This window comes from Providencia sp. PROV048 (assembly GCF_033688165.1).
Lineage (GTDB): Bacteria > Pseudomonadota > Gammaproteobacteria > Enterobacterales > Enterobacteriaceae > Providencia > Providencia hangzhouensis.
Genome location: NZ_CP096360.1, coordinates 1211103 through 1268773, shown reverse-complemented (window position 1 = coordinate 1268773; position 57671 = coordinate 1211103). Strand labels below are relative to the sequence as shown.

Here is a 57671-nt window from a genome sequence, read left to right as displayed (position 1 = left end):
GCACTGAAAAATAAAAACATTTTTAATATTGAAATGCAAAAAACAATTCAAAGACTCCATTTTTATTAATTATTTTAATTTATTGATTTTAACCATGCCTTTTCGGCATGGTTAAGAGACTTTCGGAATATTGTCAGGAAAATAGTTTCATGGATAGTATGAATACGAAAATGATGCATTTTTATTATAAATATATACGAATAACTCTTAAAACATTTCCAATGAAAGGTAACACTATGGGTATATTAAAAGATAGTAAGTTGCTTTTGGTTAGCTTACTTATCATTCTTCTTTCGGAAGCTATAGGGCAAATTAAAATCAGTTTAGTCATGGTTTTTCCAATGCTTTATTCCATGTTGATGGGTGGTATTATCAGTTTTCCAAAATTCAAAATTCTCAGCGAAAAAAACATGGCACACGCTAGCTCTATAATGAGTGTCGCGTTAGTTATCTTAATTGCAAAATTAAGCACCTCCGTTGGTGCATCTTGGGAAAAAATTATTCAAGCCGGTGGCGCATTAATCTTGCAAGAAATCGGTCACTTTATCGGTACCATTTTACTCGGTTTACCACTTGCTATCATGTTAGGCATGGGCCGTGAAGCTGTTGGTGCGACCTACTCTATCGGTCGTGAACCTAATATTGCCATTATTGAAGCCAAATATGGTTTAAGTTCACCAGAAGGCCGCGGTGTTATGGCAATGTATATTTGCGGAACATTGTACGGAGCCGTTTGGATGGGCATCATCGCCAGTGTTATCGCTGGACTCGATATTATGAGCCCTCTCGCTTTAGCAATGGGAGCCGGGGTCGGAAGTGGCTCGATGCTAGCTGCGTCAGTCGCACCATTATTGGAGCTTTATCCTGAACACGCTGCGGATATTCAAGCATTTTCATCCTCCGCAAACTTGATGTCTTCAGTATTAGGTCTGTACATCTATATTTTCTTCTCCTTACCGTTTGCCTCTTTCTTATACAACAAGTTGAAAAGAAAACGTGCAACAGCATCAGCAGATACAGAATAAGGATATAAGATCATGAAAAAGATGGCAGAAATTGCAATAATCATCGTGTTAGTCATCATCTTCACTTCACTGGGTGATGCACTCGGCGGTTCAATTTATGGCCGCGGCAGCTTTGGCGCAGTCTTTAGTGACTCACTTATCGCCATGGCATTATTAGGGGGGATGTCATTTGTGGCATACTTGATTGCACAAATCCCACCATTAGGTAAGTTACCTGTGATTTTCTGGGTATCTTTAATTGCTGCCGGTTTGTGTTCACCGTTATTCCCTTACGATAAAGAAATGATCGCAATGACAGGTAAAATATCACTTGCTGTTATTAGTACGACGGTACTTGCATTTGCCGGTCTTTCACTCGGTAAAGATATTGATAAATTTAAAGCTATTTCATGGCGTATCATCCCAGTTTCACTGGCGGTCTTTACGGGAACATTCTTATTCGCTGCACTTATTGGTCAAGTGACACTTTCATGGAGCGGCGTTATCTAACAAGAGGAAATATTTACCATGACAATGACCAAAGACCAATTGAAAGCCATCGTCTGCGAGACAATTGCATCCCATAAAGGGGATATCAAGAAATTAGCAGATGATATTTGGGCAGAGCCTGAGCTAGGCTACAAAGAAATCAAAACAGCAAAAAAAGTGGAAGCTGCATTTTCTGCGCTAGGCGTTAATTACCGAAACCAACTCGCATTAACAGGTGTTAAGGCGCGCCTTAAAGGTGGAAAAGGGAGTAAACATAGTATTGCTGTGATTGGTGAGCTCGATGCGATTATTTGTGCAGAACACCCAGAAGCCGATGATTTAACGGGTGCTGCCCATTGCTGCGGGCACAATGCTCAAATCGCTAATATGATGGCTGTGACTATTGGTCTGGTTAAGTCAGGTGCTATGCAATACCTCGCGGGAGACGTCGTTCCTTTCGCCGTTCCCGCTGAGGAGTATGTTGAACTGGCTTATCGTAATAAACTGATTGAACAAGGAAAAATTAGTTATATCGGCGGTAAGCCAGAGCTGATATCCCTTGGTGAATTTGATGATATCGATATGGCGATGCAAATTCATTTAACCAGTGTCAAACCAGAACGTGATACCGGTTTTATTGAAATGTCGACCACCACCAATGGGTTTATTGGCAAGTTGATTAACTACAAAGGGAAAGCATCTCATGCTGCGGCTGCCCCTCACTTAGGTGTCAATGCCCTCAATGCCGCAATGATGGGGATTATGGGAGTGAATGCGATCCGCGAGACCTTCCAAGAAAAAGATTATATTCGTTTTCATCCGATCATCACGCAAGGCGGCGATTTGGTCAATGTCACCCCAAGTGATGTCCGTATGGAAAGTTATGTCCGAGCGTCAAATGTCCCTGCAATGATTGATGCGAATGAGCGTATTACTCGCGCATTGGTTGCTGGTGCAATGTCTGTCGGTGCAGAGGTAGAAGTCAAAGATTTACCGGGTTACCTCCCACTGTATAACAACGATACGTTGAACCATTTGTTGCAGCAAAATGCCCATGACTTGATTGGTGAAGAAAATGTTTGGGTTGCTGGGCACATGACGGGAAGCACGGATACAGGTGACTTATCACATATCATGCCAGTGAGTCACCCATGGATTGGCGCAATTCGTGGTGGTTTGCATGGTAAAGATTACGTTGTTTTTGATGATGATATGGCCTATATCCGCCCAGCTCAAATGATGGCAATGGCAATTATTGACCTGTTATTTGATGATGCATCCCAAGCTGATGAGATGTTAGCTGATTACACCCCATTAATGAGCAAAGATGAATACCTCTCATTTATCGGCTCTTTTAAGAACTAATTATTAAAATATTCCCCTTATTGCTATGTTAATTATAATAAGGGGAATATGATTTTTTTAGCTTTTATCCCACCTTTAAAATTTTTTCTTCGCATTAATTAATTTCTTTTTACATTCGCCATCTCATTTAAAAAAATTTCTAAAATCATACCAATCACCGCCCTACTTTAAATAAAAAATTTAACTTAAACCCTATTCAGGCTCGCTTTAAAATATAAATATCCTTAATATTAAAATTGAAAAATAAAATCATAACAAATTGATATAAAAGGATTTTAATTGAATTGATGATTTTTTATTATTATTTTAATAAATTACCATCCTTATTATTCATGAGCCATGCAATACTGATATGATATAAACACGATCTCCGTCACGCTCACTTTTTTAATATCCACGCTAAAATTGACCTATAAATTGATAGATAAAAAATAACGAGTAGAAGTAGACATCATCCTATTTCTGAATCTAATTTTTAAAATACACATAAATTAAATGAGCGCGCTGTTCATTATTCCATGCTCACACCAGGGGCCCTTTAACAGCATTAAAAACGCTTTCTGTATACGGGATAAAACGTAATGACCAACAAATACAATATCAGTGAAAAACTCTTTGCTTTAGAAACATTTAGCAAAAAAACACGTCAGGATTTACATAAAATCCCCGAATTGTCTGGGCTAGAATTCAAAACCTCACAATATTGCCGTGAATTGATGGAAAGCTTTGGCTATAACATTCGTTTATTCGAAGGCTACACAGGTTTTACCGCTGAATTGATTGTCGACCCAACCAAGCGCTTAATTGCCTATCGTACTGATATCGATGGCCTTGAAATGCCTGATTTAACGTGCAATGAGCACAGTTCTGTCCATGAAGGTTGCGCCCATAACTGTGGCCATGATACCCACATGACCATCGCCTTAACCGCAGCGAAATACCTCAGTGAAAACCGTTCTGAACTCACCCATAACGTCCGTTTTATCTTCCAAATGGCGGAAGAGGACATGCGAGTACCGGGCGCTAACAAAATGGTCGAAATGGGGTGTATGGAAGGCGTCGACGAAGTTTACGGGTTACACAATGATGCGGCCTTTGAAACGGGTTATATTAAATTCAATTCAGGAGTTATGTCCTCATACGGTTCAGCATGGACACTAGATGTCCATGGTGTGTCTGCTCACGGCTCAACCCCTCATAAAGGGTTAGATGCTATCCGCGAAGCAACACGTATCATTGATTATATGGACTACATTGTTGCCAAAAAGACCGATCCTTTCAGTCCCGCTGTATTTGGTTGCGGCATGATTAATGGCGGAACGATCCCAAATGCGCTAGCTGACCATGTTCAAGCACGCGGAACGATCCGTTCAATGGATGAAGAAACAGACAAAATATTAAAGGCAAGTTTCAATGAAATTGTAGCTCGCAGTGAAGCTGGTGGGTTTAAAACCACATTGGAAGCCAGCGGTTATCCCGCTGTCGTCAATCACCCGCAAGCGGCCAAAGTCATTTATGATGCTGCAGCCGCCTTTTTACCACTTGAGCATATTGATTCAAACGGTAAGCCGATGACAGGAAGTGAAGATTTCAGTTATATGATCAATGCCACTAAAGATAAACTCGGTGCCATGTACTTTTTAGGAAGTGGTAATCAAGCAAAAGGGATTAATAATTACTTACATGCAAACCCGTATTTTGTTGATGACGATTGCTTGCTGATTGGCGCTCAAATCTTTATTAATATCGCCACTCGTTAGAATAAATATAATACACACAGTAATATTAAAGCCGAGTAAATTCCATTACTCGGCTTTTTTCTTAATCATCCGCAGATAAGTCATAGCTCAGGCAATTCTCTATATAACCTATCTTTCTCACTTTGTTCTGTAGGTACCCATTGATTTGGCTGATGTATATAATTCAAATCAAGATGGGGAGCGTAATGAGAGATAAAATCATACATATAATCTTTTAAATGCATGTGCCGATTAATACAAACATGTGTATAACTTGGCTTGACTAAGTGGCTAATATCAATACAACATAATGCTTCACTATCTTCCTCTGGGTCAAAAGCGACCGTTGAAATAATACCGACCCCAGCTCCACGTTTCACATAGTATTTAATGATTTCAGTATCTACCGCAGTTAAAACAACATTTGGCGTTAATTTATGTTGATAAAAGACTTGATCGAGCTTTGAATGCCCTGTAAAACCAAATACATAGGTAATTAGCGGGTAGTCTGCAAGGTCTTCAATCCTAAGCTGTTCACATTGAGCCAATGGGTGGTCATGAGGAACAATAATACTGCGAGACCATTGATAACAAGGCATTACCAATAAATCATCATAAAGGTGCATAGACTCAGTCGCAATGGCAAAATCCACATCGCCATTATTCACCATCTCTGCTATCTGAGCAGGCGCGCCTTGGTGAAAATGCAAAGAAATATTGGGGTAACGTGCGTTAAAACGCTCAATCACTTGCGGTAATTTATAGCGGATCTGGGTGTGGGTTGTTGCAATATGCAGGTTTTGTTTTATCGTCGTATCTTCATGAGACACGATACTTTTAATTTTATCGAACTGCGCAAGAATATCACACGCAACATGATGAACTTTCTCGCCAATCGGACTCAGCGATAATAAGTTATTATTTTTCCGATTGAATAATGAAACGTTCAGCTCATCTTCCAATATTTTAAGTTGCTTACTTACCGTTGGCTGAGAGGTATACAGTTTTTCAGCCGCATTCGTGATATTAAAATCACTTTTTACCACTTCAACAAAGCTTTTAAGCTGACTAATGTTCATTGCTGGATTATCCAATGTATAATGGACTAAAAATAGAGATACAAGCACAGTCCAAGATTTAACATCTTGGTTATTCTGTGCAGGAATTATACCATAACGAACTGATTAGCAATAAGTACACTGTGGTTTATTCCCTAGTAAAAACAGTCCAAAACATAAATCATAAAATAAATATTCTACAAGAACCTATAATATTCAGCGCGATAAAACCACTGCTCTCAACACCCCATTGCGGATCATGGCAAGGGGGCTGTGTGAAGTTTCACTGTCAGAATTGCGATAAATAGTGATTTCATTCATTTGGCTTACCCTAAATGAAATAATGATAGTCGAAGCACTAAAGCAACGAGTGTGACAATGAGTACAGGGAGTGTCATGATAATCCCTGTTTTGAAATAATATCCCCATGTAATGGTCATGTTCTTTTGCGATAAAACATGTAGCCACAGCAATGTTGCCAAACTGCCAATTGGCGTAATTTTTGGCCCCAAATCAGCCCCAATCACATTCGCATAAACCATCGCTTGCTGAATTAATCCTGATGCTTCACTTCCTTCAATGGACAAGGCACCAATTAATACCGTTGGCATGTTATTCATTATTGAGGATAAAAATGCAGTGATAAATCCCGTACCAATTGTTGCTACCCATAACCCTTTGTCTGCAAGGTAATTCAGCGTTTCAGAAAGATAATCGGTTAACCCTGCATTTCTTAAACCATAAACAACCAAATACATTCCTAAAGAGAAAATGACGATTTGCCACGGTGCTCCACGTAATACTTTGTTGGTATTAATTGTATGGCCTCTGGCTGCAATCACCCAAAGAATTAAAGCGCCAATAGCCGCAATTGCACTCACTGGAATACCTAATGGTTCTAAGACAAAAAAACCGATAAGCAACAGCACTAATACCAGCCAACCTGCTTTAAACGTTGTCATGTCCTTAATGGCTAAGGCGGGCTCACTCAGTTTGGTAACATCATATTGTTTAGGAATATCTTTACGGAAAAACCAATGCAGCATCGCTAATGTTGCAATAATTGCAGCAATATCCACTGGCACCATAATCGATGCATATTCAGTAAATCCAATATTAAAGAAGTCCGCAGAAACGATATTCACGAGGTTCGAAACGATCAGCGGCAAGCTCGCCGTATCTGCAATAAACCCGGCAGCCATGACAAATGCTAATGTCGTGCCTTTGTTGAAACCAAGTGCCAATAACATCGCAATCACAATGGGCGTTAATATCAATGCTGCGCCATCATTGGCAAATAAGGCCGCAACCGTTGCTCCAAGTAACACAATATAACTGAATAACAGTTTTCCTTTCCCCCCGCCCCACTTGGCAACATGTAATGCCGCCCATTCAAAGAAACCACTTTCATCTAAAAGTAGGCTAATGATAATGACGGCAACAAATGTCGCCGTGGCATTCCAAACAATATTCCAAACAATCGGGATGTCTTGAAAACTGATCACACCAAAGATCAGGGCTAATATTGCCCCTATTGTTGCACTCCAACCAATACCCAACCCTTTAGGCTGCCAAATAACAAACGTAATCGTTAAAATAAAAATTAATGCAGCAATCAACATAACGACCTCATGAACAAGGGTATAGATATACCTTCCTGAAATAAATTGGCTAATTAACCGACCCAATTAACTTTGCTCATTCCCATGCCAATATATATGAATATTCATATATATTGACTTAAAAAATTTTATACTGCACAACGGCCAGCAGGTTCTTTTGTCTCTAGGCTGTTAAGCAAATCTGCAACTCTATTTTTCTCTGTGGCATAAGTTACATCAATGATACTTTTCACCCACGGTAGTAATACTGGAGATAAACGATAATGAACCCATTTACCCTGTTTTGAATCGAGCAAAAGACCTGATTCTCTAAGCATTGCTAGATGTCGAGATGTCTTTGGTTGCGATAGATTTAAAGCCGTATAAATATCACACACACACAGTTCACCAGCTGCTTTCAAAAGCAGCACGATATCGAGCCTTGTTTGATCACCTAAAATTTTAAACAGTTGTAATGGTTCCATGTGTACCTCTTTAGTCTTTTCTTTAAGTTACACCCAAAAGACACATACGTCAAAACGTATATATTATATTTAGCGCGATAGTGCCGTATACCTCAAATATGACTTAATATCAGTAGACGCCAGTTGAACGAAGAAGAGTTAAAGCTTCAGCTTTCGCAAAGCCACCAGTATTGCAAGAATATCACCATCTGATAATTCTATTGCCGGTGATGAAAGGCTGACAAAAAATAATCCTACCCGTAGCATACCTGTATTTCTCACTGCCTCCGTTTCAAACGGAACCATAAAATTAACACTAATGCGATTTCAAATTGAACCTGCTATTAATCAATCTTATTTAAACTTTATCTTTCAGGTTTTAACTTGAACATAATCGTCGTTGATTCAAGAGCGCCATTAACTGATTGAGCGAACTCAGGAATTTCACCGCTAGCATGCTTTCCCTTCGGTGTTTACCATTTGGTTTTATACATAATTCAAGTCCAACAACTGAATAGCACCAGCTATTGAAAAACTTAACCCTAATATAGAGTATGAAGTAACAAGAAGACTGGCCGAAATTAATGGCGTTATTTACGCTAATCTCATGAGTCCGCAAGGAACTAAATCAGGCAAGCTATTGGTCTAACTACCCAGCCAAAGGACGAGCTAGATCCCAACCGAGTGTTAGCTTAGCGGGAGTGCATCAGGATTTGTATTATGTAAATATCCACAGTCCTTCATCTAAAACATAACTAAGAACTTTATAAGCTAAATTAGTAAAAATTATATAAATAAAAACCCACAATAAAAAAGGCATCCATTCTCTAGCTGCTTTCTTTTTTGCTCTAATGTTTTTTCTCACCTTGTCTACTAACAGGGTAAGGCCAGCAATAACGAAACCCAATAAACAGACCACAATCAATACATAGACAGCTAACATCAAAAAAGCATACATAAGTGTTCGCACTGTATTATATCCTTATAAAGGTACACCTAAACTTAACTTAAATTCCATATCTAACATATATTATTTCAGGCAATAAAAAACCCACCGGAGTGGGTTAGTTTTCATCTCTAAATTTTTGGGCTATTTGAGCCAACTCATCCATGACCTTATAGTCTTGTGCTTTTAAGTGAGCATCAGGATGTAGTATGGCTATAATTGAGTATCGGTGATCTTCAATAAGCCCCTGCACATACACCAAGCAGATATCTTTTTCAGGATTTCCATTTTTGTGAGTTCTGTAATATTGAACCCTATCATCTGGAAATCTATCTGGTGGTATTTTTAAATGAATGTGCATCAAACAAGCTTTTTCAGCTGAATATGGCTTAACGTATGAAACATCTCTTCCGAAATAACTAGGAACAACTCCGTCGGACTTATATTTTTTAAAGTCTTTGAGTAGCTTGGCTTCGAGATCTAAATGTTTTTGGAATAAGTCGCCAAAAAATTGATTTCTTGTTTGCTCGTTTATAGTTACTTCTATTTCGTCCATGAATTAGCCAGTAAAGGAATAATCACCTGAAATTATTTTCTTAGTTGTATAATCAGCTAATTCCCCTAAAGCATTAAAGTCGATATCACTTTCGAATGTTTTAGGGATAGTGAATAACTGACGAGAAAAATCATTTAAACGAGCTATTGCATATCTAGCCTTAGCAACTGTTCGCAAGTATGATTTCATTTCCGTTTTTTCTTCATCGGACAAGTCGCCTTGCTTAACCATTACTTTAAGAACATTTTCAAATCCTCTTAAAGCAGCTTCGCAAGCTTTGTTTTCATCAACCCCATTTTGAAGCATAACGCCATGAGCTTGATAATCATCCATCTCTAACAGATTAAAGTAGTACGCGTTTATTTCATCAGCTAGCTTATTAACTATCTGATTTCTTTCTGCATACTCAGACTTAAGCTCTGTAACATTATCAATCACATTTCTCTTCATGACATGCGACTCCTTATCATTACATGCGTCAGCGAGCGAATACGAAGGAACGCTGAGCACTCCACCCGCTAAAATCGCTGCAAAACAATGTTTTAGTAAAGGATTCATTTTCATGCCTTATCAAATTGCTAAATATACCTTGGAGTATATTAGAATTAAGTTAACTTAACCGCAAGCTCTACTTGTATCTTGAATATCGAGGTGTATAATACCGCGCCTCGATAATACCCACCATAACAACTATCAAGACTGGTAATAAAAAATTACCAATAAAAATACCCATCAGCAGGTTAACCTCAGATTACCGATTGATTTAAAAGATAAAGTTCAAGAGTTAGCTGAATTTAATAATCGCTCAACCAATCAGGAAATGGTCACAGCTATCGAATATTGGATACTGCGTAATTCTCATGTTGAAGTTTTAACCATAAAGGTCGTCTTTCCTTTTGGTTAGATCACTTCGACGGTGTGAAGCTGAAAGATATTACAGAAGCAAAAATTTATGTAGCTGTAAGCAAGATGAGAAATAGGAAGGTTAGAGAGCGATGGGAAAAACAAGCTGAAGCAGCCAAGCGTAAGGGAAAGGAAATCCCTGCTTATTCAGAGGCCCAAGTAACAACAGCCACCAAAGAAAAGCATTTGGCAATAATAATGAAGTCATTGCTGAGAACTGCTGAGAGAGAATGGAAATGGTCAGAAGGTATGCACATCTTGCGCCTAATCATTTAAGCGAACACGCGAGACATATTGATACCATTTTTAATGATAACGATACAATTACGACACAATAAGGAAATCAAGCAGGATTAAAACCAGCATAACTTCCCTACAGGATTCGAACACGAGTAAATTAACATTGTTTTATAATGAAAATATCGTGTTCGATAAATTTTATACCAACAAATATACCAACAATTATTTTTCTATCATAATGCCTAAGCTTTTCTACTTCCCTGAAATCGACATCTTCGCCAACTCTGGATTATTAGCCTCAAAGATGGATAGTGGTAATTCAACCTTACGACCGTTTTGATCTTCCACCGCTTTAACCACTTCAAATTCAGCAACATCCTCACACGGAATTTCCAATCCTGCAAAGGTGGCACGCATTGCACTAGAATCGCCAAAAGGTTCCACTTCCAGTACCGTATCCCCTAATACTTTTCCTTTTCCATCCTTCATTCTCAAGGTTATCTCAAGCGCACCAAATTCAGCATGGTCTAAAACCATATGGTTACCGCCGTTATCGAGAGTAAACGAGTAACCACAATAACCTCTGTTAATAAAATTTGAGCTTGTATGTGTAATACTTGCGTAGCGTTGTTCATTTGCATATGCAAATGAACCCAACACCAACATACTCAGAACGAATAGGATATTTATCTTTTTCATCATATATTCCTCATGAACAAATTCATTTAGTTGAATTAAAAGACCACTCCCTTCGGAAGTGGTTTAAGCTTGACGATGAAAGAATGAAGACAATGAACATGTATCCACATTTATCGATTTTGTTTCTCTCGCTCCATTTCTTCTAATGTCTCTTTTTGAATACGTCCATATTTTTGAATATCCTCATAAGCTTTCATGTTAGTTTGTAACCCGCCTTGCATTCTATTTTTCTCTTTCCAACGAGGGCGATTTTTACCTGAAAATTCTTTCTTTTGGCTCCAATAACCGATGGGGTACTGAGCCACAATCGTTCCTCCGACACCAATGTCCACCGTAGAGTATTGACCATTGTTGATGTAGCCCTTTTTAATATAAGCATTTGGACTACACGTGCCGGTATCTCGTTGTTGCCAAAAACCTTCAGTTCTCGCTACGATATAAAAATCACCAAATGCACACCCAGAGGCAGATTTTCGGTTCAGTACGGCAACATAATGTTTGGTTGAACCCACTATTTTACAGGTACTGTTTTGGCTGCCACAGACTTGCCATAAAGTTTTACCACCATCACCTTTATATTCCCAAATTGTATCTTTAGGCGGCTTGCTGGCGGCAAAAGCTTGCGAAGCGATAAGACATAATGATGCGGATGTAATAAGAGCTAAATATTTTTTCATTTAAAATTCCTTTCAATATTATTAGATACGTCAATATTGACGCAAGATAAGCACAACTTAATAGGTGCTCAGTTTTCTAAGGTGTAGCGTATTAAGTGTTCAATTCATGAATGGCTGAATGTTTCTTTACAGTGAAATTGCAGTCTCTCCTTAATCTCACTGGAGATAGTGTTTTGATTTTTAATCGGCGTTATCCATTCAAAATTGCAATCGCGGCACATCCAACCCGTACCCCATGCAATGATGTCTTGCTCAGAAGAACAGTGAGGGCAATGTGTGGGATACGATGTTAGTGGGGTTAATAACGTCATGGTCGGCTCCTTTCTTTGTGTGATGGAAGAGAGGTAACTACTTGTGATATCAATCGAAAATGCGGTAAGGCCGCGATAAAATTGTTTTGTTGTGACAGTTGCATCACTACGTGTTTCGGTGTGAAAGGGGTATTAAGTGGTTGAACTTGCTGGATATCCTCTAACAGTAAAACATGCACTTGCTGGTGGTATTCCGCCAATAAATACCACTGACCTTCACGGTAAATCAGTTGATAGGGTTGTAGTGGATTAAAACGACGCTCAAGCGTGAGTATGCTAATAGATTGCTTACTGGTAATGGCATACACCAATTGATAGAAATGGTCGGTATGTAAAGCAGAAATCTTATGGGCGTGATGCCAAATCAAACAAGGTGCATGAGGCTGCTGAGTTAACAGCAATCCCAGTAAGCGACTGTCTAGCCCCGGGAACAACCGAGTCATTCCAATCTGTTTCACAAAGGTAAGAACATCTTTGTCTCGATAAGCTTTTAGCGTATTGATGGGCAAGCGATAACAACCTTGCCGACCTTCTACACCTAGATAAGCCAAGCGTTCACGTAAGTCCCGTTGTAAGGTGCGTTCAGAAACATTGAACTCTTGGGCTAAACATGAGAGCACAAGGCTTTCTCCTGCCATTAAGCGGGCAATCAGCGCAGAGAGTCGCACAGCCATGCGGTCATATTTTCGGTTAATCTGAAACATAACGTATTGCTCTCAATAACAGACGTTAGGAAATTAAGAAGTGAGGGAGTTTAACTTAGGGGATTGACAGGTTATGTCTGTTGGGAAAAATTCTCATTAGGCATTTTAATGAAAAATCACTATAAGTAATTCATTGATAAATAACGTTATGCTTTTTATTTGAACGATAAGAAAGTAAGGCGTAACGACACAACCTGTCAGGGCGGAAAAATTAGTTGGGTTGGCGAAGGACGAGTTGGTTAAATAAGGTATCCGCCATCACCCAGAGGGCTTTATTGAGTTTGATATCGCCATCAATCTCATTCACCGAACGAGTGCGAGCGCGTTTACCTTTTGCAGTTCTGCCTGATAATCCCCCTTTAATCAGGTTTTCTTGTAGACGTTGGTACACTGTCCAGAGGTCTTCTTTTTTATCTTCAAAGCGTCGAGGCTGTAGAATTTGCTCTCGTGTGACGGGCTGGAACTCTTTACCAAAGCGGTAGGTCAACGCCGCCTCCGCAAAGGCTTGCTGGGCGGGGGGAGGTAACAATAACGACTGCATACTTTCGCGTTTCTCTGCCACTTGCTCAAACGTATCGAGTACTTCATACGCCCCTTCAATCACTTTCCTCACCACATCCCCTTTATGGGGCTATGAGCATCTATTCATAGCCTCACCTATGTTGATCTCTCAACTATGTGTAGTTTGTTGCTAATCCGTCTCCATTTAACCTATTATAGGTAGCTGGCTTAAAATTTCTCCTATACATAGTTTTCATTTTCGAACCAACCTGTTGTCTCCCATTTCAAGGAGATAATCATGAATACCGATCAACCTACTTTATGCAATCACGGTGATCCTACCGGTTATGTTCCATTATTGATTGAATACAGAGAGACACTTCGAGAGTACTTAGCATGTCGTGGATATTCGAACAGTTATATTCAGCGTTGCGGGGAGGTCATGGCACAGTTTTCACGTTGGATGTCGGAAATGCGCCTGTCCTTGTGTGATGTAAATGAGACTCTGGTTGAAGAATTTTTGCACCAGCGCGTTCCCGATTATATTGAGCCTGTTTCGGGATATCGGCGCAACCATAGTCGCTCGCCCCTAGGGCACTTGTTAAACATGTTGCGGGCCATAGAGTTAATCCCACCTAAACCTATTGATATGCTCCCAGTGGCTGTAGAGTTACGCCGTTTTGACGACTATTTACTACAAGCCCGTGGATTCGCGCGAAGTACTCGGGAGACTTCCATACGAATTGTTGGCAGATTTCTTCGCGATAAATTCAACGATGGTGCCATCAATTTATCCACGCTCACCCCCGCACATGTTCGTGATTTTCTTGTCTCACAGGCTAATGTCTATAGAACACCGGTAAGCTTTAGCCTCGTTGTGTCCAGTCTGCGTGGCTATTTTCGGTGGCGCATAATGCAAAAGGATGATTTGTATGTTTTGATTGGCGCCCTTGCAAATCCGGCTAACTGGCAGCAGGCATCTTTACCTAAGTCACTCAGCACCGACGAAATTGAACAACTGCTAAACTCACTTGGGCAAACAGACCCAATTGGATTGCGTGCTGATGCCATGGTGCGCTGTGCTCTGGATCTCGGCCTTCGTATTGGTGAAATCGCCCGCCTGAGCCTGGATGATATTGATTGGGTGAGCGGAACAATCACCCTGCGTCGGACAAAAGGCCGCCGGGACGATGTAATGCCCCTGCCCGTAACTACAGGCAATGCCATCGCTGCCTACCTACAGAACGGCAGACCGAAGACCCTGCATCGGGAGGTCTTTGCCAGCCATAAAACACCTCGTGAACGTCCCATTAGTAGATCGGTAGTCAGTATCGCTATACGCCAGGTATATGCACGTGCCGGGCTTCAGTACACCAGTGCCCATCTACTGCGTCACACGATGGCCAACAGGTTGCTTGCGACTGGTGCGTCGATTAAAGACATTGCTGATATTTTGCGTCACCGCTCGTTAAATTCCACATGCATTTATGCCAAACTCGACAGTCGTAATCTGGCACGCGTAGCTCTGCCGTGGCCGGGCTTTTTTGACATGGATACTGCAGGGGGCCAGATATAATGGGCGATCTGACCACACAAGTTGAATGTTATCTTTCTGAAAAACGGTATCTCGGCTTCGAAATGAGTCATGCCAGTTATTGTTTACGTAGCTTTGCACGATACGTACAGCGAGCCAATCATCAAGGGCCATTAACTCTTGAATTGATGACCGAATGGGCATCAAAAGGCCGGTTTACCGAAGCTGTGCCTATTAGCATGGCCCACGGTCGCCTGAAATATTTGCGTACCTTCATGCGCTGGTTGCAATTCTCAGAACCGGAACACGAGGTGCCAGATGGCTCGGTCTGCGGACGAAAACCAGAGCGCGGAACGCCGCATATCTACAGTGAGCAAGAGATCGAGGATCTGTTGGCTGCGGCGAAGAGGTTGGGCCCGCACAACAGCATCCGAGGTCTGCTCTACGAGACACTCTTTGGCCTTCTCGCAAGCACTGGATTGCGTATTTCTGAGGCTCTGTCACTTCGCATTAGCGATGTAGACTTACGTAGGAGCATATTGATAATCCGGAGAACCAAGTTTGGAAAATCACGTTCAATCGTGTTGCACCCGAGTACGAGCAAGGCATTACATCAATACCTGAACCAACGTAAATTAACGGGGGCAGCATCAGATGAAGATGCTTATTTTTTCATCGGATTACGCGCTGATGTATTAGGAAAACCATTAGGCGGACAACAAGTTTGTCAGGTATTCCGGGCATTACGCCGGGAATTGGGCTGGGTTAATCGTGGCACTCATCATGCACCACGTATCCACGATCTACGGCATTCATTTGTAGTCAGGCGGATTATTCTGTGGCAACAACAAGGGATCGATGTTGCTCATGAGATGCTGTCACTATCGACTTATTTAGGGCATGCCAGCATAGCGGAGACTTACTGGTATCTACAGGCGGTTCCGGAGCTGATGGCGGCTTCGGCAAAGCAATTCGAAATGTGTATGCCGGAGGTGAATGATGCGTAAATCGATGTCTAAGCAATCAAGTTTCCCGGAAATTGTGCAGCAGTTTTTTACTGAATACCTGGTGGCGCAAAGGGCTCTCAGTCCGCAAACAATCGCCTGTTATCGGGATGCGCTCAAGCTATTTCTTGAGTTTGCAACTTCGCAGTTGCACAGACAACCAGTAGCCATGAAGTTGGAAGACATCACGCCAGATCTCATCTTGAAGTTTTTGGATAATCTGGAGTCAGAACGTCAGAATACTGTACGAAGCCGCAACCTTCGCCTAACTGCCCTACGAACGTTTCTCAGGTTTGCTGGCCGACGAGACATTACCGCATTACACACGGTAGAACGAGCACTCAATGTACCAATGAAACGCTTTGATCAGCCACTAATCGGCCACTTAACTCGCCCAGAAATCATCGCCATACTCGGTGACCCTGGTGATGACTGGATCTCACAGCGCGATCACTTGCTGTTTACGATTATCTATAACACGGGGGCTCGAGTGTCTGAGGTAATCAATATACGTGTTGTTGATGTCGTGCTTGATGGAAGCGCATGCGTTCATCTGAATGGAAAAGGGCGACGTAAGAGATCGATACCATTATGGAAATCCACGGTTGGAATTATACGGGCATGGTTGCGAACCAATCAGAACATGCACGGTGATGCGGCATTGCTTCCTGCCAGATCGGGGCAACCAATGACGCGAGCTAATGTGGCACAACGTTTAGCACTTGCAGTCAATCGTGCAGCAGCCACTCAACCCAGTCTGAAGACCAAGCGAGTGTCACCACATGTCCTCAGGCATACGACCGCCATGCACCTTCTGCAAAGTGGTGTCTCCTTCAATCTCATTGCTCTATGGCTTGGTCACGAAAGCGTGAATACGACGCATCGCTATGTCGAAGCCAACTTGCAGATGAAGGAAGAGGTGCTTTCTCGCCTTGATGCACCAGACACAACATTCAAGCGATTCCGGGCATCAGATGATCTACTCAACTTTCTGAAAACGCTGTAACTATGCAAATCAATTGTCGGCTCCAGGTCAATAAACTATAGGAGCCGACAATAGCTCCGCGAGCTAACTATACATAGTTGAGAAATTAACATAGGTGCGGCACGCGCACTTCACCAAAGGTATCGCCACAAACGAGTCCATTTTGACAAACATAACGAAAAAAGCCCGGTAACATCTGATAGCTACTGGAGCCATCATGGCTATTTAAGAGAATAATTTCAGGTACTTGTATTCCTGTAATTTGATCATGTCTTCTTAGCCGTAGCATATGCTTTGTGTGCTCTCGACGACTGGCATCACGTACACGAGTCTGACACGCAAAGAACGGGTAAAAACCTTCTTTTTGAAGACTATCCAATAAGGTAATGGTTGGTATGTAAGTGTAACGCTCACTTCTGGATTCGTGTTTTTCTTCAGAGAAAACACTCGGTACAGTACGGAACAATTCTTCGATGGTCAGTGGACGGTCACGGCGAATACTGTTAGCAGAGCCAAAACGCGAAGCTAATAAACTCATGATAGACTCCTGATTAATCAATTAAGTGGAAAATGGCAGCGGATTCGGAATGTTGTGAAGCGTAGTCACGTAGCTGATAAAAGCGGTTACACATCACTTCACTTTCTGTTTGGAATGACCAGATGCTGTACAGGATTAGACACACTGCAATGCCTGCCGCCTCTTGGCTCACGGTGGCTTCATTGCCATTATGCATGTTGAATAGGGTTAAGATGTCTGCGTTGATATCAGGGTAGATAAAGGCTCCCCCATTACTGAGCACGCCATACTCCCAGTAACCGCCATGATACTCATCACAGAATTGGCCCATCGTGGTGAAGATCACTACTTCAAAGGTGGTCCAGCCTTTCACACCACCAAAATGGTTGAGCCAAAAATCAAGGCGTTGTTCATCAGGGACTAATTCCATTGTGATAGCGGATTCGGTTGTGTTACTCATAAGTTGATACTCCAGTAAAAAGAAATAAAAAAGCGCCAATCCCGTTAAGGACTAGCGCTTGATGTCATCAATGTTGTGTTAATTTAAGAAGTTAAAAGAAAAAACTCCACAGGGATTTAGCGACGGAGACGATGCTGTTTTTGACTGTGCCAATCGTGCTTTTTATCAAGACAGGCAGGGGAAGGATGTCTATCAGCGTATCGACGATATCACTGACGCATTGTCCAAAATCGTTACGTGCGGAGTTCTCTACGGATTGCGTTCGGTAAGTGTTGTTCAGTTGCCTAGCGACACCGCTACTAGCCTCTGCCGGTAATACCTGTATTAATTGCTCCGCTAATTCAGTCAGTTGGTAACCTTCTGCCGCAGAAACCGTCATCACAGGATGATGCGGCTTAAATGCGGTTATCACGGCTTGTTGCTTCAATTCTAAGCTAGCCGCTTGCTCTGGGGATGGCTGGTGGCTCAGTTCATTCCACTGGCGACAGGGCTCTATTTTGTCGGCCTGATTCAATACAAACAGAAATCGTTCAGATTGGTAGCCACATTGCTCAGTGAGAAAGCGATAACATTGTTCATCAGAAGACCATGCCCTATCATCGGCTTTGAGTACCCAGATGATTAAATCTAGTTCTGGCAATAAGTTACGATAGAGCTGGTGGTACTCTTTATCTCGCTCAAGGCTTTCACCTACGCCGGGTAAATCCACAAAGGTAAGCGTGTGATTGTTCATCGTCATACTGAAGCGTTGGGCTTGGCGGGTACAACCTGAAACATCACTCACGGGCGATAGTGAGGATTGGAACAGCGCATTGATCAGACTGGATTTTCCGGCTCCAGTTTTACCCATCAGGCCGATGGTGGGGGAGTAGTTTATTAGGTAGTTGAGTTGGTTGAAAAACAGATTTTTAAATGAAGCAGGAAAGGCAGAAATAACCCTTCCTAATTCAGGATATTCGTTCATATTGCTTCCTTGAAAATAAATTCATCATCATTCAAGGTAATAATATATATTTGAAATTGTTTTAATTTTTCTTTTCAACTAACGATATGAGTTCTTTAAGTGGATCTCGTGGCAAAACAATTTCTTCAATCATCGCCTCGATAATTTCGTTAATATTTTTATTATGATTTTTAGCTATTTCTTTTAATTTCAACATAGATGATTTTGAAATATACGTATTGAGTACAGCCTTATCTTTAACTCCATCACGATACTTTTTTTGGCTCCATGCCTTCCTTGTTTGAAATAAAAAAAGCTTTACACGTTCTACGGTTGAAATAACAGCCCAATAATCAAAACAGGAAACAATTATTTTCCATTTCTGATTTTTAATAAGAACATTAACATCATCAGCAGCAATATTTTCGCGCATCATCCTCTCTCCTATCCATTTTAACGCTTCAGTTTTTTTTGACAAAAATGAAAAAGGATCTGGATATTCTTTGGTAATAGATGAAGCTTTATCTCTCATTTGAAAAACTATCGCATTAAAATCTTTAGGGGTCATAAATAAAACCACAAAATCCAAAAAACAAACAATATAATGAAAAGGTATATTTTTACCCATCATTGGCATCAAATTTAAAGGTGAATAATTATACACTCCAGCCATAATTGATTTATGACCCATTTCTATAAGGTATTTATTATACGACTTCATGAGAAAATTTAAGATAACAAATGATATTCTTTCATTCCTTAAAAAAGATAGTTGTTCTATTGGAATAGTTTTTCTCTCCACCTTTCTTAAATAGTGATCAACATTATTTAAGACATTCCCGACATGCTGATTCAACTCACGAATTAACGTATTAACATTCTTACCTCTTGCCTCGATAATCATTTTATAAAAATCTTCAGGTAATAGTGTTTTTTCTGAAAGCATACAGAATAGGACAGCATAATATTGTCTACACTCCAAATAATTATCATTTACATCTACACTTATCATACACTCTCTCCACCTAGTATTTTTTGCAGACCTTTACGCTGTATTTTACGTAGTATTTAAGATGTTATTATGCTACATAACAATCAGTATTTATGTGTTGAAAATCACTATAACCACACAAATTATTATTAGAATGAAGACTAATCTTTAGATAAGCTAATATCAGAGTTGAACTACTTGAAAAAGTATCAGTTCACCTTTGTTCAAAAGCGCTCTGTCACGGTCATCGGTGATGAGATAGAGAAGAGCCTTGCCGTGTTGGTATAGTATTATCTTAATAAAGAAAACCTATCCCATAACTACACCTAGAATATTAATCATTACCCTGTCACTGACTCACTAATTCATATGCTCATCATTTTTCTAAAGTGATGAATTCTTATTTTTAACAACATCCATTCTAGATATGAAAATAAAACCAACCAAAGGTATCAATCATGTCTAGAAACACCTACAACGAGCATTACATTCAAAAGATAAACCACACCATCCGTAAATCACTCTTAACCTATAATCGAGTTACTGCTATTCGAGTGGACTTGCGATTTCCTTCATCGGATATAATTCACTTAAGTGATTCCAATGCCATCACCCGATTTTTTGAATCGTTAAAAGCAAAAATAAATGCTGACCTAAAACGTAAAAATAAAATATGGAAGCGTAACCATTCATGCCCTTTGTTTTATGTATGGGTCAGAGAGTTTGGTGAGATAAAAAACAAAAAACACTACCATGTACTTTTGCTATTAAATAAAGATGTTTATTGGAACCTAGGTGATTTTATTAAAACCAAAGGGACGCTCTATGCATTAGTACAACAAGCATGGTGTAGTGCTATTGGTGTAAACCATCCTGATAAGCGTTATTTAGTTCATATCCCGGACAACGCCGTTACTTGGCTAGATAATAATGAAACCCACAATGAAAGTGCGATATTCAAATTAAACCAGCGTTGTCGTTACTTAGCCAAAGAGCATACAAAATATTATGGTGATGGCGAGCGTTCTTTTGGGTGCAGCCGTTAATCTACCAATAAAAAACATGAGGGGGATATCTTTTGGAAGAGAGATATCCCTAAATATTCATCGATATCCCTTCTGCCTTTTAACTTTAAAGACAGGAGTTCAATAATGAGCACTCAAGCGATTCCCTTATTAGATGACCAATTCGTTGATATGAAATTTATAACCCGCTTAACCGGACTAACAGATAAATGGTTTTATAAATTGATCCAAGATGGGGAGTTTCCAAAGCCGATAAAACTGGGGCGTAGTTCTCGTTGGTTAAAGAGCGAAGTTGAAAATTGGTTACAAGCACGTATTGCCGAATCCAGAGTCTAACCATCACATCACTCTCCTATTCTGCGTTAGTAACACCAACATTTAAGTCACACTGAAAACTCAACAATGAGAAAGTATCATGCTCTTTATGAGACATTGCTACGCCTTTACCAACTCTGACTGAATGGACTTACCAAACTTACTGTCGCTCACGGAATGCTTCATCCCTATATCAAGAATAGTTACCAGCTGGTGGAGAGGATCATTGGCAAGCAGATGGAGAACCAGGGGCTGGAGATAATAATGAATGATTATGTATTATTCACAACAACATATTTTATTTAGTTAACAGCATAAACACATACAGAGTGTTGAAGTTGCCAACAACACTCAATCCCATTCACTTTCTTAGGGTTTGTACTTAACTGGCCTCTTCATTTGCATTTTTACATCGTGTACTACCAATCACTATTTGACCATCTTCCTTGATAAATTCACTTTGTTGCTGATTAGGCAATATATCTAATACGACCTCTGATGGCCGACACAACTTTACGCCCAGCGGCGTGACAACAATCGGCCTATTGATCAGTATTGGGTACTGCAACATAAAATCGATCAATTGCTCATCGGAATAAAGGTTATTTTCTAAATTTAATTGCTCATAGGGCTCAACATTTTTGCGGAGTAATTCGCTGACTGTGATTTTCATATCGGCGATAAGTTGCACTAGCACATCCTTAGTCGGAGGTGTTTCTAGGTAATAAATAATCGTTGGCTCAACACCACTATTGCGGATCATGGCAAGGGTATTACGCGAAGTGCCACAATTGGGGTTATGGTAGATAGTGATCTCATTCATGGGGTTACCTTTAATTTAATAGTGAAAGTCGAAGTACTAAAGCAACGAGTGTGACAATGAGCACAGGGATAGTCATGATAATCCCGGTTTTGAAATAATATCCCCATGTAATGGTCATGTTTTTTTGCGATAAAACATGCAACCACAACAATGTCGCCAAGCTACCTATTGGTGTGATTTTTGGACCTAAATCGGCGCCAATCACATTGGCATACACCATCGCTTGCTGAATTAACCCTGATGCTTCACTTCCTTCTATGGATAGCGCACCAATTAACACCGTTGGCATGTTATTCATTATTGAGGATAAAAATGCAGTTATAAATCCCGTACCAATTGTTGCTACCCATAACCCTTTATCTGCAAGGTAATTGAGCGTTTCAGAAAGATAATCGGTTAACCCTGCATTTCTTAAACCATAAACAACCAAGTACATACCTAAAGAGAAAATGACGATTTGCCACGGTGCTCCACGTAATACTTTTTTGGTATTAATCGTATGGCCTCTGGCTGCAATCACCCAAAGAATTAAAGCGCCAATAGCCGCAATTGCACTGACTGGAATACCTAATGGTTCTAAGACAAAGAAACCAATAAGTAGCAGTACCAATACCAGCCAACCTGTTTTAAACGTTGTCATGTCCTTAATGGCTAAAGTCGGTTCACTCAGTTTGGTAACATCATATTGTTTAGGAATATCTTTGCGGAAAAACCAATGCAGCATCGCTAATGTTGCAATAATTGCAGCAATATCCACTGGCACCATAATCGATGCATATTCAGTAAATCCAATATTAAAGAAGTCCGCAGAAACGATATTCACGAGGTTCGAAACGATCAGCGGCAAGCTCGCCGTATCTGCAATAAACCCGGCAGCCATGACAAATGCTAATGTCGTGCCTTTGTTGAAACCAAGTGCCAATAACATCGCAATCACAATGGGCGTTAATATCAATGCTGCGCCATCATTGGCAAACAAGGCCGCAACCGTTGCACCAAGTAACACGATATAACTGAATAACAGTTTTCCTTTACCCCCACCCCATTTGGCAACATGTAATGCAGCCCATTCAAAGAAACCACTTTCATCTAAAAGTAGGCTAATGATAATTACGGCAACAAATGTCGCCGTGGCATTCCAAACAATGTTCCAAACAATAGGAATATCTTGAAAACTGATCACACCAAAGATCAGTGCCAATACAGCCCCTACTGTGGCACTCCAGCCAATACCCAGTCCTTTGGGTTGCCAAATAACAAAGGTGATCGTTAAAATAAAAATCAATGCGGCAATAAACATAACAACCTCATTTAAAAGGTGCTTTTCCGCACCTTTTATTTTTAGAAAATAAAACTTACTCTGCAAGCTGACTTAATGCAGATATCCCCACAGGCTCTGTTTCAAGCAAAGGAACAATAGCAACACGTTTTGCCAATGTTGATGTCACTTTTTTAATCTGAGCGACTTCCTGTTCAGCTCTTGAAAGTAACAATGGTGATGTTGTTTCTGTGATAGATAGACTGTTATTGATTACCCACGCCCACGGATGTATATCTGCCCGTATTAAATCATTTTGCAAGTTCTCCGCCTCAAGCACAGGCGTAGTTTCAGCGAGTGTCGTAATAATAACTTTGGTGCGTTCAGGATCTTGTAATTGCATCATCGGCGTTAAATAATGACCTTTCTCGCCCATTTTTTTAGCAATTTCTTTATGGTATGCCCCTGTTGCATCCAGAAGTAATAATGTATGCCCAGTCGGCGCAGTATCCATGACGACAAAACGTTTACCCGCATCTCTAATGATGCGAGAAAAAGCCTGAAATACCGCAATTTCTTCTGTGCATGGAGAGCGTAAATCTTCCTCAAGTAATGCACGCCCCTCTTCATCTAAACCTTTCCCTTTTGTTTCTAAGACATAATTACGATAACGCTCAGTTTCAGCGATAGGATCAATTCGGCTAACTTGAAGGTTGGGTAAAACACCATCGAGGGTTGATTCAATATGCGCGGCTGGATCAGATGTGGTCAGATGTACATCAAGCCCTTTTTCTGCCAATTTAACTGCGATTGATGCCGCAATCGTTGTTTTCCCTACACCACCTTTGCCCATTAACATAATTAGCCCATGCTGTTGCTGAGATATTTCGCCAACCAGTTCTGACAAGGTAGGTAAAGAAATAGGTTGTTTTGTCGGGGTAATAGTTGGAATTTGTGGCATGTCATTAGATAACAACTGCTTCAGTGCATCGACACCCACCATATTGATCTTTTGTAAATAAAGAATATCGACAGGTAACGAGCGTAGTGCTTCAGGCATAGACTCTAATGCCGCTTGTTCACGAGAGTAGAGCGCATGGGATAACTTATCATTGTCAGTTATCGCAGTTTCAGGGAAAACACCATTGACAATCAATTGCTGATTTTTGATACCCAGAGATGACAACTCGCTATAGGTTCTTGCGACTTCCCTCAATGCGGCAAACTGAGGTCGTGCAACCAAGACTAGCCTTGTTAGTGATTTATCACTCAACGCTTTCACCGCCATGCTGTACTGCTCACGTTGTTTATCAAGGCCAGACATTGGCCCTAGACATGACGCACCATCAGGATTGTCACTAATAAAATCACTCCACGCACTCGGGAGTTGTAATAAACGGATGGTATGCCCCGTTGGTGCGGTATCAAAAATGATATGGTCAAATTGCTCTGTAATTTCGGTATTGGTTAACAACCCAGTAAATTCATCGAAAGCTGCAATCTCTGTTGTACAGGCACCTGATAGTTGTTCCGTAATACTTTGAATTACCGCTTCAGGTAAACTTTCTTTGATTGGATTAATAATTTTGTTTCGATATTCTTCGGCTGCGGCTTGAGGGTCTATTTCAATAGCAAATAGATTTGGAACCAATGTTATTGGCTTAATCTGATTTCCTATTGATTGAGAAAATACCTGTCCGACGTTAGATGCAGGATCTGTACTCACTAGCAGGACTTTTTTTCCATCCTCTGCCAGCTTGATTGCTGTCGCACAGGAAATTGAGGTTTTACCCACACCACCTTTTCCAGTAAAAAATAAATAATTAGGTGTGTTATCTAAAAATTTCATTTTATTGCTCCTGTTAACAACACGTTTTGTCATTACCGCAACACGATTTAACTATTTCGGCTTTTTCAATATTCAGGCGAATACCAAACCATCTGGCTAACTCATGTCGTTTTGGGTATCGACCAGTCAGCACAATCTCACCATCCAGAATCAATAGTGGAAGTGACTCGGCACCTGCGGTTTCCAAAAATGTTTTTGCTTTTGTGTTGTTAACGAACGCCATTGGCTCTTGTGCTAAATTAAAACGCCTTATATTTGCCCCTTGTTTTTTAACCAATCCACATCTGTTGCGAAGTCTACCAATGCTTGATCGACTTCTGTTCCACAAACACCAGTGCTACAACATAACGCTGGGTCAAAGACTTCTAGTTTTTTCATACCTCAACCTTATATATGTTTTTTCATATATGTTAATTTAAAAAATTTTATGTGGAACAACTACTCGCAGACTCTTTTGTCTCTAGACTCTTAAGCAAATCTGCAACTCTATTTTTCTCTGTGACATAGGTGACATCAATGATACTTTTCACCCACGGTAGTAATGCCGGAGATAATCGATAATGAACCCATTTACCATGCTTTGAATCGAGCAAAAGACCTGATTCTCTTAGCATTGCTAGGTGTCGAGAAGTCTTTGGTTGCGATAAATTCAAGGCCGTATAGATATCACAGACACATAGCTCACCAGATGCTTTCAAAAGCAATACGATATCCAATCTGGTTTGGTCACCTAAAATTTTAAACAGTTGTAATGGTTCCATATATGCTCCTTAATTATTGATTAGGATTCTAATCTCAAAAAACACATATGTAAAATCAAATATGAAAATTAATGCTAGAAAGGATTTTAAGCTGAAGAAGTCTTGCTAGTTGGACAACACTGAATAATATGAAGCGGTCATAAAAATTGGTCATAATTTTATAACAGTCTAAATCTGTAGTGAAATTTCATTAATCTCTTCATTAGAAAGGTTACCGAAGAAAAGTTACTGAGCTCTTCGGCTAAATTAAGTAAACCAGATTTATGTTTAACTGTATGATTGTTAATATATAAAATTGGAGTTACATCATATTTTTTACTATTTTCACATCCATATTAAAATATACTAACTCACAATAAACTACCATACCAGTCATGACTGGTATACACTAAATCAATGTGACACAAAATTCTGAATACCCCCTTATATTTTGCCTTTAATATCATGGTATACATGAGAATCATACATAGCTATATGATATTTTACATTGGGGCCGTATTTTCATCCTCTATATCTTCCAACCATTTAAGTGTAGCTTCATGAAGAGCTTCAATCAGGTTTTCAATATACATAATTAATGAATTAAACTTTCTAGGTTGTAAATTCACTCTAAACTCACCATGTCCCAATGAATTTCTCATACCAACCACTTCACCTAATTGCGACAAATCAAGTGATGAATAATCTAGTCCGATAGCTTCAAGATTTGTTTTTACTACAGACTCATTAACATTAGAAAAAGTCATAACTAATTCAGATACATCACAATCAGATAATACTGACTGATTAAACCTATCTATATCTTGAATAACACTACTTGTCAGTTTGAATGCACCTTTTGTTACTTTCTTTTTAAATTGACCATTATCATGTACTACACCTCGATGATAATCAATATCATAAATATTTCTTATCATATCAGTATATCGACTAAAGAAGGGCTCTTTTTGAAGCCATAGCGCCCTGATTTCAGGCGAATACTTTAATGCTTCTTTGTCTAATTGCTTTAATGTATTTAAGCATACAGATATTGTTTCAGTAAAAAAACCTTCCCAAGAAGAATAAATCATTGGTACAGCTATAGTTCTGAACATACTTGACTTATCTTGTTCTTGAGATCCAGTTAAAAACTGCTCAATTGATTTTATGCTATTAAGAAAATCAAAGCTTTCACTCTTTGTTTTTCTTAATTGTACTCGAAAATCTTCAAAATCAGTTATTCGCATTTTAACTAAACACCGCTTCACCAAGGTTAATTCTTTTCTCTAATTTTAATTTAGTATTAGAGCCAGCACCAGTACAAGATCTTAATTCATCCATTTTAACTGTCATCAAATACTCAAAACGTTTAGCTACCTCTGATGGTGTTAAATTATCAACATTCTTAAAGATCCCCACTGCAACTACATCTAACAAATTAGTACTAAAAGCCCCTACGGGTTGTCCATCCTTTCTAAATTTAAATGCTTTCCCTGATAGTTCAGCAAGATTAATTAAATCAAATGTTCTTTTTATTTTTAATTCAAAATTAATATCTATTACATTATTTTCTGCAGCATAAAACATAAATTCATCTAAAAAATCAGATACTCCATGAACAAATTTATCTGAGTATGTCAAGGAAGCCATTATTCTTAATAATGCCTCCTCTACACCTTGAGATTTTTGACCTTCTTCATTAATTCCTAAAGCTTTCACTATATCTTGAATTTCAGCTAATGTTCTTAATCTATTAGCAAAATTTGATCCAACTAGTCTTGCCATGCAATTTCTAATTTCTTGGTCACTTAATCGTACTCCAGATCTATTCAACCTCTTAAAAACATTATATTTTGTTTCTGCTTTAGTTTCCTGCTCTAATATTACAATGTTAACCCTTGCATTTTTTATCGTTCTTGTAACTTTTTCAGGTAAGCTTTTAGCTTCCCAGCCTTCTAATTCAGTTACAATTGGAGTATCTTCTAAAACAGTTGGGTTTTTTATATCATTAATTGAATTAATTTTCTTAGCATTATCAATTAATTCCTTACTAAAAATTTCCTCAGAAAAAAACCTGATAATAGTACTGATGCGCTGTAATCCATCAATAACTTCTTGCTTCCCCTCTTTATCAATATAAAAAAATAAAGTTGGAGTAGGTATATTTAATAATAATGATTCAATAAATTGGCTTTGCCTTGAATTATCCCATCTAAAAAGTCTTTGATAGTCTGGTGAAATTGTTATTTCATTATCTCTATATAAATTTATTAGCTCTCTCCAAGTTGCCGTATATGAATCAGTTACTACCTCATCTCTTTTATCATCAATCTGATTAAGTAGATTACTTACATTGTTGTTCATTTTGTCACCTTTATTACTTTTTCAAAATATTTTTTATCTTTAATATAAATGGATGATCTGCTGTTAATCTGTCCCAATATTACTTTAACATTCTCTTCATATACTATTTCTTGTTTAGAGAACCCTATTCCTTTTGCCATTTCACAGTAAATGCTGTATAAAGGAATTTCTATTTCTTTATAATATGAATTCTGTATTACTAAATAGGCTGATTTCCCATTACTTAGTACTCTATATATTTCCAAAAGAGATTCATAGGCATCATGAAAATATCTTATTTTATTTTTAAGATAATAACTATTTGATGCTATTGAATAATGTTTAGAAACTCTAGATAAAACATCCAGACAAATATCACCCCATAATGGACTTATGTCATCTTGAATGGAAGGGACTGTTGTTGTCCCCATAGTCTGCTTTCTAACTAAGTCATATCCATCAATGCCAGATATAACCTCTAATTCAATTCTTGTTGAGACAGCATAGTCAATTCTAGTTAAGTAAGGAGGTGATGTTATAATTAAGTCAACTGAAGAATTACTAATAGGTAGCTTCTTACTGTCGGCATTAAATACTTTATAACTTGACATCCCATAATTATCAGAATAATTATCTTTTAACTCATGAATCATTTTCTCATAGTTATTTTTATATTCAATAACAAAATCTAATTGTACACTTTTTGACACGGATTTTTTAGAAATCCATGTAGGATTAGACCCAGTTTTTATCGTGAAATTCTTACGAATTGTCACAAAAAGAACACTACAAAAAAATGCTTTGATTGCATTAATATACTCTACATCTTTTTCATTACTAAAAATACCACAAATTATATCGTAGTATTTTTTTGACTGCTGAAATAATGATATATCACTATTTTCATATTTACTATAATGCGTAAAAGCATCTAAAATCTTGTTCAAATACTCTCTACAATCAAATTGTAGCTCTGTAATAATACTTTTACTCTTAGCGGCAGCGAAATAACTCATTACTGGATTAATATCAATACCAATACAATTTATCCCCAATTTTTGACAAACAATGCCAGTAGTTCCACTACCAATCCAAGGATCAAGCACTGTTGAACCGCATTCTAATTTTTCTACATGCAAGACAGATTTCACAAAAGACTCTGAATAACCTGCATAGTAAGGATGCCAAGAATGTAGCCCCTTACGTTCATTTTTGCCTCTCTTTGCACCAGAAATCATCGCTAAACCACTTTATCTAAAATTGACTATCTGAGCTAATATGCTCACTATCCTATAAAAATAACAATAAAAATTTTAGACATCTTCACTGTTATTGCTGAAGATGTCTATTGATTACTAAAAATTCACACTCACCACATTCCCTACCCCACACTCCAACTCATCAATATAGTCCGCATACCACTGGATCATCTCTCTTCTGTTTTCAAGGTACTGAGCATGGTTATACGTACCACGGATCGTATTCTTATCAACGTGAGCAAGTTGAAGCTCAATCCATGCCGTATTGAATCCCTTCTCATGCAAGATAGTGCTCATTGTGTGCCTAAAACCATGTCCGGTTGCTTTTCCATGATAACCAATACGTTTAAGGACCTGATTAACACTTGCTTCGCTCATTGGCTTAGTAATGTCATTTCTGCCGGGGAATACCAACTTATAGCGTCCTGTAATGGCTTGAACTTCACGTAATGCCGTGATGACTTGAGTCGATAATGGAACAAGATGTGGGCGGCGCATTTTCATTCTTTCTTTTGGGATCTCCCAAATACAGCGTTCGAAATCAAACTCACCCCATTCTGCTAAACGTAGCTCAATAGTTCTCACGCCTGTTAACATCAGAATTTTAGTTGCTAGCCGAGTGATTGGGCTACCTGAATAATGATTTAATGCATTAAGAAATGCAGGTAATTCATTAGCAAGCAAATGTGGATAGTGTTGTGCTTTGGGAGGTGTTAACGCGCTAGCGAGTTCAGAGGCGGGGTTGTATTCTGCTTTGCCTGTCACAATAGCGTATCTGAAGACTTGGTTACATGCTTGACGGATCTTACGTAACTTGTCTAGCACTCCCCTTTTTTCTAGTTTACGCAACGTACTGAGTACTTCTAGTGGCTTAATTTCAGCAATTGGCCTTTTACCTAGATCAGGAAAAATGTCATTTTCAAATGACTCCATCAGATCTTCAGCATAACCTTTAGACCAGTTTGGCTTTTTATACTCGTGCCATTCAAGGGTTACGGCTTGAAATGTATTATTAACCGCCGATTGGCGTTCTATCTTTTCAAGCTTTTTCTGTTCCGAAGGATCAATGTTGTTAGCTATTTGACGTTTTGCTTCATCTCTACGCTGCCTTGCATCAGCTAAAGAAATTTCAGGGTAAACACCAAGCGCTAATGTTTTTTGTTTTCCGTCAAATCGATATTGTAGCCGCCAGTATTTAGAGCCATTAGCATGCACGTAAAGGTGCATTCCTTCACCGTCAGTGAGTTTGTATCCTTTGTCGGCGGGCTTTGCCGTTCTTACCTTCACATCTGTTAGTGCCATATAGGAACTCCCATGAGTTTGTGTTGGTATAAGAATTCATTGAACCTGTATGTACCAACGCATATACCAACAAATATTACTTGATGTAGGTTGATATAGGTAGACGTCAGTTGAACGAAGAAAGGTTAAAAACAGCTAATTCACTGAATTTTAGACATAAAAAAAGACATCGGTTGATGTCCATTGACTTCGAAATGGTACGCCCTACAGGATTCGAACCTGTGACCTACGGCTTAGAAGGCCGTTGCTCTATCCAACTGAGCTAAGGGCGCATTGATAATGCAGGCAGCCTATCTGGCTGATGGCGTTGAATTATACGGTTGCTGAGCGCTGAGTCAATGGCTTTTCGCTACTAAAATAACTATATGCTCATTTTATGTAATAGTTTGAACTGACAAGGGCGCTAACTTCTGACAAAATAGAGCCATTACCGTGTCTCATATATGGATTAAGTTACAGATGTTAGCAAAAATTATTGATGGGAAAACGATTGCGCAGACAATTAGGCAGGAAGTTGCCCAAAAAGTACAATTACGTTTAGAACAGGGAAAACGTGCTCCCGGTCTTGCCGTTATTTTAGTCGGCGCTAACCCAGCTTCACAAATCTATGTCGGCAGCAAACGCCGTGCTTGTGAAGAAGTCGGTTTTATTTCACGTTCTTATGATTTACCAGATACAACGACAGAAGCTGAATTACTCAAGCTAATTGATGATTTAAACCAAGATCCTGAAATTGATGGAATTTTAGTTCAATTACCATTACCTGCGGGTATTGATAACGTCAAAGTCATTGAGCGCATTCATCCAGACAAAGACGTTGATGGTTTTCATCCCTATAATGTTGGTCGCTTGTGCCAACGTGCACCACGCCTTCGTCCATGCACTCCCAAAGGGATTGTTACTCTACTTGAGCGTTGCGGTATCAACACTTATGGTTTAAACGCCGTCATTATTGGCGCATCCAACATTGTTGGCCGTCCAATGAGCCTAGAGCTTCTACTAGCAGGTTGCACCACAACAGTAACGCATCGCTTTACCAAAGATTTAGAACACCATGTTCGCCATGCTGATTTAGTTGTCGTCGCTGTGGGGAAACCCAATTTTATTCCTGGTGAATGGATTAAACCTGGAGCGATTGTGGTCGATGTCGGTATTAATCGTTTAGAGAGCGGCAAAGTCACGGGGGATGTCGATTTTGACGAAGCCGCGAAAAACGCCGCTTGGATAACCCCAGTTCCTGGTGGTGTTGGCCCAATGACTGTTGCAACTTTAATTCAAAATACCCTTCAGGCATGTGAAGAGTACCACGATATTTAATGTAATTTTGGAGTTATCATGGATATATTCAATTTAGATGGCCATCCACACGTCGAACTGTGTGATTTGCTAAAAATTGAAGGCTGGGCTGAAAGCGGAGCAATGGCAAAAGCCATGATTGCAGATGGCTTAGTTGAAGTTGATGGTGTGGTCGAAACACGCAAACGCTGTAAAATTGTAGCGGGTAAAATCGTTTCAATGGGCAGCGAAAAAATCAAAGTTGTAGAATAGATACAATTAGGTAAGCTGAAAAATTTCAGCTTACCTCCTTTCTAGAATCAACAATGCACTCCCCCTCCCTTTTATTCAAAATATTCTGATTTATTACAAGACTGACAAAGCCATTTTGAAGTTCTAGGCGAATTTTTTCTTTAAATCATTTTTACTGTATTAAGTATTTAAGCAATCAAATATATTGAAAAATTAATTTATTGTTTTATATAAATAAAAAGCTTCAGCAACCACTTCAGCTTTAACTTAAAACAGATAAAAAACGCGAAAATCCCCCCTTATAAAAATTTAACTTAGATCTCATTTTTTGTATTTCACACCTTAACTGCATAGACAAGACTAAACGATTCAGCTAATCTTGTTAACGATAACATGACTAACAAATAATCAGGTCCGCTTGCAAGTCTTCTGGCTGATCCGTCTATGAATAATAATCAGGAGAAATTATGTTTAACTTACCAATAAGTGATATCCACCTTGCAGCTGCTGCATCTGATAAAAAAAATGCAATAGAACAAGTCGCTAAAGCATTAGAAAATGCTGGCTATGCAAGAAGCGGTTATGCGCAAGGGATGCTTAACCGAGAAACCCAAGCTCCTACCTTTTTAGGAAATGGCATCGCTATCCCACACGGGACAACAGAGACACGAGACCAAGTGTTGAAAACAGGTTTTGCTGTTTTCCAATTCCCTGATGGTATTGATTGGGGTGATAACCAAACTGCTTATATTGTTATTGGCATTGCCGCTCAATCAAACGAACATCTCGAATTACTTCGTCAATTAACCCATATAATCAGTGATGAACACACAGCGGATGCAATGGCCAAAGCAAACACTCCCAAAGCCTTAAAACAACTTCTAATGGGTGAACGCCAAACTCAACCAGTGAAACTTGATGACTCTATGGTCACGGTTAATGCCAGTGTTGATAATATAAACACATTAAAAATACAGAATATTATTAACCTACAAAACGCCCAAGCTGTTAGTACCGACTTTATTACCCAAGTTCTCACCCAAACACCTTCGTATTTAGGTCAAGGTATTTGGTTAAGTGATAGCCCTATTGGAAATATTCAGAATGCGATTGCGATAACGACCGTAAAAAAACCATTTAGCTTTCAAGGTAACCCAGTCAATGCCCTAATCACTCTCTCTTACGCTAATTATCAGATAGAAACTTTTTTACTTAAAATAAATAATTTATTGAAAAATAAAGAATTAAATCTAATTAACAACACTGATAACGTTAACAATCTAATTAATTTATTGCGTAGTGAAGATTCACACACGGAAAGTGAATCATCAAGTACATCCGGAATCACTCAGGACTTCACCGTTCTTAATCCACATGGGCTACATACGCGCCCGAGCACCCAGTTAGTCACCACCATTAAGCAGTTCGAAAGCACTATTACTGTGAGTAATCTTGATGGTACTGCGACTCCCGTAAATGGTCGCAGCTTAATGAAAATCGTCAGTTTAGGCGCTAAATGTGGGCACCGTTTACGAATTCACGCAGAAGGTACAGATGCACAAGAAGCTATCGTTACCATTGGCGAGGCAATTAACTCAGGACTTGGAGAAGAAATCGCATGAGCAGAAGAGTCGCAACTATCACGTTAAACCCCGCCTATGATTTAGTTGGGCTTTTACCTGATATTCATAGAGGTGATGTGAATTTAGTCAAAACGGCTGGGCTTCATGCCGCTGGAAAAGGCATAAATGTGGCCAAAGTACTTAAAAACTTAGGAATTGATGTCACTGTTGGTGGTTTTTTAGGTAAAGAAAACCAAGATGGTTTCCAAAAAGCGTTCAGCGAAACAGGAATTGCTAACCGCTTTCAGGTTGTTGAAGGCCGCACCCGTATCAATGTGAAACTGACAGAGCACACAGGCGAAGTTACCGATTTTAACTTCTCAGGCTTCAGTGTCACTAAAGCGGACTGGCAACGTTTCGTCACCGACTCACTTAGCTGGGCAGGTCAGTTTGATATGATTTGCGTCAGTGGGAGCTTGCCTCAAGGAGTTGATTTAAAAGACTTTACTCAATGGATGTTACGCCTTAGAGAACAGTGCATGTGTGTCATTTTTGATAGTAGCCGCGAAGCCTTTGTCGCTGGGCTCAAAGCTTCTCCTTGGTTAGTAAAACCTAATCATCGTGAACTTGAAATTTGGGCAGGCAAACCGCTCCCAACTCATCAAGATATCGTTGATGCCGCGAATCAACTTCGCCAACAAGGTATTGCGCATGTAGTAGTTTCTTTAGGCGAAAAAGGCGCTATGTGGGTCAATTCATCAGGTGCTTGGTTTGCTAAACCACCTGAATGTGACGTTATCAGCACCGTCGGCGCAGGGGACTCAATGGTAGGTGGGTTAATTTACGGGCTAATGATGAGGCAGACAAGTGAGCACACACTACGCTTAGCTACTGCCATTTCTGCACTTGCAGTCTCCCAACCCAATGTCGGTATCACAGACCGAGCGCAACTTGCACATATGATGACAAAGGTTGACTTACAACCGTTTACGGCTCAATGAGGATGAAAAACATGAAAATATTAATCGCTCCAAGCCACCAGCAAGGCCCTGCTATTTGCTGGCTAGCCATCGATGCCTTAAAGAATGTATCTGCCTTACAAAATATCACCTTCACTGAACAGCTTACTGATGCTGATATTGTGATTTGTTTTGACACTCAGTTGCCTGAAGATTTCAATTGTGCAGACAAAAAAATCTATTTCGGCCACCCCGATGTCGCTGTTAGGCAACCTGCTGAATTCCTGACATCAGCAATTAATGAAGCCACACTTTGTGAACAACAAATTGCCGAACCGCAGCACACAAAAACTTTCTCTATATTAGCCGTTACAGCTTGCCCTACAGGGGTTGCTCACACTTATATGTCCGCAGAAGCACTTGAAGCTGAAGCAAAAAAACGAGGCTGGAATATCAAAGTAGAAACCCGTGGTTCTGTAGGGGTTGGAAATGAAATTACACCAGAAGAAATTGCACAAGCTGATTTAGTCATTGTCGCTGCTGATATCGAAGTCAATGTGGATAAATTTGCGGGAAAGCCAATGTACCGCACCTCTACCAGTGCAGCATTGAAGAAAACAGCACAGGAATTAGATAGAGCGATAAAGGAGGCGAGTACATTTTCGCCACAAAATGGCAAAAACTCATCACAATCAAGCCAATCCAACGAAAAACGCGGAGTCTATAAGCACTTACTCACAGGTGTGTCTTATATGCTCCCGATGGTTGTGGCAGGAGGATTGTGTACTGCACTTTCATTTGCTTTTGGTTTAGATGCATCCAATGTAGAAGGCTCTCTGGCCTGGGCGCTTAGCCTAATTGGTGGGCAAACAGCCCTTGCATTAATGGTGCCTGTACTATCGGGTTATATCGCCTATTCCATTGCTGACAGAACAGGGCTAACCCCGGGTTTAGTCGGTGGGGTACTTGCAACCACCTTAGGCGCCGGTTTCTTAGGCGGGATCATTTCCGGTTTCCTTGCAGGTTATAGCGCTCACTTTATTAGCACCCGATTAAAATTGCCACAAACCATGGAAGCGTTAAAACCAATTTTAATCGTGCCACTCATTTCCACTTTATTTACGGGTTTAGCCATGATCTATGTGATTGGTCACCCTGTAGCGTGGTTGATGGACTGGTTAACCAACTGGCTAAATACCATGGGAACCACCAATGCAGTGATCTTAGGTGCAATATTGGGTGTCATGATGTGTACGGATATGGGAGGCCCGGTCAACAAAGCTGCTTACGCCTTTGGTGTCGGCCTATTAAGTTCACAAACCTACGCACCAATGGCAGCGATTATGGCTGCAGGTATGGTGCCGCCACTGGCAATGGGGATTGCCACATTAATAGCGAGACATAAATTTGTTCCCGCTGAACGCGAAGCGGGTAAAGCCTCTTTTGTTCTCGGTTTATGTTTTATTTCAGAAGGTGCAATCCCATTTGCCGCCAAAGACCCGATTCGTGTTCTTCCTGTTTGTATCATTGGTGGCGCGATAACTGGGGCGCTATCCATGTACTTTGGTATTCAGCTAATGGCACCTCACGGCGGTTTATTTGTGCTGTTAATACCCGGAGCTATTAATCATGTATTGATGTATTTATTCGCGATAGTAGCTGGCACGGTGGTTTCTGGTGTGCTTTATGCCATTGTCAAAAAAGCAACGCCCAAAGAAGCTCAACAAGAAATGGCAAGTATCGCTTAATCACCAGATTTAAGTTCCATTCCTAGTCCCTGTTGGTAGTCTTATTCCCCCCTTAACTGGGGGGCTTTTATTTCACACTAAAAATAAAAAACGGTTAGATATCAATACCTAACCGTTTAAATATGCAGGATTTTTTAAGTCCATCAGTACTCGAAATGATAACTTGGGGAGCATACAAAAGTATGTGACCCAAGTAGCCAAGTGATGGCAACACCACCACAGTATGAATATGACTCTTATTAATACGCTAAATAGTTCGTGTTGTGGCTAGGCGCCGAACGCGGATAACTTGGGGAGCATACAAAAGTATGTGACCCAAGTAGCCAAGTGATGGCAACACCGCCACAGTATGAATATGACTCTTATTAATACGCTAAATAGTTCGTGTTGTGGCTAGGCGCCGAACGCGGATAACTTGGGAAGCATACAAAAGTATGTGACCCAAGTAGCCAAGTGATGGCAACACCGCCACAGTATGAATATGACTCTTATTAATACGCTAAATAGTTCGTGTTGTGGCTAGGCGCCGAACGCGGATAACTTGGGGAGCATACAAAAGTATGTGACCCAAGTAGCCAAGTGATGGCAACACCGCCACAGTATGAATATGACTCTTATTAATACGCTAAATAGTTCGTGTTGTGGCTAGGCGCCGAACGCGGATAACTTGGGGAGCATACAAAAGTATGTGACCCAAGTAGCCAAGTGATGGCAACACCGCCACAGCACGAAATATGACGCGTATTATTTGCGACGCCACGTAGTACCAGTAGCCCCATCCTCAAGCACAACCCCCATAGCTGTCAGCTCATCACGAGCCGCATCCGCTTGCGCCCAATCTTTATTCTTACGTGCATCTAGACGTTGTTGAATTAATGCCTCGATTTTTGCCACTTCCGCATCATCTTCAGTTTGTGCGCCGCCTTTTAAAAAGACTTCAGGGTCTTGTTCTAATAAACCCAGTACGCTTGCTAACTCACGCAATTGTGCAGCCATACCATTTGCTGCTGACATATCTTCTGATTTCAAACGATTAACTTCACGAACTATATCAAATAATACCGAATAGGCTTCAGGTGTATTAAAGTCATCATTCATCGCTTCAATGAAACGTGCTTTAAATTCATCACCACCAGCAGGTACGGCTGACTTATCTGTACCACGTAGTGCCGTATACATGCGCTCAAGTGCTGAACGTGCCTGCTTCAAATTTTCTTCCGTGTAGTTTAATTGGCTGCGGTAATGACCTGATAACAGAAAGTAACGCACTGTTTCTGCATCGTAATACTCAAGTACGTCACGAATAGTGAAGAAATTATTGAGAGATTTAGACATTTTCTCTCTATCAACCATGACCATACCGGAGTGCATCCAGTAATTCACATAAGGGCCATCATGAGCACAGGTAGATTGTGCAATTTCATTTTCATGGTGTGGGAACATTAAATCAGAGCCGCCACCATGAATATCAAAATGGTTGCCTAACGTTTTGCTGTTCATTGCCGAACATTCAATGTGCCAGCCTGGGCGGCCTAAACCCCATGGGGATTCCCAACTTGGTTCGCCTTCTTTAGACATTTTCCACAAGACGAAATCCATTGGATTACGTTTTACATCAGCGACCTCGACGCGAGCACCTGCTTGCAACTGCTCTAAATCTTGGCGAGATAACAGACCATAATTTGGGTCGGTTTTGACTTCAAACATCACATCGCCATTCGCAGCGACATAAGCATGACCACGCTCAATCAAGCTTTGGGTTAATTCAATGATTTCACCAATATGACGCGTTGCTCGTGGTTCGCTATCAGGGCGTAAAATATTTAAGGCATCGAAATCTTTGTGCATTTCAGCCAACATACGCGTTGTTAGCGCTTCGACGCTTTCATTATTTTCTGCTGCACGTTTAATGATTTTATCGTCAATATCGGTGACGTTGCGTACATAATTTAAGTCGTAACCCAAATAACGTAAATAGCGGCTAATTGCATCAAATGCCACAAATGTACGGCCATGGCCGATATGACACAAGTCGTAGATAGTGATGCCACACACATACATCCCAATCTTCCCTGCGTGGATGGGCTTAAACTCTTCTTTTTGACGACTTAGCGTATTAAAAATTTGTAGCATCTGAACTTTTCCATTTATTTGAAAAATGATTATCGATTTCTACCGATAAAATATCATGTTATTGAACCCCGATCACCTTAAGAATGCAAGGGTTTACCCGCTTCCTTTTCAGTTTATTGATTAGGTTTAATACACATCTATTATGCTATAAACGGCCGACTACGCTTCCTTCCGCTTCAAGTCAGGTTTTATCTGTGATATAAACGTCCTGATCTCAACGCTTTCGCAAGTTAGCGCACAAAAAACAATTATTCAGGATAGCTATTATGGTTACATTTCATACCAATCACGGTGACATTGTTATCAAAACGTTTGACGATAAAGCCCCCGTTACAGTCGAAAACTTTTTAACTTACTGCCGTGAAGGTTTTTACAATAATACCATTTTCCATCGTGTTATTAATGGTTTCATGATCCAAGGCGGTGGTTTTGAGCCAGGAATGGAACAAAAAAACACTAAAGCGCCTATTAAAAACGAAGCAAACAACGGTTTAAAAAATACCCGTGGTACTTTGGCAATGGCTCGTACTAACGACCCTCATTCAGCAACAGCACAATTCTTTATCAACGTTGTTGACAACGACTTCTTGAACTTCCGTTCAGAGCGTCCAGATGGCTGGGGCTACTGTGTATTTGCTGAAGTCGTTGAAGGCATGGATGTTGTTGACAAAATCAAAGGTGTTTCAACTGGCCGCAGCGGCTTCCACCAAGACGTTCCACGCGAAGACGTCATCATTGAAAAAGTGACTGTCAGCGAGTAAACCTGAACGCATGTCCACTTACATCATTGCAGATTTGCATTTGAGTGAAGATGAACCGGCGATCACCGCCGGTTTTATTAATTTTATTCAACAGCAAGCCATCCATGCCGAAAGCCTATATATTCTCGGTGATTTTTTTAATTATTGGGTGGGCGATGATGATGACAATCCGCTACATCAACAAGTTGCCAACGAACTCAAACTACTCACTGACCGTGGAATTCCCTGCTATTTCATTCATGGAAATCGGGATTTTTTAATTGGTCAACGCTATGCGAAACAGTGTGGCATGACCATACTCCCACAGGAAACATTGCTCGAACTTTACGGCAAGCGCATTTTAATTCTGCATGGTGATACATTATGCATTGACGATGCTGCCTATCAAAATTACCGTAAAAAAGTTCATACCCCTTGGGTTCAACGGCTGTTTTTGTTACTCCCTCTTTTTGTGCGTCGCCGTATCGCGCAAAAAATGCGCCAAAATAGCCAGTATGCAAGCAGCATGAAAGCCGAGTCGATTATGGACGTCAATTCACAAGCCGTTATTGATGCATTACAAAGGCACCAAGCGCAATGGATGATCCATGGTCATACTCACCGCCCTGCTATTCATGAAGTAAATATTGGAGGTAAGTTGCATTATCGGGGTGTATTAGGTGCTTGGCACTATGAAGGTTCCGCCTTTGTAATTAACGAGCAAGGCATTGAACTGATTTTCTTTCCTTTCAAGTAATTTTGCCTAACGAACCATTTTTGATATATCGCCACAACTGTTTGCTCACTTATTGATCACGCAAACGTTTTCCTTGCTGCTTTACCATGATATGATCGAGACAATTCAATTTCCCACCTCAGGGTGATGTTTTTTTTCAATACAGGAAAGCACCAAATGACTGCCCAAATTCCTGCTCAATCTGCGGCAAAAATTGCCATTGTTATGGGTTCGAAAAGTGATTGGACGACAATGCAGCTCGCAGCTGATGTATTAACAGAACTCCAAATCCCTTTTCACGTCGAAATCGTCTCTGCACATCGCACCCCGGATAAATTATTTTCCTTTGCTGAAAATGCAAAAAAAAATGGGTTTGATGTGATTATTGCAGGTGCTGGTGGTGCTGCTCACTTACCAGGAATGATCGCCGCTAAAACATTAGTTCCTGTTTTTGGTGTTCCTGTACAAAGCGCTGCATTAAGTGGTGTTGACAGCCTATATTCTATCGTGCAAATGCCTAAAGGTATCCCTGTAGGCACACTAGCCATCGGCAAAGCAGGTGCCGCAAATGCAGCACTTTTAGCCGCTCAAGTATTAGCAATAAGTGATACTGCTATTTTCAACCGCCTCTCAGCGTGGCGAGAAGTCCAAACCAATGATGTGCTGAACAACCCAGACCCGAGGGAAGCATAATGAAACCCGTTTGTGTGCTTGGTAATGGCCAACTCGGCCGCATGCTGCGTCAAGCGGGTGAGCCATTAGGCATTGCTGTTTTTCCTGTAGGGCTTGATGCAGAACCTGAAGCGGTTCCTTATCAGCAAAGCGTCATCACCGCTGAAATTGAACGTTGGCCAGAAACCCCGCTAACAAAAGAATTAGCTCGCCATAATGCCTTTATTAACCGTGATATTTTTCCACGTTTAGCTGATAGGTTTCCACAAAAAAGCTTATTTGATAGCTTACAACTTTCTACTGCACCTTGGGCATTATTAGAATCCCCTGAACAATGGCCTGAGCTGTTTGCCACACTCGGTGAGTTTCTCATTGTAAAACGCAGAACTGGTGGCTATGACGGGCGAGGTCAATGGCGTGTTCGCCCTGGTGATGAAAAAGACCTGCCTGCTGAAATTTATGGTGAATGCATCGTTGAACAAGGTATCCCTTTTGACGCGGAAGTGTCTGTCATTGGTGCCCGAAATGCAGCGGGGGAATCCGTTTTTTACCCGATCACCCATAATTTACACCAAGAAGGCATTTTGCGTACCAGTGTGGCCTTCCCTAAGTCAACTAATCCGCAACAAGAACAAGCTCAAGCTATGCTCAGCGCAGTGATGGATGAACTTGGTTATATCGGTGTGATGGCAATGGAATGCTTTGTCGTGGGCAATAACTTGCTGATTAACGAAATTGCGCCTCGAGTACATAATAGCGGCCATTGGACACAAAATGGCGCATCCATTAGCCAGTTTGAATTACATCTACGTGCTATTTTAAACCTGCCAATGCCATCTCCAGAGGTATATAGCCCTGCCGTGATGGTCAATTTAATCGGCACTGATGTAAATATAGACTGGCTGAGCTTACCCCTCGTTCACCTTCACTGGTATGAAAAAGAGGTACACCCTGCCCGAAAAGTGGGTCATTTAAACCTTTCCCATCGTGACTGCCACCAATTATCTGCCACACTGGCGGCTTTGATCCCACTTTTGCCAAATGAGTACAAAAGTGGCATTGAGTGGGCAAATGCAAAATTAGACTGGTACTCTCATCAATAAATAGGGAAAATAGCCCGATTCGATGCCCGAAACTATTTTCGGGCATTATGCTATTTTCGCCGTCATCCAGAAAACAAATATCCTGATTTAAGGTGTGCGGCATTACTGGAGTCAATATGTCCTCGCAGACTTTTAGTCCGTTTTATCAGTGGTGCATTCTTATTCTGTTAGGGCTGGTTTATTTTTTAGCCACCGCGACAACCTTTACCTCTCTTGGCGTGGTTTTACCTGAGATGATTAGTGAGCTCAAATGGAGCTGGAGTGAGGCTGGTTTTGGTTTTACGCTACTGGGTTTAACTTGCGGGCTAGCGAGTTTTCTCCCGTCTCTGTTAATCCGCAAAGTGGGTGTACGAGCCACTTTATTGCTAGGCACCAGTATCTTTGTTGCTGGCTTTTATAGCCTTTATTCCACACAAGCCATCAGCACCTATTTTTTAGGTACTGCATTGATTGGTATTGGTTTCACCTTACTCGCTACGGTCCCGGGGACTTATGTACTTTCGCGGCTATTTGAAAAACAATCCCTTGCCTTTGGGTTATATTTCACCATCGGGGGCTTGGGTGGAGTTGCAGGCCCTTGGATTTACTTTTACGCATCAAACCAATTAGGCTCATGGCGCATGCATTGGGTTCTATGTGCCGTTTATCTTAGCATTGTCACGTTAATCACGATTTTTATGCTGCGAGAAGGTAAAAAAGAGCAAGAGCACGCAAAAAAGGTAATGCAAAAACAAGTTAGTGACGCAAGTAAACCTATTTATCGCACTGCAGAAGTATGGACGGTCGGCAGAGCACTGCGTACATGGCAGTTCTACTTGATTGCTGCGACTTATACCTCGTTTTTATGGTGTGGTATCACCGTTAACAGTTTTGCTGTCGCCCATATTGAAGAGCGCGGCTTTGGCATGACAGTGGCGGTTTCGTTATTAAGCACAATGGCATTTGTGAATGCATTCTCAAGGTTTATTGGTGGAGCCGCAGGCGAATGGTTAGAACCGAAGAAACTATTAATCGGTAGCCTAATTATCATGGTATTAGGTGTCATTTTCCTCAGTATTGCCACCTCATGGCTTTGGCTTATTTTATTTGTGTTATGCGTTGGTATTGGCTACGGCATGACCTTTTTGGCATCAAGTGTTTTACTGTCAAATTATTTCGGCCGAGGCCCATACTTAGAACTATTCTCTGTCGTAAATTTAATTTCAACGGTTGCCTGCTTAGCACCTTTTATTGCGGGTGCAATAAAAGATTTCACAGGAAGTTTCACCCCTGCTTTTTTGGTTATCGCGGCTCCCGTTGTGGTTATTTTATTCATTACTTTGATGATGAAGCCCCCAGCCCTCAATCACAAATAAAAAATCCCGAGTGATTAGCTCGGGAAAATTAAAACCAAAGGGAAAACAAGCTTAAGACCAGATATTGGATCAAAACATACTGCTTATTTGCGCCACCGAAAAAATTAAATGGTGGCGCAAAATCAATTACGGTTTTAACAACTCAGGGACGTTTAATAAGATAAACTCATTATCATCCGCTTTATTTGGCTCACGGCTAGATGAAAACGGATAGTTATTGTCATTACCAACAATAATGTGTTCACTATCAACCACATCCACGTTTTCAATAGTGAAGAATGGGAAAGTAAACACTCCGTCATTAAGCGGTTTTCTTGCCATATTGTTCGGGTCTTTGATATTCATTAAATCAATATAAGCCTGCTTATCTACTGGTTTGCCTATATTGTTATCTGAAAATTCAATACGATAAACACGCTTGAATTTAGCTAAATTACTAAAGCAATTTTCAGTATTACTGCTTCCCGCCGTGCAGGCTTTATCTGCTGTACCTTCACCATTATCACGCTCAATGATTAGGCCGTGGGTATCATCGATTAAGTTAAAGTCACCAATGGCATTCTGATTGTCTTCAAAGACATACAACCAGCTTCTGCCTGTCCAATTTTGTTTTTTTACATCAAACTCAAGAATACGTGCTGCGCGTTTGCCATCAACACTTTCATAATCTTGTTTGTCATCAAGCCAAATTGCCCCTTCTAGCATTGGGTAGAGCTTAGAACCGTCTGGCGATGACGCCATACCTTCAAAACCTTTTGAACGGTTGACTTGGAAATTCACTTTATCTGCGGGTTTACCCGGTGTTGTGATTTGGTAGTGATCAGGAGAAACGACTTTCTTTCCATCTACTTGTGTCTCAAATAAAGCTAATACTTTGCCATCCAAATCCATTTTGATTAGGTAAGGGCCGAACTCATCGCCAACCCATAGGGCATCCCCTGCAAATTGAAAACTTTCAGGGTCAAAATCACTGCCTGTTAAATAGCGTTCTTTTGTGCTCTCATTCGTAATATGAAAAGGGATAATTTTATCGGGGTCATGGAAGAAAACCGTTTTTAATGGCGTTGTATTACCTGACTGAAAATCAATATCATATTGAGTGACATACAACATCGAATCAGGAGAATTGGCTTTGTTGCCGAATCCATTATCAGTTAAAACCCAGTAAGTGCCATCCGCCATACGTTTAATACCCGAGTGCCCTTGACGTGGCTGGCCTTTGATTGGAATATGCATTCCTGTTGGGCGATCCGCGGATTTACCCTCCACTTTCCCCAAACTATCGACACGAGCGCCAGTGGTAAATTTACCGCTCACTTGCATGTCTGAAGGTGCATCTTCGGGGGAAGAAACCATGGAATTAACAGGAAGAATGGAGTGACCCGCTAACGTTGCTGGCACTTCTTGTTGTGCAAACCCGGTGATGCTAAATGAAATTAAACCAGCTAATAAAGATAACGAGCCCAGTTTACGTTTAATCGAATGGTTATTCTGCATTGTTATGTTTCCATTTTAAGGTCATCAATAATTGATGCGGGAATCATAACCATAATGAATGACATTTTTGTGATGAATTTGAGACAGTTATTTTACTGAAAAATCGATTGTTTTTAGAATATTCAATAAATAGTGGTATTAAGGTATTTCCCTAATACCACCATATTCTAAATAACTCGAGTTGCATGTAGATCAACCTATCTGAGCGCAATCAATGCCCATGCAACTCGAAGTATGACGAGTATTTAACTATTAGGTAAACGACGGTGCTGACTCCCCGTCCCTAATAAACGCAGTCCTAACCAACTACCACAAATAGACAATAGAATTGCCGCGCACAAAGGCAATAATACCCACATACGCCATTCTGGCTGCCAAGGGAAGTCAAACACTTTACTTTGCAACAGCCACAATGCAATTTCTGCTCCAAAAGCTGCGGCAAGCCCGGCCATTAAGCCAAGTAATGCAAATTCGCTCCATAGCGTTCTACGCATTAATTTTTTGCTAGCGCCTAATGTTCGATATACCACAAGCTCCCGCTCTCGCTGGCTCATACCCACTTGAATTTGAGCCAATAGTAGCAATAACCCACAAAAAATAACCAGTACCACCATAACTTCAAGAGCTTGGCTAACTTGCTGAAGAATTTGCTGAATTTGGGTAATAATTGCGCCAGTATCGAGCACATTAATGGTCGGGTAATGACGGCTAAGTTGCGTCAATAGCTGCCCATCACCGTCATAGTGGAAGCTGCTCAGCCAGGTGGCCGGCATTTGAGAAAGACTTTCTTCAGAGAAAATAAAATAGAAGTTCGGTCGCAGGCTCTCCCAATCAACCGTACGAATACTACTGACTGTTGCACTAAAGACCTGAGCCCCTGCGTTAAATGTTAGTTTATCGCCTAATTTCAATCCGAGCTCTTTGACAACCGTTTGTTCGATCGAAACTTCTCCCGCTTTCGGTGGCCATGTCCCTTCGTCAACCACATTAGCTGGCGCTAAATCAGATTGCCAAGTTAAGCTCAATTCACGTCGTACCGTATTATTATTTGGATCACGTTGATCTGCCCATTCAATCGCTGACTGGTCATTAATATCGGTTAAGCGCGCTAACACCACAGGGTTGAACTCTGTTGGCTTGACATCAAACTCAGCCAATAACTTGGTAACAGGTTCAAGCTGTGACTGGTTCATATTAATTAAGAAATAGTTCGGGCTATCTGCGGGTAACTGTTGCTGCCAGCGATCAAGCAAATCACCACGTACTAAAATTAGCAGCGCCAATAACATAAATGATAGCGAAAATGCACTCATTTGTGTGATGGTTTGTAACGGCTGGCGCAATAGGCGACTAACGGATAAACGCAAACTTAATTGGCGAAACTTAATATGACGTAGCCCCCATAAGCCTACCCAACCAATCAGCGCAAGTAGAATGGCCACCACGACAATACCCGCTAAAATTGACCATAACAGAGGGTTTACGCCAGCAAAAATAAATAACCCACCAACCACAATTAAAATAACAATTGGCAGATAATAATACAGCGGCCAAACGGGTGATTTGGCATCTTCACGTAATACCCTTGAAGGCTGGGTTGCCATCAGTTGGTAATAAGGGCGACTGCCAACAATAATAGCAATAATGAATAATGTACCGATTGCCCAAACCCAAGGCATTAAACTCGCAGGTGGCAATTCCTTCGGCAACATAGCCCCTAAGATTTGCATTAAAATGCCTTCAAAAGCCAAACCTAATAATGAGCCGAGTAAAGCTGCGGCAATTAAAATGACTAACCACTGCCCAATAATCCACTGACGTAATGCGCTACGCCCTGCTCCTAGAGTTTTTAATACTGCGATTAGTTGATGACGGCTGCGGCAATAATGCGTCATTGAAACCACGACCGCAGCAATGGCTAGCAACAGTGTTAATAACACTGATAGCAATAAAAATTGTTGAGCACGTTGAAACGTTTTCCCTACTGCGCCGTTATCTTCGCTTAATGTATACCAACGTTGATCATTTCGCAGATCTTGCTCATATTTTTGTTGAAATGCATCAATCAGCTGACGATCACCGGCAAACATGTCGCGATACGTTAATCGGCTGCCTACTTGAATAGCCCCCGTTAGTGGCGCATCTTCAATCGCTATTAATACTCTTGGAGCAATCTGGAACGGGTTAAATCCGCTGTCGGGCTCTTGGATTAATTTACCCGAGACTTTTAGCGTTGCATCTCCGATATCAATGTTATCCCCTACATTGAGGTTCAATAATTCTAATAGCCGCGGAGCGACTAATATCTCCCCTTTTGTCGGGATTAACCCAGCAGGTTCAGTGATAAGCTCACCATATAATGGATATGCCTTATCCGCTGCTTTCACTAACACCAGTTGTGGCCGAGCGTCTTCATCTTCTGTCGCATAAGCCATAGTAGAAAATGATATTTGTTGGCTTAACGTTAAACCCTCTTTTTGGGCCTCTTGTAACCATGCAGGGTCGCTTGGATGAGAAGATCGTAAAACTAAGTCACCCGCTAATAGCTCACGGCTTTGGTAACTCATGCTATTTTCAATGCGATCGCTAATTCGCCCTAAAGCTAGTACACAAGCAACAGCAAGGGTGAGTGCAAGCCAAACAATCAGTAACGAGGGAGTTTTCCATTCACGCCAAAACCAACGCCAAATCATGCTTCTTCCCTCAATTGCCCATCGACCAAGCGCAAACGGCGTTGGCAACGCGCAGCCAGCTCGTTATCGTGAGTCACTAAAATAAGGGTCGTCCCGTGCTGTTTATTCATATCAAACAGTAAATCTGCAATTTTATCCCCTGTGTGGCGATCGAGATTTCCCGTTGGTTCATCAGCAAATAAAATCTGTGGGCGGCCATTAAAGGCACGAGCAAGTGCAACACGCTGTTGCTCCCCCCCTGACAACTGTGGTGGCATATGTTTTAGGCGATCTTTTAAGCCTAAATCCGTCAGTAAACTCGCCGCGTGTTGGTAGCTTTCAGACTCAGATTCGCCACGTAACAAAGAAGGAAGTTGTACATTTTCAATGGCATTTAAGGTTGGGATCAACATAAAGGATTGGAACACAAAACCGACACTTTGTGCCCGTAAGCGTGCCCGCTGCTCTTCGTCCATTTTAGTAAGGTCTTGACCTAATAAATTAACCGTTCCACTGGAGCCGTCATCCAACCCCGCAATAATCCCTAGCAAGGTTGATTTCCCCGAACCTGACTCCCCAATTAAAGCAATTGTTTGCCCGGACTCGACAATTAGCTCAACACCTTGCAATATAGTCAGTTCATGTTCACCTTGACCAACACGTTTAATGAGATGATGAACTTCAAGAATATTATTCGCCGACATATATTGGTATTTCTCCTGTTACTGACTGCAAGTGGGCACGCACTTGCGTCAACTAAGCTATTAATCTTAGGTGATAGCCTAAGTGCAGGCTACCGTTTACCGGCTGAGCAGGCTTGGGCCTCCTTGCTTGCCGAACGTTGGCAGAAACTTTCCCCACCCGTTGCTATTGTTAACGGTAGTATTAGTGGGAATACCTCTGCACAGGGGTTAGAACGCCTTTCCGTTTTACTCGAACAAAACAAACCTAACTGGGTATTGATCGAATTAGGTGCAAATGATGGCTTACAAGGTCTCCCAGTTGAACAACTCGAAGCTAATTTACAGCAAATTATCGATCAAATCGTGCAATCCGGTGCGAAGCCGCTCTTAATGCAAATTCGCATTCCACCTAACTATGGAAAACGTTATACGACAAGTTTCGAAAAAGTCTATCCGAAATTGGCGCAAAGTAATCAAATTCCATTACTGCCGTTTTATATGGAAACCGTGATAACTAAGCCTGAATGGATACAACAAGATGGTATTCACCCTACCGTTGAAGCCCAGCCATCCATTGCTGATTTTATGGAAAAACAGCTTTTCGAACATATTTTACCGTCTAGCAAATAAAACAGACGTTAAACAAGGGTACTAAAACGCTCTTTTATACCCGAAATAGATTCAGTTGCATGAAACCAAGGTAAAGTTATGCAAACATCGGCACGAAACAAAAAATCAGTCCTGGTCACAGGTGCATCAAGCGGTATTGGCTTTTGTGCTGCACAGACACTTCGGCAGCGTGGCTACCATGTTATTGTTGCCTGCCGTAAAGAAAGCGATATTTTACGCCTAAAAGAGCTAGGTTATGACACTGTCTCCCTTGACCTCGATAATAAGGATAGCATAGAAACCGCGGCTCAAACGGTGTTAACACTCTGTAATCACCGCCTTTTCGGATTATTCAACAACGCTGGTTTTGGGGTGTATGGCCCATTAAATAGCGTCAGCCGCGAACAACTTGAAGCCCAGTTTTCCACTAACTTTTTTGGTGTTCACCAGTTAACGTTTTTGCTATTACCTGCAATGCTAGCGCACCATGAAGGGCGAATTATCCAAACTAGTTCAGTGATGGGGGTTATTTCAACTCCCGGACGTGGCGCTTATGCTGCCAGCAAATACGCATTGGAAGCCTGGTCCGATGCACTACGCTTAGAATTGGCAGGAACAGGGGTGAAAGTGAGTTTGATTGAACCGGGCCCGATTCATACGGCTTTTACTCAAAATGTTGAACAAACACAAAAAGATAAACCCGTTAAAAACCCAGGTATTGCTTCACGTTTCACCTTAACACCAGAACATGTGGTAGAAAAACTGATCCATGCGTTAGAAAGCCCGCGCCCTAAAGTTCGCTATTCTGTCACGTTATTAACCGTCGCAGTGCGTATCTTAAAACGTATTTTACCTGACAAAATAATGGATAAAATACTGGCAAATCAGGGGAAAAAAGCTTGAAAAAAGCAAAATCAGCCCCACTTTATTACTATTGCTCACAAATTCTATTGATAACAAATTCAAAAGAGACTTCTTATGTTTGCTAACGCTCAGATAATTGATATTAACGAAACCAACCTACACCAATTCATTGAACAATCAATGAACTTACCTGTCATGTTTTACTTTTGGTCACCGCGTAGCCCTCATTGCCAAGATTTCGGTACCATGTTGGAAAAAATTGCCAACGACTACGCAGGGTTATTTATTTTAGCTAAAGTTAATTGTGATGAAGAACAAATGATCGCAAGCCAGTTTGGCTTAAAAGCGATCCCTACTGTGTATGTATTACAAAATGGCCGCCCTGTTGATGGCTTTGAAGGACCACAACCAGAAGAGGTGGTGTTGGAAATTTTATCTCGCGTGCTGCCAAGCCCAGAAGAAATGAAAGCAGCACAAGCTGCTGAATTAATTGCAGAAGGTAAAACACAAGAAGCGCTGCCATTGTTAAAAGAAGCGCATCAGTTGAACCCCCAAAATAGCGACATCACGTTATTATTGGCAGAAACACAAATCGGTTTAAATCTCGTTGATGACGCACAAGCTACTTTAGAAGCTGTCCCATTACAGGATAAAGACAGTCGTTACCAAGGTTTAATCGCACAAATTGAATTATTGAAGCAAGCTGCGGACACCCCTGAAATTCAGCAATTACAAGATGAATTCAATCAAGATCCACAAAATACAACATTAGCGGTTCAATTAGCCCTAAAACTGCATGAGGTGAACCGCAACGAAGAAGCGCTGGAAATGTTATTCGGCTTTTTACGTACCGACTTGGGTGCGGGTGACGGCGCAGTAAGAAAAACCATGATGGATATTATGTCGGCAATGGGAACCGGTGATGCAATTGCCAGTAAATACCGTCGCCAAGTATATTCATTACTTTACTAATTAAGAGTTAAATATGGACTTGTTCGCCTTTGGTGCAATACCGATTATCATTTTTGTCGCTGTCGTTATTGTTTTTACCTGTGTTAAAACAGTACCGCAAGGCTTTCAATGGACCGTTGAGCGCTTCGGTCGCTATACCCGTACGTTGCAACCCGGCTTACATATTATTGTGCCATTTATGGACAAAATTGGCCGTCGCATCAATATGATGGAACAAGTCCTTGATATCCCATCTCAAGAAGTTATTTCTCGCGATAATGCCAATGTCACTATTGATGCTGTCTGCTTTATCCAAGTCGTTGACCCAGTACGTGCAGCCTATGAGGTTAGCAACCTTGAGCTTTCGGTACTGAATTTAACTATGACGAATATTCGTACCGTATTAGGTTCCATGGAACTAGACGAAATGTTGTCCCAGCGTGATTCCATTAATAGCCGCTTGTTGCACGTGGTGGATGAAGCAACCAACCCTTGGGGGGTCAAAATTACCCGTATCGAAATTCGTGATGTGAAGCCACCAAAAGAATTGATTAGTGCGATGAATGCGCAGATGAAGGCTGAACGTACTAAACGTGCCGATATTCTTGAGGCCGAGGGGATACGCCAAGCGGCAATTTTAAAAGCTGAAGGTGAAAAGCAGTCACAAATTCTCAAAGCCGAAGGGGAACGTCAATCGGCATTTTTACAAGCCGAAGCGCGTGAAAGAGCCGCGGAAGCGGAAGCAAAAGCGACACAAATGGTATCTGAAGCTATCGCCGCTGGTGATATGCAGGCTATTAATTACTTTGTGGCGCAAAAATACACCGATGCACTGACCAGTATTGGTTCTGCCGAAAACAGCAAAGTCATCATGATGCCATTAGAAGCCAGTAATTTAATGGGCGCAATTGGTGGGATTACTGAGCTAATCGGAGAAAGCAAGAAAACCAGTGCCATGAAAAAGCAGGTAAAAGAATGATAGAGCTTATCAGTGCTCAACCCGCATGGTTTTGGCTGTGCCTTGGTGGGCTATTGCTGATTGGTGAACTTCTTGGTACCGCAGGCTATCTTTTATGGTCGGGTATTGCTGCGGTGCTTGTTGGGGTTATCACTTGGGTACTGCCATTTATCGGTTGGGAGTGGCAAGGGATTTTATTTGCCATTTTTACCGTTGTCTCCGCTGTGTTATGGCGCAACTGGTTGAGGAATAGGCAAAAAAATAAGGCAGATAACGTCAACCAAATTAGCCATCAACTCATCGGCGTTAAAGGCCGTTTGTTGTCAGATACTGAAGAAGGTTTTAGCCGTGTACGCCTTGCAGATGGCAGTTGGCGTGTCTATAGCGACACGCCATTAAGTGCCAATACAGAAGTGGTGGTCATCGCAGTAGACGGCATCACCTTGCAGGTTAAGCCTTCGCATGATGACAACACCCACGTGCCAAGTGATCAATAATTGGGCAATCTGCACCATCATCCCCAGGGCATACGTCCACGAGCTCTTGTAATGTATCTCTAATGGCAGACAATTTAACGATTGTCTGCTCTATTTCATTTATCTTAGCTATCGTTGTCGTCTTTACATCAGCACTATGTCTGGTTGGATCACGAAATAAACCTAATAGCTCACCACATTCATCCAAGGTAAAACCCACATCTTTTGCCTGTTTAAGCAATACGAGTTCGTTTAAATGACGCTCCTGATAATAACGGTAGCTATTTTCCCCTCTTTCAGGCGGTGTAATTAGCCCTTTGTCTTCATAAAAACGAATAGCTTTTGCAGTTAGGCCCGTTTTTTTGGCAATTTCACTAATATTCATAATTCCTCTTGACCTTAACCTTGCTGGAAGGTGTAACCTTTGTTCATTGTCGAATTATAGACCTAATTGTAGATAAAGTTATAGACCCAATACATCAAACGGGTTTTGGAGGCTGCAAAATGAGTAACATGATTATTTTAAAATTACAGGGGCTAAGCTGCATGCACTGTGTCGGCTCAGTCACTAAAGCGCTCGAAGGGCACGGTGATGTCACTAACTTAAAAGTCACTATCGATTATGCTGTGATGGAAAGTGATAGCAATGTCGATGACATAATTAAAACCATCGTCGATGCAGGCTATGAAGCTGAGGTGGCTAAGAGCCCAGATATCGAATTACAACTTTCTGGCCTCAATTGTATGAAATGCGCAGGTAAAACACAAAAAGCACTCGAAGAAGTTGACGGTGTCGCCGCTGCAGTTGTCGATACGACTAACGCCAAGGTATATGGCACTGCGGATGCGCAAACGTTAATCGCTGCCGTTCAACAAGCTGGCTACAATGCAGAACTGGCTCAAACAAAAGCGATCTCTTTAGCCCTTTCGGGTCTAACTTGCATGAAATGTGCCGCTAAAACACAGCAGGCGCTAGAAGCGGTTGATGGTGTTGAAAGCGCAACTGTCGATACCCAAACCGCTGTTGTTCGTGGTACGGCCTCCGTAGACGCTTTAATTGCTGCGGTTCAAGCCGCTGGCTACCAAGCCACTGAGAATGAATCTCACCCAAAAACTGAGCCGCTGAGTACCACAACTGAACAGCCGGAAGCTGATTCAGCGGCAATCTGTGAGATCCCGGCACAAGAGTCTGATTTAGGTGAACAACCTGAAATTAGCCCAATGGATGACAGTGTACAGTTACTGCTTGATGGCATGACCTGTGCCAGTTGTGTCAATAAAGTTCAGAAAGCCTTAAATAGCGTACCGGGTGTTGAAAATGCACGGGTCAACTTAGCAGAGCGCAGTGCTTTAGTCACCGGAACTGCTGAACCTAACGATTTAATCGACGCGGTTGTCAAAGCAGGCTATGGCGCGGAGATCATTCAAGATGAAGCCAAACGCCGTGAGCGCCAACAAGAAGTCGCGCAAGCCAATATGCGCCGCTTTCGCTGGCAATCGGCATTAGCTCTTGCCCTTGGTATCCCTGTGATGGTATGGGGGATGATGGGCGATAACATGGTGCTGACTGAGCAAAACCATACCATTTGGCTCACCATTGGTGCATTAACCCTTGCGGTAATGGTATTTGCAGGGGGACACTTTTATCGTAATGCATGGCAAAGCCTGAAAAATGGCAGCGCCACTATGGATACCTTAGTTGCGTTAGGAACAGGAGCGGCTTGGCTTTATTCGATTGTGGTGAATATTTGGCCTGAGTTATTCCCAGACCAAGCTCGCCACCTTTATTATGAAGCCAGTGCCATGATCATCGGTCTTATTAACCTTGGTCATGCCCTAGAGCAACGAGCTCGCCAACGTTCATCAAAAGCCCTTGAACGCTTGCTAGACCTGACACCGCCAACTGCCCGTGTTGTCACAGAGCAAGGCGAAGTGGATATGCCACTGGAGCAAGTCAAAAAAGGGATGGTTTTACGCTTAGCTACGGGTGATCGTGTGCCTGTGGATGGTGAAATTATCGAAGGCGAGGTTTGGTTAGACGAAGCCATGCTAACCGGTGAGCCGATCCCACAGCAAAAGAGTAAAGGGGATCAAGTCCATGCCGGAACCGTGGTACAAGATGGTACCGTGCTATTCCGTGCCGCTGCTGTCGGTAGCCAAACGACTTTAGCACGAATTATCCACCTTGTTCGCCAAGCACAAAGTAGTAAACCACAAATTGGCCAGCTTGCTGACCGTATTTCTGCGGTATTCGTGCCTGTAGTTGTTGCTATTGCTTTGATTTCAGGGGCTATTTGGTATTTTGTTGGTCCTGCGCCACAAATAACTTACGCATTGGTTATTACCACAACCGTGTTAATTATTGCGTGCCCTTGTGCGCTTGGCCTTGCAACACCAATGTCGATTATTTCTGGCGTGGGCCGAGCGGCTGAGTTTGGCGTGTTAGTACGCGATGCAGATGCATTACAGCAAGCCAGTGAATTAGATACCATTGTATTTGATAAAACAGGTACATTAACTGAAGGAATGCCTCAAGTTACGGATATCCACGTGTTTAATGGGTTCGAACAAGATACCGCCTTACAGTTTGCCGCTTCATTAGAAAATGGCTCTAATCACCCACTTGCCCGCGCTGTTTTAAATCGCGCAAAAGGCTTAACACTACCCGCTAATGAGCAGTTTAGAACCTTAGCTGGGTTAGGTATTAGTGCAATAATTAACGGCCAAACTATTTTGTTAGGTAACCAAAAACTGTTAGCGCAAAATAATGTTGATACCCGTGACGTTGAAGAAACATTACACCAACAAGCCACTCAAGGCGTAACACCTGTTCTACTGGCTGTTGATGGTAAAGTTGCCGCACTGTTATCTATCCGTGACCCATTGCGTGAAGATAGCATAAGCGCACTGGCGCGGTTACATAAACAAGGTTTCCAATTAGTCATGTTAACTGGGGATAACCCAGTAACTGCCAACGCCATAGCCAAAGAAGCGGGTATTGATGAAGTCATTGCGGGCGTCATGCCAGACGGTAAATCTGCTGCTATTGAAGCCTTACAAGCCAAAGGCCACAAAGTGGCAATGGTGGGTGATGGTATCAATGATGCACCTGCTCTCGCCCGAGCTGATGTAGGTATTGCGATGGGCGGCGGCAGTGATATCGCTATTGAAACGGCATCGATTACCCTGATGCGCCAAAGCTTACATGGTGTAGCCGATGCAGTGTCTATTTCGAAAGGAACACTGCGTAATATGAAGCAAAACTTATTTGGGGCCTTTGTTTACAATACCTTAGGTATCCCAATTGCCGCGGGTATTTTATACCCAATTACCGGGACTTTACTTAACCCTGTCGTTGCAGGTGCGGCAATGGCTTTATCATCCATTACCGTGGTCAGTAACGCAAACCGCTTATTACGCTTTAAACCTGAAAAATAATACCCAAAAGTGGGAGGAACATGAGTTCCTCCCTTTTTAATGATGAATGCTGTTCATATCGAAACCTTGTCACCACAACACTTCATTTTCTTACTAAGTAAAAATCGCATTATTTTTTATGTCATTAATATCAAGCTAAGCCTATACTTATAAATAGTTAGTTACTTAATATTTGGAGTACAAAATGCTTAATATTGATCGTGAAAAACTCGCCAAACTTGCAGGCGAAGAGTTTAAAAAGCAACGTACCTTTTTGGTGATCTTATCCATTTTACTGTTGGCTGGTGGAATTTTTTGCATTATCAACCCAATGATTTCAGGCATTGCCGTTAGTACCGTACTTGGGGTGCTCCTGATTATTGGGGGCGTTGGCGCGATTGTAAGCATTCTAAGTACCGTGATCTATACCGGTTGGTCCCGGTTATTTGGTTTTGTTATTGGCCTTATCTATATCATTGTCGGCTACTCGTTTATTAAAGATCCGTTACAAAGTTTGGTAGCTTTGGCTATTTTAGTGGCGGCTTTATTTATCGTGGGTGGGGTCATTCGGCTGTATGTCGGCTTCCAACAAATTAGTTCAGCGGGTGGCTGGTTACAAATCATCATTGGGCTGTTAGATTTCTTTATTGCCTATTTGCTTATCGGTAATGGCCCAATTACATCAATTACCTTACTGACAACCCTAATTGGTATCGAAATGGTGTTTAGTTCCTTTAGTTTGTTCACGTTACTCAGTGTATTTAAAGGTATCAGTAAAAATAATTAACCCTACCATGCCCCTTTGACAGGGGCATTTTTTCGCCTCCACGATGTCATCAATCTGCTAAAAAATGCGCAATTAGCGATGAGTATTCGCAAATTGCGGCTAGATTGTTTAACCTAATAAAATGAGAGATAACACAGGGGCGAAATCGTGGGTAAACTGTTCGAAAATTTAAAAAATTGGCTTCATACGCAAACCGCTCCGGCTTACCCTTACCCTGCCATTGATATTCGGCTATCAAAAAATCTTAAATTGCACGTTGTGGGTAGCATCCATATGGGAACAGAAAATATGTTTCCTTTGTCTGCCACATTATTAGATAAACTTAATCTCGCAGATGCCTTGATCGTTGAGGCGGATATCACTGAAACTCACTCCCCATTTCCTAGCGATACCACCGAACTTCTCCCTGTCGAACAACGACTCACTCTTGATGAATATCACCTTTTTCAACAATATTGCTTAGAGCTCCGCCAATCCCCCGAACGCTTTGATGCCTTACCCTCATGGCAAATCGCCCTGATTTTGCAAGCAACCCAAGCCCAAGAACTCGGGCTTAGAGGCCACTACGGTATTGACTACCAACTTATCCGTAATGCGCAATCACAACTCAAACCAATTATTGAACTAGAAGGAACCGCCTCTCAAGTTGAATTGCTGCTTTCTTTGCCTAATAATGGGTTAGCGTTATTACAAGACTCATTGAAACACTGGCGTGAAAACGCGCGCTCGCTACAAACGATGATAGGCTGGTGGCTAGACTACCAACCCAATAATCGTACCGCTTTACCCAATACCTTTAGCGAAGATATTTACCAAGTATTGATGAAGCAACGAAACGCGAATTGGAGCGAACAACTTAGGTCACTTCCTGATGGTAACTATGTGGTTGCCGTTGGTGCGTTACACCTGTTTGGTGAAAATAGTCTGGTAGAATATTTGCGAAACTAAGTCATAAATAGAAGGCTCAAAATGACCCCAGCCGTTAAATTACTCGAAAAACAAAAAATTTCCTTCACTTTACATCCTTATGACCACGACCCAAATGAAAGTAACTTTGGTGATGAAGCAGTACAAAAACTCGGGTTAGATGCCAAGCAAGTGTTTAAAACCTTGTTAGTCGCACTCAATGGCGATCAAAAAACGTTAGCCGTGGCCGTAACACCTGTTTCGGGGCAATTAGATTTAAAACAGGTTGCCAAAGTGTTTAAGGTCAAAAAAGTTGAAATGGCGGACCCACAAATCGCTCAAAAAACAACGGGATATTTGCTTGGGGGAATTAGCCCATTAGGTCAAAAAAAGCGCTTACCAACAGTAATTGACGACCAAGCTCAGCAATATGCCACTATGTTTGTTTCAGGTGGGAAACGTGGGCTAGATATTGAACTTGCTCCTACCGATCTCGCCAAAGTGCTGAATGCAACCTTCGCTGAAATACGAAAATAGCATTACACTTTGATGGCATTGAGGATTATTGGATAGTATTAAACTAAAAAGCCCCACTGTGAAATAAAGTGGGGCTTTCAAGGTAATAATGATTTAATTATTTATTATTATAAATAATTTCACCTTTTGGCTCATAGTCTGCCGCTTTCAGCGGGGAGTGTTTTTCAATATACC

At 41.2% G+C, this 57671-nt stretch carries 57 protein-coding genes, 1 tRNA gene and 4 pseudogenes (1 of these 62 only partly in view); 31 read left to right on the top strand and 31 right to left on the bottom strand.

Going from position 1 to position 57671, the window contains the following annotated elements; translation table 11 throughout:
* Nucleotides 1–236: 236 nt before the first annotated feature.
* From M1F26_RS05410 to M1F26_RS05395, 4 genes are all read left to right on the top strand, one after another.
* Entirely contained in the window at nt 237–1025 is a 789-nt protein-coding gene (locus tag M1F26_RS05410) for a DUF3100 domain-containing protein (RefSeq protein ID WP_036958500.1), read from the top strand.
* A gap of 12 nt (nt 1026–1037) precedes the next feature.
* Entirely contained in the window at nt 1038–1514 is a 477-nt protein-coding gene (locus M1F26_RS05405; protein ID WP_004262394.1) for a hypothetical protein, read from the top strand.
* 18 nt (nt 1515–1532) lie between these two features.
* On the top strand, nt 1533–2858 hold the full coding sequence (locus tag M1F26_RS05400) for an amidohydrolase (protein WP_140171146.1): 1326 nt from the start codon (nt 1533–1535) through the stop codon (nt 2856–2858).
* Nucleotides 2859–3439: 581 nt separating this feature from the next.
* Nucleotides 3440–4618 carry a M20 metallopeptidase family protein gene (locus M1F26_RS05395; protein ID WP_125891525.1) on the top strand — a complete coding sequence of 393 codons (1179 nt, stop codon included), beginning with the start codon at nt 3440–3442 and terminating at the stop codon, nt 4616–4618.
* Between the two features lie 80 nt (nt 4619–4698).
* On the opposite strand, the gene M1F26_RS05390 is transcribed toward M1F26_RS05395, so the two are convergent.
* From M1F26_RS05390 to M1F26_RS05365, 6 genes are all read right to left on the bottom strand, one after another.
* A complete protein-coding gene (locus M1F26_RS05390) occupies nt 4699–5676 on the bottom strand; it encodes a LysR substrate-binding domain-containing protein (RefSeq protein ID WP_125891526.1) in 978 nt (325 codons plus the stop codon).
* Nucleotides 5677–5981: 305 nt separating this feature from the next.
* Nucleotides 5982–7277 (bottom strand): arsenic transporter, encoded by a 1296-nt coding sequence (locus M1F26_RS05385; RefSeq protein ID WP_140171147.1) that lies wholly within the window; start codon nt 7275–7277, stop codon nt 5982–5984.
* A 128-nt stretch (nt 7278–7405) separates the two neighbouring features.
* On the bottom strand, nt 7406–7741 hold the full coding sequence (locus M1F26_RS05380; protein ID WP_125891528.1) for a metalloregulator ArsR/SmtB family transcription factor: 336 nt from the start codon (nt 7739–7741) through the stop codon (nt 7406–7408).
* A gap of 697 nt (nt 7742–8438) precedes the next feature.
* Nucleotides 8439–8690 carry a hypothetical protein gene (locus M1F26_RS05375; protein WP_140171149.1) on the bottom strand — a complete coding sequence of 84 codons (252 nt, stop codon included), beginning with the start codon at nt 8688–8690 and terminating at the stop codon, nt 8439–8441.
* Between the two features lie 94 nt (nt 8691–8784).
* Complete coding sequence (locus tag M1F26_RS05370) at nt 8785–9222, bottom strand: type II toxin-antitoxin system YafO family toxin (RefSeq protein WP_125891530.1); 438 nt, start codon at nt 9220–9222, stop codon at nt 8785–8787.
* Between the two features lie 3 nt (nt 9223–9225).
* Entirely contained in the window at nt 9226–9780 is a 555-nt protein-coding gene (locus tag M1F26_RS05365; protein WP_140171151.1) for a hypothetical protein, read from the bottom strand.
* Nucleotides 9781–9934: 154 nt separating this feature from the next.
* Here M1F26_RS05365 and M1F26_RS05360 point away from each other — a divergent pair, with 154 nt between their 5' ends.
* From M1F26_RS05360 to M1F26_RS05350, 3 genes and pseudogenes are all read left to right on the top strand, one after another.
* Nucleotides 9935–10126 carry an Arc family DNA-binding protein gene (locus M1F26_RS05360; RefSeq protein ID WP_125891632.1) on the top strand — a complete coding sequence of 64 codons (192 nt, stop codon included), beginning with the start codon at nt 9935–9937 and terminating at the stop codon, nt 10124–10126.
* A 14-nt stretch (nt 10127–10140) separates the two neighbouring features.
* Nucleotides 10141–10401, top strand: coding sequence for a hypothetical protein (locus tag M1F26_RS05355; RefSeq protein ID WP_140171153.1), 261 nt, complete (start codon nt 10141–10143; stop codon nt 10399–10401).
* Nucleotides 10350–10463 (top strand): annotated as a pseudogene (locus tag M1F26_RS05350) (hypothetical protein); the annotation flags it as partial. The gene M1F26_RS05355 and the pseudogene M1F26_RS05350, both read left to right, overlap by 52 nt.
* A 154-nt stretch (nt 10464–10617) precedes the next feature.
* On the opposite strand, the gene M1F26_RS05345 reads toward M1F26_RS05350, so the two are convergent.
* From M1F26_RS05345 to M1F26_RS05325, 5 genes and pseudogenes are all read right to left on the bottom strand, one after another.
* Nucleotides 10618–11064, bottom strand: coding sequence for an IrmA family protein (locus tag M1F26_RS05345; RefSeq protein ID WP_140171155.1), 447 nt, complete (start codon nt 11062–11064; stop codon nt 10618–10620).
* 110 nt (nt 11065–11174) lie between these two features.
* A complete protein-coding gene (locus M1F26_RS05340) occupies nt 11175–11741 on the bottom strand; it encodes a hypothetical protein (protein WP_015422297.1) in 567 nt (188 codons plus the stop codon).
* A 104-nt stretch (nt 11742–11845) separates the two neighbouring features.
* Nucleotides 11846–12052, bottom strand: coding sequence for a hypothetical protein (locus M1F26_RS05335; protein ID WP_115350755.1), 207 nt, complete (start codon nt 12050–12052; stop codon nt 11846–11848).
* Nucleotides 12049–12756, bottom strand: coding sequence for a helix-turn-helix transcriptional regulator (locus tag M1F26_RS05330; protein ID WP_140171157.1), 708 nt, complete (start codon nt 12754–12756; stop codon nt 12049–12051). Before M1F26_RS05330 ends, M1F26_RS05335 begins: the two co-directional genes overlap by 4 nt.
* Before the next feature lie 211 nt (nt 12757–12967).
* Nucleotides 12968–13387: pseudogene (locus tag M1F26_RS05325) on the bottom strand (DUF932 domain-containing protein); the annotation flags it as partial.
* 168 nt (nt 13388–13555) lie between these two features.
* Here M1F26_RS05325 and M1F26_RS05320 point away from each other — a divergent pair.
* The 3 genes from M1F26_RS05320 to M1F26_RS05310 are packed head-to-tail and all read left to right on the top strand — an operon-like array spanning nt 13556 to nt 16801.
* Nucleotides 13556–14833 carry a site-specific integrase gene (locus tag M1F26_RS05320; RefSeq protein WP_227528910.1) on the top strand — a complete coding sequence of 426 codons (1278 nt, stop codon included), beginning with the start codon at nt 13556–13558 and terminating at the stop codon, nt 14831–14833.
* Nucleotides 14833–15798 (top strand): tyrosine-type recombinase/integrase, encoded by a 966-nt coding sequence (locus M1F26_RS05315; protein WP_140171161.1) that lies wholly within the window; start codon nt 14833–14835, stop codon nt 15796–15798. The genes M1F26_RS05320 and M1F26_RS05315 overlap by 1 nt, the downstream gene beginning before the upstream one ends.
* Complete coding sequence (locus tag M1F26_RS05310; protein ID WP_140171163.1) at nt 15788–16801, top strand: tyrosine-type recombinase/integrase; 1014 nt, start codon at nt 15788–15790, stop codon at nt 16799–16801. Before M1F26_RS05315 ends, M1F26_RS05310 begins: the two co-directional genes overlap by 11 nt.
* A gap of 94 nt (nt 16802–16895) precedes the next feature.
* Here M1F26_RS05310 and M1F26_RS05305 read toward each other — a convergent pair.
* From M1F26_RS05305 to M1F26_RS05290, 4 genes and pseudogenes are all read right to left on the bottom strand, one after another.
* Nucleotides 16896–17318, bottom strand: a pseudogene (locus M1F26_RS05305) (DUF932 domain-containing protein); the annotation flags it as partial.
* Between the two features lie 13 nt (nt 17319–17331).
* Nucleotides 17332–17757: an antirestriction protein gene (locus tag M1F26_RS05300; protein ID WP_140171167.1), complete on the bottom strand. Its 426-nt coding sequence runs from the start codon at nt 17755–17757 to the stop codon at nt 17332–17334.
* 91 nt (nt 17758–17848) lie between these two features.
* Nucleotides 17849–18721 carry a GTPase family protein gene (locus tag M1F26_RS05295; RefSeq protein ID WP_200129247.1) on the bottom strand — a complete coding sequence of 291 codons (873 nt, stop codon included), beginning with the start codon at nt 18719–18721 and terminating at the stop codon, nt 17849–17851.
* 61 nt (nt 18722–18782) lie between these two features.
* Entirely contained in the window at nt 18783–19712 is a 930-nt protein-coding gene (locus M1F26_RS05290) for a hypothetical protein (RefSeq protein ID WP_140171171.1), read from the bottom strand.
* Between the two features lie 437 nt (nt 19713–20149).
* Here M1F26_RS05290 and M1F26_RS05285 point away from each other — a divergent pair, with 437 nt between their 5' ends.
* Together M1F26_RS05285 and M1F26_RS05280 are read left to right on the top strand one after the other, a co-directional pair.
* Entirely contained in the window at nt 20150–20737 is a 588-nt protein-coding gene (locus tag M1F26_RS05285; protein ID WP_004246168.1) for an inovirus Gp2 family protein, read from the top strand.
* A gap of 105 nt (nt 20738–20842) precedes the next feature.
* Entirely contained in the window at nt 20843–21052 is a 210-nt protein-coding gene (locus M1F26_RS05280) for a helix-turn-helix transcriptional regulator (RefSeq protein WP_036968140.1), read from the top strand.
* A gap of 361 nt (nt 21053–21413) precedes the next feature.
* On the opposite strand, the gene arsC is transcribed toward M1F26_RS05280, so the two are convergent.
* From arsC to M1F26_RS05230, 10 genes and pseudogenes are all read right to left on the bottom strand, one after another.
* On the bottom strand, nt 21414–21854 hold the full coding sequence (gene arsC / locus M1F26_RS05275) for a glutaredoxin-dependent arsenate reductase (RefSeq protein WP_036968137.1): 441 nt from the start codon (nt 21852–21854) through the stop codon (nt 21414–21416).
* 10 nt (nt 21855–21864) lie between these two features.
* Nucleotides 21865–23154, bottom strand: coding sequence for an arsenic transporter (locus M1F26_RS05270; RefSeq protein ID WP_140171173.1), 1290 nt, complete (start codon nt 23152–23154; stop codon nt 21865–21867).
* A gap of 55 nt (nt 23155–23209) precedes the next feature.
* The gene (gene arsA, locus M1F26_RS05265) at nt 23210–24961 is read right to left on the bottom strand and encodes an arsenical pump-driving ATPase (RefSeq protein WP_140171174.1); all 1752 of its coding nucleotides are present in this window, start codon (nt 24959–24961) and stop codon (nt 23210–23212) included.
* A gap of 13 nt (nt 24962–24974) precedes the next feature.
* A pseudogene (gene arsD, locus M1F26_RS05260) lies at nt 24975–25339 on the bottom strand (arsenite efflux transporter metallochaperone ArsD).
* A 47-nt stretch (nt 25340–25386) separates the two neighbouring features.
* On the bottom strand, nt 25387–25722 hold the full coding sequence (locus M1F26_RS05255) for a metalloregulator ArsR/SmtB family transcription factor (protein WP_140171178.1): 336 nt from the start codon (nt 25720–25722) through the stop codon (nt 25387–25389).
* A 482-nt stretch (nt 25723–26204) separates the two neighbouring features.
* Complete coding sequence (locus tag M1F26_RS05250) at nt 26205–26948, bottom strand: MAE_28990/MAE_18760 family HEPN-like nuclease (protein ID WP_051459687.1); 744 nt, start codon at nt 26946–26948, stop codon at nt 26205–26207.
* A 1-nt stretch (nt 26949) separates the two neighbouring features.
* Nucleotides 26950–28065, bottom strand: a complete 1116-nt coding sequence (locus tag M1F26_RS05245; RefSeq protein ID WP_140171180.1) for a DUF262 domain-containing protein — start codon at nt 28063–28065, stop codon at nt 26950–26952.
* A complete protein-coding gene (locus M1F26_RS05240) occupies nt 28062–29282 on the bottom strand; it encodes a DNA methyltransferase (RefSeq protein ID WP_140171182.1) in 1221 nt (406 codons plus the stop codon). The genes M1F26_RS05245 and M1F26_RS05240 overlap by 4 nt, the downstream gene beginning before the upstream one ends.
* A gap of 117 nt (nt 29283–29399) precedes the next feature.
* Nucleotides 29400–30605 (bottom strand): tyrosine-type recombinase/integrase, encoded by a 1206-nt coding sequence (locus M1F26_RS05235; RefSeq protein WP_200129245.1) that lies wholly within the window; start codon nt 30603–30605, stop codon nt 29400–29402.
* A gap of 195 nt (nt 30606–30800) precedes the next feature.
* Nucleotides 30801–30877, bottom strand: a tRNA-Arg gene (locus tag M1F26_RS05230).
* A gap of 187 nt (nt 30878–31064) precedes the next feature.
* Between M1F26_RS05230 and folD the strand changes: the two genes are divergently transcribed.
* The 5 genes from folD (at nt 31065) to fruA (ending at nt 36401) form a co-directional block, all read left to right on the top strand.
* Nucleotides 31065–31922, top strand: coding sequence for a bifunctional methylenetetrahydrofolate dehydrogenase/methenyltetrahydrofolate cyclohydrolase FolD (gene folD / locus M1F26_RS05225; RefSeq protein WP_102139361.1), 858 nt, complete (start codon nt 31065–31067; stop codon nt 31920–31922).
* Nucleotides 31923–31940: 18 nt separating this feature from the next.
* On the top strand, nt 31941–32153 hold the full coding sequence (gene ybcJ, locus M1F26_RS05220; RefSeq protein WP_094960990.1) for a ribosome-associated protein YbcJ: 213 nt from the start codon (nt 31941–31943) through the stop codon (nt 32151–32153).
* A gap of 446 nt (nt 32154–32599) precedes the next feature.
* Complete coding sequence (gene fruB, locus M1F26_RS05215; RefSeq protein WP_140171186.1) at nt 32600–33754, top strand: fused PTS fructose transporter subunit IIA/HPr protein; 1155 nt, start codon at nt 32600–32602, stop codon at nt 33752–33754.
* Complete coding sequence (gene fruK, locus M1F26_RS05210; protein WP_140171188.1) at nt 33751–34695, top strand: 1-phosphofructokinase; 945 nt, start codon at nt 33751–33753, stop codon at nt 34693–34695. Before fruB ends, fruK begins: the two co-directional genes overlap by 4 nt.
* A gap of 11 nt (nt 34696–34706) precedes the next feature.
* Entirely contained in the window at nt 34707–36401 is a 1695-nt protein-coding gene (fruA, locus tag M1F26_RS05205) for a PTS fructose transporter subunit IIBC (RefSeq protein ID WP_140171190.1), read from the top strand.
* 744 nt (nt 36402–37145) lie between these two features.
* Here the strand turns inward: fruA and cysS are convergent.
* Entirely contained in the window at nt 37146–38534 is a 1389-nt protein-coding gene (gene cysS, locus M1F26_RS05200) for a cysteine--tRNA ligase (RefSeq protein ID WP_140171192.1), read from the bottom strand.
* Nucleotides 38535–38800: 266 nt separating this feature from the next.
* On the opposite strand from cysS, the gene ppiB reads away from it, so the two are divergent.
* The 5 genes from ppiB to M1F26_RS05175 all read left to right on the top strand — a co-directional run bounded on the left by ppiB (nt 38801) and on the right by M1F26_RS05175 (nt 43140).
* Entirely contained in the window at nt 38801–39295 is a 495-nt protein-coding gene (gene ppiB, locus M1F26_RS05195) for a peptidylprolyl isomerase B (RefSeq protein WP_004260260.1), read from the top strand.
* A 10-nt stretch (nt 39296–39305) separates the two neighbouring features.
* Entirely contained in the window at nt 39306–40031 is a 726-nt protein-coding gene (gene lpxH / locus M1F26_RS05190; protein WP_140171194.1) for a UDP-2,3-diacylglucosamine diphosphatase, read from the top strand.
* A 156-nt stretch (nt 40032–40187) separates the two neighbouring features.
* Nucleotides 40188–40703, top strand: a complete 516-nt coding sequence (purE, locus tag M1F26_RS05185; protein ID WP_140171196.1) for a 5-(carboxyamino)imidazole ribonucleotide mutase — start codon at nt 40188–40190, stop codon at nt 40701–40703.
* A complete protein-coding gene (gene purK / locus M1F26_RS05180; RefSeq protein WP_140171198.1) occupies nt 40703–41785 on the top strand; it encodes a 5-(carboxyamino)imidazole ribonucleotide synthase in 1083 nt (360 codons plus the stop codon). The genes purE and purK overlap by 1 nt, the downstream gene beginning before the upstream one ends.
* 116 nt (nt 41786–41901) lie before the next feature.
* Complete coding sequence (locus M1F26_RS05175; RefSeq protein ID WP_140171200.1) at nt 41902–43140, top strand: CynX/NimT family MFS transporter; 1239 nt, start codon at nt 41902–41904, stop codon at nt 43138–43140.
* A 126-nt stretch (nt 43141–43266) separates the two neighbouring features.
* On the opposite strand, the gene M1F26_RS05170 is transcribed toward M1F26_RS05175, so the two are convergent.
* From M1F26_RS05170 to ybbA, 3 genes are all read right to left on the bottom strand, one after another.
* The gene (locus tag M1F26_RS05170) at nt 43267–44637 is read right to left on the bottom strand and encodes an esterase-like activity of phytase family protein (RefSeq protein WP_140171201.1); all 1371 of its coding nucleotides are present in this window, start codon (nt 44635–44637) and stop codon (nt 43267–43269) included.
* Between the two features lie 245 nt (nt 44638–44882).
* On the bottom strand, nt 44883–47330 hold the full coding sequence (gene ybbP / locus M1F26_RS05165; RefSeq protein ID WP_215954393.1) for a putative ABC transporter permease subunit YbbP: 2448 nt from the start codon (nt 47328–47330) through the stop codon (nt 44883–44885).
* The gene (gene ybbA / locus M1F26_RS05160; RefSeq protein WP_004260298.1) at nt 47327–48013 is read right to left on the bottom strand and encodes a putative ABC transporter ATP-binding protein YbbA; all 687 of its coding nucleotides are present in this window, start codon (nt 48011–48013) and stop codon (nt 47327–47329) included. Before ybbA ends, ybbP begins: the two co-directional genes overlap by 4 nt.
* On the opposite strand from ybbA, the gene tesA reads away from it, so the two are divergent.
* From tesA to M1F26_RS05135, 5 genes are all read left to right on the top strand, one after another.
* Complete coding sequence (gene tesA, locus M1F26_RS05155) at nt 47981–48622, top strand: multifunctional acyl-CoA thioesterase I/protease I/lysophospholipase L1 (RefSeq protein WP_036958279.1); 642 nt, start codon at nt 47981–47983, stop codon at nt 48620–48622. The genes ybbA and tesA overlap by 33 nt on opposite strands.
* Before the next feature lie 78 nt (nt 48623–48700).
* Nucleotides 48701–49504: an SDR family oxidoreductase gene (locus M1F26_RS05150; RefSeq protein ID WP_140171205.1), complete on the top strand. Its 804-nt coding sequence runs from the start codon at nt 48701–48703 to the stop codon at nt 49502–49504.
* A 75-nt stretch (nt 49505–49579) separates the two neighbouring features.
* Nucleotides 49580–50437, top strand: coding sequence for a co-chaperone YbbN (locus M1F26_RS05145; protein ID WP_140171207.1), 858 nt, complete (start codon nt 49580–49582; stop codon nt 50435–50437).
* Between the two features lie 13 nt (nt 50438–50450).
* Nucleotides 50451–51395, top strand: coding sequence for an SPFH domain-containing protein (locus tag M1F26_RS05140; RefSeq protein ID WP_004260315.1), 945 nt, complete (start codon nt 50451–50453; stop codon nt 51393–51395).
* Nucleotides 51392–51871, top strand: a complete 480-nt coding sequence (locus tag M1F26_RS05135) for an NfeD family protein (RefSeq protein WP_140171209.1) — start codon at nt 51392–51394, stop codon at nt 51869–51871. Before M1F26_RS05140 ends, M1F26_RS05135 begins: the two co-directional genes overlap by 4 nt.
* Here M1F26_RS05135 and cueR read toward each other — a convergent pair.
* On the bottom strand, nt 51825–52235 hold the full coding sequence (gene cueR, locus M1F26_RS05130) for a Cu(I)-responsive transcriptional regulator (protein ID WP_096863259.1): 411 nt from the start codon (nt 52233–52235) through the stop codon (nt 51825–51827). The two genes, M1F26_RS05135 and cueR, sit on opposite strands and share 47 nt — an antisense overlap.
* Nucleotides 52236–52354: 119 nt before the next feature.
* Between cueR and copA the strand changes: the two genes are divergently transcribed.
* The 4 genes from copA to ybaK all read left to right on the top strand — a co-directional run bounded on the left by copA (nt 52355) and on the right by ybaK (nt 57497).
* A complete protein-coding gene (gene copA, locus M1F26_RS05125; RefSeq protein WP_140171211.1) occupies nt 52355–55288 on the top strand; it encodes a copper-exporting P-type ATPase CopA in 2934 nt (977 codons plus the stop codon).
* Nucleotides 55289–55472: 184 nt separating this feature from the next.
* A complete protein-coding gene (locus M1F26_RS05120) occupies nt 55473–56054 on the top strand; it encodes an HdeD family acid-resistance protein (RefSeq protein ID WP_004260329.1) in 582 nt (193 codons plus the stop codon).
* A gap of 147 nt (nt 56055–56201) precedes the next feature.
* The gene (locus M1F26_RS05115) at nt 56202–57002 is read left to right on the top strand and encodes a TraB/GumN family protein (protein WP_110592243.1); all 801 of its coding nucleotides are present in this window, start codon (nt 56202–56204) and stop codon (nt 57000–57002) included.
* Between the two features lie 21 nt (nt 57003–57023).
* Entirely contained in the window at nt 57024–57497 is a 474-nt protein-coding gene (gene ybaK / locus M1F26_RS05110) for a Cys-tRNA(Pro)/Cys-tRNA(Cys) deacylase YbaK (RefSeq protein ID WP_004260336.1), read from the top strand.
* A 97-nt stretch (nt 57498–57594) separates the two neighbouring features.
* On the opposite strand, the gene ushA is transcribed toward ybaK, so the two are convergent.
* Nucleotides 57595–57671, bottom strand: partial view of a bifunctional UDP-sugar hydrolase/5'-nucleotidase UshA gene (gene ushA, locus M1F26_RS05105; RefSeq protein ID WP_096863262.1) — the final stretch only. It continues 1588 nt past the right edge of the window; 77 of the gene's 1665 nt are visible here — the last part of the coding sequence; the start codon falls outside the window, past its right edge; its stop codon occupies nt 57595–57597.

What these genes read in the sequence shown, in the direction of transcription:
- M1F26_RS05385 (WP_140171147.1), bottom strand. Translation starts at nt 7,277, where the DNA reads ATGTTGATTGCTGCATTAATTTTTATTTTAACGATTACGTTTGTTATT.
- copA (WP_140171211.1), top strand. Translation starts at nt 52,355, where the DNA reads ATGAGTAACATGATTATTTTAAAATTACAGGGGCTAAGCTGCATGCAC.
- M1F26_RS05320 (WP_227528910.1), top strand. Translation starts at nt 13,556, where the DNA reads ATGAATACCGATCAACCTACTTTATGCAATCACGGTGATCCTACCGGT.
- M1F26_RS05335 (WP_115350755.1), bottom strand. Translation starts at nt 12,052, where the DNA reads ATGACGTTATTAACCCCACTAACATCGTATCCCACACATTGCCCTCAC.
- M1F26_RS05120 (WP_004260329.1), top strand. Translation starts at nt 55,473, where the DNA reads ATGCTTAATATTGATCGTGAAAAACTCGCCAAACTTGCAGGCGAAGAG.
- ybcJ (WP_094960990.1), top strand. Translation starts at nt 31,941, where the DNA reads ATGGATATATTCAATTTAGATGGCCATCCACACGTCGAACTGTGTGAT.
- arsC (WP_036968137.1), bottom strand. Translation starts at nt 21,854, where the DNA reads ATGAATGAGATCACTATCTACCATAACCCCAATTGTGGCACTTCGCGT.
- fruB (WP_140171186.1), top strand. Translation starts at nt 32,600, where the DNA reads ATGTTTAACTTACCAATAAGTGATATCCACCTTGCAGCTGCTGCATCT.
- M1F26_RS05240 (WP_140171182.1), bottom strand. Translation starts at nt 29,282, where the DNA reads ATGATTTCTGGTGCAAAGAGAGGCAAAAATGAACGTAAGGGGCTACAT.
- M1F26_RS05380 (WP_125891528.1), bottom strand. Translation starts at nt 7,741, where the DNA reads ATGGAACCATTACAACTGTTTAAAATTTTAGGTGATCAAACAAGGCTC.
- M1F26_RS05330 (WP_140171157.1), bottom strand. Translation starts at nt 12,756, where the DNA reads ATGTTTCAGATTAACCGAAAATATGACCGCATGGCTGTGCGACTCTCT.
- fruK (WP_140171188.1), top strand. Translation starts at nt 33,751, where the DNA reads ATGAGCAGAAGAGTCGCAACTATCACGTTAAACCCCGCCTATGATTTA.
- M1F26_RS05170 (WP_140171201.1), bottom strand. Translation starts at nt 44,637, where the DNA reads ATGCAGAATAACCATTCGATTAAACGTAAACTGGGCTCGTTATCTTTA.
- lpxH (WP_140171194.1), top strand. Translation starts at nt 39,306, where the DNA reads ATGTCCACTTACATCATTGCAGATTTGCATTTGAGTGAAGATGAACCG.
- purE (WP_140171196.1), top strand. Translation starts at nt 40,188, where the DNA reads ATGACTGCCCAAATTCCTGCTCAATCTGCGGCAAAAATTGCCATTGTT.
- M1F26_RS05400 (WP_140171146.1), top strand. Translation starts at nt 1,533, where the DNA reads ATGACAATGACCAAAGACCAATTGAAAGCCATCGTCTGCGAGACAATT.
- M1F26_RS05315 (WP_140171161.1), top strand. Translation starts at nt 14,833, where the DNA reads ATGGGCGATCTGACCACACAAGTTGAATGTTATCTTTCTGAAAAACGG.
- M1F26_RS05365 (WP_140171151.1), bottom strand. Translation starts at nt 9,780, where the DNA reads ATGAATCCTTTACTAAAACATTGTTTTGCAGCGATTTTAGCGGGTGGA.
- M1F26_RS05255 (WP_140171178.1), bottom strand. Translation starts at nt 25,722, where the DNA reads ATGGAACCATTACAACTGTTTAAAATTTTAGGTGACCAAACCAGATTG.
- M1F26_RS05340 (WP_015422297.1), bottom strand. Translation starts at nt 11,741, where the DNA reads ATGAAAAAATATTTAGCTCTTATTACATCCGCATCATTATGTCTTATC.
- M1F26_RS05285 (WP_004246168.1), top strand. Translation starts at nt 20,150, where the DNA reads ATGTCTAGAAACACCTACAACGAGCATTACATTCAAAAGATAAACCAC.
- tesA (WP_036958279.1), top strand. Translation starts at nt 47,981, where the DNA reads ATGATGAACTTCAAGAATATTATTCGCCGACATATATTGGTATTTCTC.
- M1F26_RS05290 (WP_140171171.1), bottom strand. Translation starts at nt 19,712, where the DNA reads ATGATAAGTGTAGATGTAAATGATAATTATTTGGAGTGTAGACAATAT.
- M1F26_RS05270 (WP_140171173.1), bottom strand. Translation starts at nt 23,154, where the DNA reads ATGTTTATTGCCGCATTGATTTTTATTTTAACGATCACCTTTGTTATT.
- M1F26_RS05395 (WP_125891525.1), top strand. Translation starts at nt 3,440, where the DNA reads ATGACCAACAAATACAATATCAGTGAAAAACTCTTTGCTTTAGAAACA.
- M1F26_RS05150 (WP_140171205.1), top strand. Translation starts at nt 48,701, where the DNA reads ATGCAAACATCGGCACGAAACAAAAAATCAGTCCTGGTCACAGGTGCA.
- M1F26_RS05235 (WP_200129245.1), bottom strand. Translation starts at nt 30,605, where the DNA reads ATGGCACTAACAGATGTGAAGGTAAGAACGGCAAAGCCCGCCGACAAA.
- cueR (WP_096863259.1), bottom strand. Translation starts at nt 52,235, where the DNA reads ATGAATATTAGTGAAATTGCCAAAAAAACGGGCCTAACTGCAAAAGCT.
- M1F26_RS05300 (WP_140171167.1), bottom strand. Translation starts at nt 17,757, where the DNA reads ATGAGTAACACAACCGAATCCGCTATCACAATGGAATTAGTCCCTGAT.
- ppiB (WP_004260260.1), top strand. Translation starts at nt 38,801, where the DNA reads ATGGTTACATTTCATACCAATCACGGTGACATTGTTATCAAAACGTTT.
- cysS (WP_140171192.1), bottom strand. Translation starts at nt 38,534, where the DNA reads ATGCTACAAATTTTTAATACGCTAAGTCGTCAAAAAGAAGAGTTTAAG.
- M1F26_RS05135 (WP_140171209.1), top strand. Translation starts at nt 51,392, where the DNA reads ATGATAGAGCTTATCAGTGCTCAACCCGCATGGTTTTGGCTGTGCCTT.
- purK (WP_140171198.1), top strand. Translation starts at nt 40,703, where the DNA reads ATGAAACCCGTTTGTGTGCTTGGTAATGGCCAACTCGGCCGCATGCTG.
- M1F26_RS05370 (WP_125891530.1), bottom strand. Translation starts at nt 9,222, where the DNA reads ATGGACGAAATAGAAGTAACTATAAACGAGCAAACAAGAAATCAATTT.
- M1F26_RS05245 (WP_140171180.1), bottom strand. Translation starts at nt 28,065, where the DNA reads ATGAACAACAATGTAAGTAATCTACTTAATCAGATTGATGATAAAAGA.
- folD (WP_102139361.1), top strand. Translation starts at nt 31,065, where the DNA reads ATGTTAGCAAAAATTATTGATGGGAAAACGATTGCGCAGACAATTAGG.
- M1F26_RS05390 (WP_125891526.1), bottom strand. Translation starts at nt 5,676, where the DNA reads ATGAACATTAGTCAGCTTAAAAGCTTTGTTGAAGTGGTAAAAAGTGAT.
- M1F26_RS05175 (WP_140171200.1), top strand. Translation starts at nt 41,902, where the DNA reads ATGTCCTCGCAGACTTTTAGTCCGTTTTATCAGTGGTGCATTCTTATT.
- M1F26_RS05410 (WP_036958500.1), top strand. Translation starts at nt 237, where the DNA reads ATGGGTATATTAAAAGATAGTAAGTTGCTTTTGGTTAGCTTACTTATC.
- ybaK (WP_004260336.1), top strand. Translation starts at nt 57,024, where the DNA reads ATGACCCCAGCCGTTAAATTACTCGAAAAACAAAAAATTTCCTTCACT.
- ybbA (WP_004260298.1), bottom strand. Translation starts at nt 48,013, where the DNA reads ATGTCGGCGAATAATATTCTTGAAGTTCATCATCTCATTAAACGTGTT.
- arsA (WP_140171174.1), bottom strand. Translation starts at nt 24,961, where the DNA reads ATGAAATTTTTAGATAACACACCTAATTATTTATTTTTTACTGGAAAA.
- fruA (WP_140171190.1), top strand. Translation starts at nt 34,707, where the DNA reads ATGAAAATATTAATCGCTCCAAGCCACCAGCAAGGCCCTGCTATTTGC.
- M1F26_RS05295 (WP_200129247.1), bottom strand. Translation starts at nt 18,721, where the DNA reads ATGAACGAATATCCTGAATTAGGAAGGGTTATTTCTGCCTTTCCTGCT.
- ybbP (WP_215954393.1), bottom strand. Translation starts at nt 47,330, where the DNA reads ATGATTTGGCGTTGGTTTTGGCGTGAATGGAAAACTCCCTCGTTACTG.
- M1F26_RS05280 (WP_036968140.1), top strand. Translation starts at nt 20,843, where the DNA reads ATGAGCACTCAAGCGATTCCCTTATTAGATGACCAATTCGTTGATATG.
- M1F26_RS05405 (WP_004262394.1), top strand. Translation starts at nt 1,038, where the DNA reads ATGAAAAAGATGGCAGAAATTGCAATAATCATCGTGTTAGTCATCATC.
- M1F26_RS05250 (WP_051459687.1), bottom strand. Translation starts at nt 26,948, where the DNA reads ATGCGAATAACTGATTTTGAAGATTTTCGAGTACAATTAAGAAAAACA.
- M1F26_RS05145 (WP_140171207.1), top strand. Translation starts at nt 49,580, where the DNA reads ATGTTTGCTAACGCTCAGATAATTGATATTAACGAAACCAACCTACAC.
- M1F26_RS05310 (WP_140171163.1), top strand. Translation starts at nt 15,788, where the DNA reads ATGATGCGTAAATCGATGTCTAAGCAATCAAGTTTCCCGGAAATTGTG.
- M1F26_RS05140 (WP_004260315.1), top strand. Translation starts at nt 50,451, where the DNA reads ATGGACTTGTTCGCCTTTGGTGCAATACCGATTATCATTTTTGTCGCT.
- M1F26_RS05345 (WP_140171155.1), bottom strand. Translation starts at nt 11,064, where the DNA reads ATGAAAAAGATAAATATCCTATTCGTTCTGAGTATGTTGGTGTTGGGT.